Annotated in this window: 54 protein-coding genes (2 of these 54 cut by a window edge); 17 read left to right on the forward strand and 37 right to left on the reverse strand. The window is 40.4% G+C overall.

Annotated features, from left to right (window positions below; all coding sequences use genetic code 11):
- On the reverse strand, nt 1–1,075 hold the 5' portion of the coding sequence (locus tag RMB13_RS21210) for an MFS transporter (RefSeq protein ID WP_311086294.1). Its footprint begins 146 nt before the window's first position; the window shows 1,075 of its 1,221 coding nt (coding positions 1–1,075); its start codon is at nt 1,073–1,075; its stop codon lies beyond the left edge, outside the window.
- Between the two features lie 105 nt (nt 1,076–1,180).
- Here RMB13_RS21210 and RMB13_RS21215 point away from each other — a divergent pair, with 105 nt between their 5' ends.
- Nucleotides 1,181–1,969: a helix-turn-helix transcriptional regulator gene (locus tag RMB13_RS21215; RefSeq protein WP_311086295.1), complete on the forward strand. Its 789-nt coding sequence runs from the start codon at nt 1,181–1,183 to the stop codon at nt 1,967–1,969.
- On the opposite strand, the gene RMB13_RS21220 is transcribed toward RMB13_RS21215, so the two are convergent.
- Nucleotides 1,936–3,258 carry a glutaminase gene (locus RMB13_RS21220; RefSeq protein ID WP_004641747.1) on the reverse strand — a complete coding sequence of 441 codons (1,323 nt, stop codon included), beginning with the start codon at nt 3,256–3,258 and terminating at the stop codon, nt 1,936–1,938. The two genes, RMB13_RS21215 and RMB13_RS21220, sit on opposite strands and share 34 nt — an antisense overlap.
- 177 nt (nt 3,259–3,435) lie before the next feature.
- Complete coding sequence (def, locus tag RMB13_RS21225) at nt 3,436–3,918, reverse strand: peptide deformylase (protein ID WP_311086296.1); 483 nt, start codon at nt 3,916–3,918, stop codon at nt 3,436–3,438.
- Between the two features lie 238 nt (nt 3,919–4,156).
- Between def and RMB13_RS21230 the strand changes: the two genes are divergently transcribed.
- The gene (locus RMB13_RS21230) at nt 4,157–5,455 is read left to right on the forward strand and encodes an MFS transporter (protein WP_311086297.1); all 1,299 of its coding nucleotides are present in this window, start codon (nt 4,157–4,159) and stop codon (nt 5,453–5,455) included.
- Nucleotides 5,456–5,520: 65 nt separating this feature from the next.
- Here RMB13_RS21230 and RMB13_RS21235 read toward each other — a convergent pair whose 3' ends face one another.
- The 14 genes from RMB13_RS21235 to RMB13_RS21300 form a co-directional block, all read right to left on the reverse strand.
- The gene (locus RMB13_RS21235; RefSeq protein WP_281831357.1) at nt 5,521–6,717 is read right to left on the reverse strand and encodes a hypothetical protein; all 1,197 of its coding nucleotides are present in this window, start codon (nt 6,715–6,717) and stop codon (nt 5,521–5,523) included.
- A 155-nt stretch (nt 6,718–6,872) separates the two neighbouring features.
- Nucleotides 6,873–8,513 (reverse strand): thiamine pyrophosphate-binding protein, encoded by a 1,641-nt coding sequence (locus RMB13_RS21240; protein ID WP_017388723.1) that lies wholly within the window; start codon nt 8,511–8,513, stop codon nt 6,873–6,875.
- Between the two features lie 38 nt (nt 8,514–8,551).
- Nucleotides 8,552–10,018 carry an aldehyde dehydrogenase gene (locus RMB13_RS21245; protein WP_311086298.1) on the reverse strand — a complete coding sequence of 489 codons (1,467 nt, stop codon included), beginning with the start codon at nt 10,016–10,018 and terminating at the stop codon, nt 8,552–8,554.
- A 13-nt stretch (nt 10,019–10,031) separates the two neighbouring features.
- Nucleotides 10,032–10,823 (reverse strand): aspartate dehydrogenase, encoded by a 792-nt coding sequence (locus tag RMB13_RS21250; protein WP_017391722.1) that lies wholly within the window; start codon nt 10,821–10,823, stop codon nt 10,032–10,034.
- Nucleotides 10,824–10,838: 15 nt separating this feature from the next.
- A complete protein-coding gene (locus tag RMB13_RS21255) occupies nt 10,839–11,633 on the reverse strand; it encodes an SDR family oxidoreductase (RefSeq protein WP_003653108.1) in 795 nt (264 codons plus the stop codon).
- A gap of 15 nt (nt 11,634–11,648) precedes the next feature.
- Entirely contained in the window at nt 11,649–12,473 is an 825-nt protein-coding gene (locus RMB13_RS21260; protein WP_311086299.1) for an alpha/beta hydrolase, read from the reverse strand.
- A gap of 36 nt (nt 12,474–12,509) precedes the next feature.
- Complete coding sequence (locus tag RMB13_RS21265; RefSeq protein ID WP_003653112.1) at nt 12,510–13,031, reverse strand: cupin domain-containing protein; 522 nt, start codon at nt 13,029–13,031, stop codon at nt 12,510–12,512.
- A 23-nt stretch (nt 13,032–13,054) separates the two neighbouring features.
- Nucleotides 13,055–14,278 (reverse strand): MFS transporter, encoded by a 1,224-nt coding sequence (locus RMB13_RS21270; protein ID WP_311086300.1) that lies wholly within the window; start codon nt 14,276–14,278, stop codon nt 13,055–13,057.
- 42 nt (nt 14,279–14,320) lie between these two features.
- Entirely contained in the window at nt 14,321–15,532 is a 1,212-nt protein-coding gene (locus RMB13_RS21275; protein WP_311086301.1) for an FAD-dependent oxidoreductase, read from the reverse strand.
- Between the two features lie 28 nt (nt 15,533–15,560).
- The gene (locus RMB13_RS21280) at nt 15,561–16,490 is read right to left on the reverse strand and encodes a VOC family protein (RefSeq protein ID WP_281831368.1); all 930 of its coding nucleotides are present in this window, start codon (nt 16,488–16,490) and stop codon (nt 15,561–15,563) included.
- A gap of 11 nt (nt 16,491–16,501) precedes the next feature.
- A complete protein-coding gene (locus RMB13_RS21285) occupies nt 16,502–17,266 on the reverse strand; it encodes an SDR family oxidoreductase (protein ID WP_069122453.1) in 765 nt (254 codons plus the stop codon).
- Entirely contained in the window at nt 17,259–18,326 is a 1,068-nt protein-coding gene (locus RMB13_RS21290; RefSeq protein ID WP_311086302.1) for an aromatic ring-hydroxylating dioxygenase subunit alpha, read from the reverse strand. The genes RMB13_RS21285 and RMB13_RS21290 overlap by 8 nt, the downstream gene beginning before the upstream one ends.
- A 16-nt stretch (nt 18,327–18,342) precedes the next feature.
- On the reverse strand, nt 18,343–18,642 hold the full coding sequence (locus tag RMB13_RS21295; protein ID WP_003653124.1) for a recombinase-like helix-turn-helix domain-containing protein: 300 nt from the start codon (nt 18,640–18,642) through the stop codon (nt 18,343–18,345).
- Between the two features lie 27 nt (nt 18,643–18,669).
- On the reverse strand, nt 18,670–18,975 hold the full coding sequence (locus RMB13_RS21300) for a non-heme iron oxygenase ferredoxin subunit (RefSeq protein WP_003653126.1): 306 nt from the start codon (nt 18,973–18,975) through the stop codon (nt 18,670–18,672).
- 273 nt (nt 18,976–19,248) lie between these two features.
- Between RMB13_RS21300 and RMB13_RS21305 the strand changes: the two genes are divergently transcribed.
- Nucleotides 19,249–20,061, forward strand: a complete 813-nt coding sequence (locus RMB13_RS21305; protein WP_003653128.1) for an IclR family transcriptional regulator — start codon at nt 19,249–19,251, stop codon at nt 20,059–20,061.
- 47 nt (nt 20,062–20,108) lie between these two features.
- Here RMB13_RS21305 and RMB13_RS21310 read toward each other — a convergent pair whose 3' ends face one another.
- Nucleotides 20,109–20,408 (reverse strand): hypothetical protein, encoded by a 300-nt coding sequence (locus RMB13_RS21310; RefSeq protein ID WP_209830190.1) that lies wholly within the window; start codon nt 20,406–20,408, stop codon nt 20,109–20,111.
- Nucleotides 20,409–20,422: 14 nt separating this feature from the next.
- On the reverse strand, nt 20,423–21,004 hold the full coding sequence (pnuC, locus tag RMB13_RS21315; RefSeq protein WP_311086303.1) for a nicotinamide riboside transporter PnuC: 582 nt from the start codon (nt 21,002–21,004) through the stop codon (nt 20,423–20,425).
- A 403-nt stretch (nt 21,005–21,407) separates the two neighbouring features.
- Between pnuC and RMB13_RS21320 the strand changes: the two genes are divergently transcribed.
- From RMB13_RS21320 to RMB13_RS21335, 4 genes are all read left to right on the forward strand, one after another.
- Nucleotides 21,408–22,352, forward strand: a complete 945-nt coding sequence (locus tag RMB13_RS21320) for a DMT family transporter (RefSeq protein ID WP_311086304.1) — start codon at nt 21,408–21,410, stop codon at nt 22,350–22,352.
- Between the two features lie 194 nt (nt 22,353–22,546).
- On the forward strand, nt 22,547–23,335 hold the full coding sequence (locus RMB13_RS21325) for a crotonase/enoyl-CoA hydratase family protein (RefSeq protein WP_311086305.1): 789 nt from the start codon (nt 22,547–22,549) through the stop codon (nt 23,333–23,335).
- Nucleotides 23,336–23,370: 35 nt separating this feature from the next.
- Entirely contained in the window at nt 23,371–24,255 is an 885-nt protein-coding gene (locus tag RMB13_RS21330; protein ID WP_311086306.1) for an alpha/beta fold hydrolase, read from the forward strand.
- A gap of 22 nt (nt 24,256–24,277) precedes the next feature.
- Complete coding sequence (locus RMB13_RS21335) at nt 24,278–24,838, forward strand: TetR/AcrR family transcriptional regulator (RefSeq protein WP_311086307.1); 561 nt, start codon at nt 24,278–24,280, stop codon at nt 24,836–24,838.
- A gap of 44 nt (nt 24,839–24,882) precedes the next feature.
- Here the strand turns inward: RMB13_RS21335 and pgaD are convergent, their stop codons facing one another.
- The 5 genes from pgaD to RMB13_RS21360 form a co-directional block, all read right to left on the reverse strand.
- A complete protein-coding gene (pgaD, locus tag RMB13_RS21340) occupies nt 24,883–25,302 on the reverse strand; it encodes a poly-beta-1,6-N-acetyl-D-glucosamine biosynthesis protein PgaD (RefSeq protein ID WP_005042345.1) in 420 nt (139 codons plus the stop codon).
- Nucleotides 25,303–25,390: 88 nt separating this feature from the next.
- The gene (pgaC, locus tag RMB13_RS21345) at nt 25,391–26,647 is read right to left on the reverse strand and encodes a poly-beta-1,6-N-acetyl-D-glucosamine synthase (RefSeq protein WP_281831382.1); all 1,257 of its coding nucleotides are present in this window, start codon (nt 26,645–26,647) and stop codon (nt 25,391–25,393) included.
- 13 nt (nt 26,648–26,660) lie between these two features.
- Nucleotides 26,661–28,655 carry a poly-beta-1,6-N-acetyl-D-glucosamine N-deacetylase PgaB gene (gene pgaB / locus RMB13_RS21350; protein ID WP_311086308.1) on the reverse strand — a complete coding sequence of 665 codons (1,995 nt, stop codon included), beginning with the start codon at nt 28,653–28,655 and terminating at the stop codon, nt 26,661–26,663.
- Between the two features lie 244 nt (nt 28,656–28,899).
- Complete coding sequence (locus RMB13_RS21355) at nt 28,900–29,238, reverse strand: FKBP-type peptidyl-prolyl cis-trans isomerase (protein ID WP_002117532.1); 339 nt, start codon at nt 29,236–29,238, stop codon at nt 28,900–28,902.
- Nucleotides 29,239–29,324: 86 nt separating this feature from the next.
- Nucleotides 29,325–29,855: a YaeQ family protein gene (locus RMB13_RS21360; RefSeq protein WP_056478432.1), complete on the reverse strand. Its 531-nt coding sequence runs from the start codon at nt 29,853–29,855 to the stop codon at nt 29,325–29,327.
- 187 nt (nt 29,856–30,042) lie between these two features.
- Here RMB13_RS21360 and dctA point away from each other — a divergent pair, with 187 nt between their 5' ends.
- Nucleotides 30,043–31,305: a C4-dicarboxylate transporter DctA gene (gene dctA, locus RMB13_RS21365; protein ID WP_005042354.1), complete on the forward strand. Its 1,263-nt coding sequence runs from the start codon at nt 30,043–30,045 to the stop codon at nt 31,303–31,305.
- A gap of 43 nt (nt 31,306–31,348) precedes the next feature.
- Here dctA and RMB13_RS21370 read toward each other — a convergent pair whose 3' ends face one another.
- Nucleotides 31,349–32,347 (reverse strand): GTP-binding protein, encoded by a 999-nt coding sequence (locus tag RMB13_RS21370; protein ID WP_017391741.1) that lies wholly within the window; start codon nt 32,345–32,347, stop codon nt 31,349–31,351.
- 495 nt (nt 32,348–32,842) lie between these two features.
- Between RMB13_RS21370 and RMB13_RS21375 the strand changes: the two genes are divergently transcribed.
- Complete coding sequence (locus RMB13_RS21375; RefSeq protein ID WP_005042359.1) at nt 32,843–33,043, forward strand: hypothetical protein; 201 nt, start codon at nt 32,843–32,845, stop codon at nt 33,041–33,043.
- 114 nt (nt 33,044–33,157) lie between these two features.
- On the opposite strand, the gene RMB13_RS21380 is transcribed toward RMB13_RS21375, so the two are convergent.
- From RMB13_RS21380 to RMB13_RS21395, 4 genes are all read right to left on the reverse strand, one after another.
- Nucleotides 33,158–33,673, reverse strand: a complete 516-nt coding sequence (locus RMB13_RS21380; RefSeq protein ID WP_005303245.1) for an acyl-CoA thioesterase — start codon at nt 33,671–33,673, stop codon at nt 33,158–33,160.
- 252 nt (nt 33,674–33,925) lie between these two features.
- The gene (locus RMB13_RS21385) at nt 33,926–34,540 is read right to left on the reverse strand and encodes a MarC family protein (RefSeq protein WP_003653161.1); all 615 of its coding nucleotides are present in this window, start codon (nt 34,538–34,540) and stop codon (nt 33,926–33,928) included.
- Nucleotides 34,541–34,551: 11 nt separating this feature from the next.
- Nucleotides 34,552–36,618: a choline transporter gene (locus RMB13_RS21390; RefSeq protein ID WP_017391742.1), complete on the reverse strand. Its 2,067-nt coding sequence runs from the start codon at nt 36,616–36,618 to the stop codon at nt 34,552–34,554.
- Between the two features lie 123 nt (nt 36,619–36,741).
- On the reverse strand, nt 36,742–38,364 hold the full coding sequence (locus tag RMB13_RS21395; protein ID WP_311086309.1) for a BCCT family transporter: 1,623 nt from the start codon (nt 38,362–38,364) through the stop codon (nt 36,742–36,744).
- A gap of 265 nt (nt 38,365–38,629) precedes the next feature.
- On the opposite strand from RMB13_RS21395, the gene betI reads away from it, so the two are divergent.
- The 7 genes from betI to RMB13_RS21430 all read left to right on the forward strand — a co-directional run bounded on the left by betI (nt 38,630) and on the right by RMB13_RS21430 (nt 47,619).
- Complete coding sequence (betI, locus tag RMB13_RS21400; protein WP_311086311.1) at nt 38,630–39,253, forward strand: transcriptional regulator BetI; 624 nt, start codon at nt 38,630–38,632, stop codon at nt 39,251–39,253.
- The gene (betB, locus tag RMB13_RS21405; protein WP_311086312.1) at nt 39,246–40,718 is read left to right on the forward strand and encodes a betaine-aldehyde dehydrogenase; all 1,473 of its coding nucleotides are present in this window, start codon (nt 39,246–39,248) and stop codon (nt 40,716–40,718) included. The genes betI and betB overlap by 8 nt, the downstream gene beginning before the upstream one ends.
- Nucleotides 40,719–40,813: 95 nt before the next feature.
- Nucleotides 40,814–42,472 (forward strand): choline dehydrogenase, encoded by a 1,659-nt coding sequence (gene betA, locus RMB13_RS21410; RefSeq protein WP_311086313.1) that lies wholly within the window; start codon nt 40,814–40,816, stop codon nt 42,470–42,472.
- Between the two features lie 509 nt (nt 42,473–42,981).
- Nucleotides 42,982–44,622, forward strand: coding sequence for a malate dehydrogenase (quinone) (gene mqo / locus RMB13_RS21415; protein ID WP_004641704.1), 1,641 nt, complete (start codon nt 42,982–42,984; stop codon nt 44,620–44,622).
- A gap of 91 nt (nt 44,623–44,713) precedes the next feature.
- Nucleotides 44,714–45,184 (forward strand): hypothetical protein, encoded by a 471-nt coding sequence (locus RMB13_RS21420; protein WP_281831397.1) that lies wholly within the window; start codon nt 44,714–44,716, stop codon nt 45,182–45,184.
- 216 nt (nt 45,185–45,400) lie between these two features.
- A complete protein-coding gene (locus RMB13_RS21425) occupies nt 45,401–46,279 on the forward strand; it encodes a homocysteine S-methyltransferase family protein (protein ID WP_311086314.1) in 879 nt (292 codons plus the stop codon).
- Between the two features lie 5 nt (nt 46,280–46,284).
- Nucleotides 46,285–47,619 carry a basic amino acid/polyamine antiporter gene (locus RMB13_RS21430; RefSeq protein ID WP_132071946.1) on the forward strand — a complete coding sequence of 445 codons (1,335 nt, stop codon included), beginning with the start codon at nt 46,285–46,287 and terminating at the stop codon, nt 47,617–47,619.
- Nucleotides 47,620–47,673: 54 nt separating this feature from the next.
- Here the strand turns inward: RMB13_RS21430 and RMB13_RS21435 are convergent, their stop codons facing one another.
- Together RMB13_RS21435 and RMB13_RS21440 are read right to left on the reverse strand one after the other, a co-directional pair.
- Nucleotides 47,674–49,587: an alpha/beta fold hydrolase gene (locus RMB13_RS21435; protein WP_311086315.1), complete on the reverse strand. Its 1,914-nt coding sequence runs from the start codon at nt 49,585–49,587 to the stop codon at nt 47,674–47,676.
- A gap of 149 nt (nt 49,588–49,736) precedes the next feature.
- Nucleotides 49,737–50,444 (reverse strand): YoaK family protein, encoded by a 708-nt coding sequence (locus RMB13_RS21440; RefSeq protein WP_311086316.1) that lies wholly within the window; start codon nt 50,442–50,444, stop codon nt 49,737–49,739.
- A gap of 321 nt (nt 50,445–50,765) precedes the next feature.
- Here RMB13_RS21440 and RMB13_RS21445 point away from each other — a divergent pair, with 321 nt between their 5' ends.
- On the forward strand, nt 50,766–51,041 hold the full coding sequence (locus RMB13_RS21445) for a hypothetical protein (protein WP_005042387.1): 276 nt from the start codon (nt 50,766–50,768) through the stop codon (nt 51,039–51,041).
- 4 nt (nt 51,042–51,045) lie between these two features.
- Here RMB13_RS21445 and RMB13_RS21450 read toward each other — a convergent pair whose 3' ends face one another.
- The 6 genes from RMB13_RS21450 to RMB13_RS21475 all read right to left on the reverse strand — a co-directional run.
- Nucleotides 51,046–51,486: a YbaN family protein gene (locus RMB13_RS21450; RefSeq protein WP_311086317.1), complete on the reverse strand. Its 441-nt coding sequence runs from the start codon at nt 51,484–51,486 to the stop codon at nt 51,046–51,048.
- 28 nt (nt 51,487–51,514) lie between these two features.
- Nucleotides 51,515–52,114 (reverse strand): biliverdin-producing heme oxygenase, encoded by a 600-nt coding sequence (locus tag RMB13_RS21455; protein WP_311086318.1) that lies wholly within the window; start codon nt 52,112–52,114, stop codon nt 51,515–51,517.
- A gap of 32 nt (nt 52,115–52,146) precedes the next feature.
- Nucleotides 52,147–53,070, reverse strand: a complete 924-nt coding sequence (locus RMB13_RS21460) for an energy transducer TonB (protein WP_311086319.1) — start codon at nt 53,068–53,070, stop codon at nt 52,147–52,149.
- A 10-nt stretch (nt 53,071–53,080) separates the two neighbouring features.
- Nucleotides 53,081–54,547 (reverse strand): porin family protein, encoded by a 1,467-nt coding sequence (locus RMB13_RS21465; protein WP_311086349.1) that lies wholly within the window; start codon nt 54,545–54,547, stop codon nt 53,081–53,083.
- Between the two features lie 102 nt (nt 54,548–54,649).
- Nucleotides 54,650–55,441: a Slam-dependent surface lipoprotein gene (locus RMB13_RS21470; protein ID WP_002041986.1), complete on the reverse strand. Its 792-nt coding sequence runs from the start codon at nt 55,439–55,441 to the stop codon at nt 54,650–54,652.
- A gap of 192 nt (nt 55,442–55,633) precedes the next feature.
- Nucleotides 55,634–57,671: the 3' portion of a TonB-dependent receptor domain-containing protein gene (locus tag RMB13_RS21475; RefSeq protein ID WP_311086320.1), read on the reverse strand. 1,136 nt of this gene lie beyond the right edge of the window; only the last 2,038 of its 3,174 coding nucleotides appear in the window; its start codon lies beyond the right edge, outside the window — the gene reads right to left on this strand; the stop codon is at nt 55,634–55,636.

Raw genomic sequence — 57,671 nt, forward strand, 5'->3', positions numbered from 1 at the left:
GACCAAACATTAAACCAGCAATCATCCCCACACGGCCCGGAACAGCTTCTTGTGCGTAAACCACCATTGCAGCAAAGGCAGACGACAACACCAAACCAGTAATAATCGATAAGACTGTTGTCCAAAACAAGTTTGCATACGGCATCATTAATGCAAATGGAGCCATACCCACAAATGAAACCCAGATAACAGCTTTACGACCAATCTTGTCACCAATTGGGCCACCTGCAAATGTGCCTAAAGCAACAGCTGCCAAAAACGCAAACAAATGCAATTGAGCGGTCTGGATACTGATATGGAACTTTTGAATTAAGTAAAAAGTAAAGTAGTTGCTAATGCTGGCAATGTAGGTAAATTTAGCGAACATCAACACACTAATGGTGCTCAAGGCAATAATGAGCTTACGACCATGTAATTTACTCTGTGCTTGGTTTGCACGTGTAACTACCTGATTTTTTGCATGAACAATCGTCCAACGGCTTACACCAAATAAAACCCAAATGGCTAAAAGTGCAAATATAACTAAACCCGCAACTGCATGCTGTCCAAACGGTACAATCAGTAAAGCTGCTAACAATGGACCAATGGCAGTACCTGTGTTTCCACCCACCTGAAAAGTCGATTGAGCCGTACCAAAACGTCCACCCGATGCCATTCGAGCCACCCGTGAAGCTTCAGGGTGAAAAGTTGCAGAGCCTACCCCAATAAGCGCAGATGCACATAACAACACAGTAAAGCTTGGTGAAAATGCCAACAAGATAATGCCTGAAAATGTGACGACCATTCCGAGTGGTAACAGATACGGTTTTGGATGTTTATCAGTATAAAGTCCAATCCAAGGCTGTAGCAGCGAACCTGTAATTTGATATACAAACGAAATCAGGCCAACTTGGGCAAAACTCAGCGAGAAGTTTGCTTTGAGCATTGGATAGATAGCTGGTAACACGGCCTGAATTAAATCATTCAGTAAATGTGCAACCGCCACGGCGCCTACAATTTTAATAATCATTCCTTGAGGCTGATCATTTGCAACGGTATTGGCAATACCATCTTTCAATTGTATTGAAGACGTCATACCTGAAAAACTCCAATATTTTAAGTAAGGTGCTTATTGTAAATTGTCGCTTACAAAGTTATCTTCCAATAATCATCGTATAAGTGACAATTTTTAGGATAGATTATGTCCGATTCTCTTATTCAGTCTGATTTGTCTGAACTTGTGATTGGGCTATCTTCTGAGCATGCCTACCGAGAAATCACACCGACTCATACACATACCCGCGCTCAGTTTTTGTATGCATCAACAGGAAACATTCAGGTGTTTACACCAAATAATGTCTGGATTGTGCCGCCCATGTGTGCGTTATGGATTCCTGCGCATGTCGAACATAGTGTCATTTCACTGAGTCACGTTAAGTTAAATACGGCGTTAGTTGAAGTAAATGCAGCTGCTTTAATGGGGCAACATTGCTTTATTATTCGGGTGAGCAACCTGTTGCATGAGCTTTTGATTCGTTTAAACGAAATTGAACAAGAGGAGGCTCCAAATATTGTCACCTCTCAAGAGCTTTCTCGTTCTTTACAAATTTTGATTTTTGAAGAAATTCATCGGGCCAATTTGCTGCCTATCCAGATTCCATGGCCAAAAGACAAACGATTATTAAAAATTTGCCAAGCGTTATTACACGCGCCTAATCACTCAAAAGATTTAACAGATTGGGCTGATGATATTGGTGCGAGTTCGAGAACCTTAATGCGTATGTTCCAAAAAGAAACTGGGTTGTCTTATCGGGCATGGGTCCAGCAAATGCATATCGCACTTGCCTTGAGTAAAATTGCGAATGGTGAATCTATTGCTCAAATTTCCGAGTCACTGGGGTATACCAACCCCAGTGCATTCAGTGCGATGTTTAAACGACATCTCGGAAAAACACCTCAGCAATTTAGAAGTGCCGCGATGTCGTTATAAGTCTTTTTTTTTGCAGGTAGGTCATGCTTTTCGAGCAAATCATCGAAATCATGATAGACATGGAGTTCTCGATCTTTACCGGTTCTGGCATGATCTAATCGCTGTTCAGGATCAACCAAAACGAGTGTATGACCATCATCAATCAGACGATCTACACCTTCTAAGAACATACGTTTACCCACATCATGGATAAGCGAAATCTGGGTCAAATCAATCACGATTGTGCTTTGATCAGTTGTCTCGTCTTGTAAAATGCGCAACAACATTTCAGCTTCAGTAAATTTCAATACGCCGCGAAGCACATATACACTTAATGACGCATCTTTTCCTGTACGGTAATGGCTTTGTACAATGGTTTGTGCAGAAGGTGTACCTTCCATGAGATGTAATCCCATGTCACGAGATAATCGTTCTAAAATATCGATACCTCGAATACTATGACCATGCTCATCTAGTCGAGGCGAAAAAGCAGCAATACTGACCTGACCCGGCAGCACACCCAAAATACCGCCAGCTACACCACTTTTAGCAGGAATACCTACAGTTGAAAGCCAGTCACCCGCGGCATCATACATACCACAGCTCATCATGACACTGAGTACTTGTCTCACTACAGATCGGTTCAACAGACGCTTTCCAGTTTTAGGGTCAACTCCACCATTGGCAAGCACACTGCCCATACGTACCAGATCTTTAACTGTAACCATGATTGCACATTGACGAATGTAACCATTCACAATATCAACTGGATCAGTTTCTAAAATTCCGACAGTTCTCAACATATAACCGATCGAAAGATTACGATAGGCTGTTTTGACTTCCGAATCGTAAACAGACTCATCAAAACTTAATTCGCGACCAGCAAGCTCGCTCATAAAACGGCGTAGAATTTCTGCACTATGTAGACCATGTTTGACCTGAATCAATGAATGTACAGTAATTGCACCAGAGTTGATCATTGGGTTTTTCGGACGGCCATCTTTACCCAATGAAATTTCATTGAAAGCTTCCCCTGAAGGCTCCACCCCGACTTTAGCGAGTACCGCATCAATGCCAAGCTGTTGTAAAACATAAGCATATACAAACGGTTTAGAAATTGACTGTATGGTGAATTCAGTATCATCATCGCCGATCGAATAAATTTCACCATCTACCGTAGACATTGCCAAAGCCAATCGGTCTGGATTTGCATTTGCCAACTCTGGAATATAGTCAGCTAGATGCCCGCTATTATCTACCTCACAGGCTTCTATCACATTTGCCAAATAATCTGGGAGAGGGGTTTTCATGGTCCGTAACCTTAAATGAGGAGATTTGCGCTTTAGAGCAATTTTTCAGCACAACCTGCTGATAATATTAAAATTATACTTTTTAAATGAATTAAAAATCACGATATAAGTATTGTAATTCCGTTGACTTCTTTATTTCAAGCTCATTATACGTTTTTCAAAACTTTAAACAGAAGATTAGATTATTCTTTCTACAAATAACACTCCATTTAAATGATCGACTTCATGTTGAACAATACGAGCAGGAAAACCGTGAAAAACCGTTTCAACGACTTCACCCTGAAGTGTTGTATATTTAACCTTTACCATTTCTGCACGTTCGACTTGTCCACGTTCATCTGGCACGCTTAAGCAGCCTTCTTCACCTAAGAGGGTTTCACTCGAAAACTCTAAAATTTCAGGATTCACCATCACGACTGCATCCATTTCAGGTGCGTCAGGATAGCGAGGGTTTGGTCGAGACGCCACAATAATGACTCGTTTAGAGATATAGACTTGAGGTGCAGCAATTCCTACACCATTACGTTCAAGCATAGTGGCATGCATGGCGGCTGCAAGCCCATAAAGCCAATCACTGTTCAGCTCACTAGATGAGACAGGTGCAGCAATCAGTTTTAAAATTTCTTCACCGCGCTTAGCTACAGGTAAAACTACACTCATCCCTTGAATCTCTCATTAAACTAGCTATGACAAGTTTTATTGTGTCGCTGAACGGCTCAAAAGAAAAGCCATTCCTACATCTGTTTTTGTTTAATCTAAAGCGTTTTTAGTTTTAAACCGTTTTGTCTTTTCTTGGTTAACCCAATCTACACTCATCTATAGCACAAATTTCCTCCATTTACTTTTAATTCACTTTTCCATTAATATCCAAGCTTCGATTACAACAATTAAGTAAAAAATGGATCAAGAATTAACGTTGCAGGATGCGAACTATCTGAATAAAGAAGATAAACGAACCCTCGCCCTTTCTTCACTCGGTGGCGCTTTAGAGTTTTACGATTTTGTGATTTATGTGTTCTACGCCAAAATCATTTCCGACCTCTTTTTCCCAAGTACGCTTAGTCCTTTTTGGGCCATGCTCAATACTTACGGTATTTTTGCAGCAGGTTACTTTTTTAGGCCGTTAGGTGGGGTTGTAATGGCCCATTTTGGCGATCTAGTCGGGCGAAAAAAACTATTTTCGCTTTCTATTTTACTGATGGCTCTGCCTACTCTGTTTATCGGGATATTGCCCACTTTTGAAAATATTGGTTATTTGGCACCGCTACTTTTATTGCTCATGCGTGTGGTGCAAGGTATTGCAATTGGGGGTGAAATTCCCGCCGCGTGGACATTTGTTTCTGAACACGTTCCCGAAAGAAAAATTGGAATGGCCAATGGTTTATTAACTGCCGGACTGTCTTTAGGAATTTTACTAGGCGCGCTGATGTCTTTATGGATTTCGCTGAATTTTAGTGAAGGACAAATCCATGACTGGGCATGGCGTATTCCTTTCATTGCAGGTGGTATTTTTGGTCTAGTCGCACTTTATTTACGGACTTATTTAAAAGAAACACCTGTGTTTAAGGCAATGCAGGCACGTAAAGAAATCTCAAAAGAAATGCCGGTTAAACAAGTGTTAAAAACACATAAAACAGCCGTTGTTATTGGGATGTTATTTACGTGGTTTTTAACAGGCTGTGTGGTGGTGGTGATTTTAGCCATGCCAAATTTATTGATTGGTTCATTTGGTTTTGAGCGTGCCCAGACTTTTGAAATGCAAAGTGCAGCCATTGTCATGCAAATGGTGGGTTGTATTTTGGCAGGCTATTTTGCTGACCGTTTTGGCTGTGGCAAAGTCATGATGGTCGGTGCGCTTGCCGTAGCACTCACAGCAGCAGTTTTTTATAACAGTTTGGGCCATGTTGCACATTCAACTATTTTTGGCTTATATATGTTGCTAGGTCTTTGCTCAGGCACTGTTGGCATGGTGTCGAGCAGCATGGTCAAAATGTTCCCTGCACCTGTTCGCTTCTCGGGCATTTCATTTTCATATAATTTGTCATATGCAATTGTTGGTGGTATGACACTGCCTTTAGTCCATTGGCTTAGTCAATATAGTGATATTGGTGCGATGTATTATATTTTTGCGCTGACCATTTTGGCCTTTGTGACTGCATTTGTATTTTGGAATAAGTTTGAAAAGTCCAGATATTAAAAGAGCTTATCTATTAAATAAAAAACCACGCCAGTTGCGTGGTTTTTTATTACGGGTCACTTTATTTAGAAAGTAAAACCGATATTAAAGTTAATACGATATAGCCATTTGTCGCTGTTTGGCGAAGTAGCCGAGGTATAACCCGTTGAGTTGGTCGCCCCACCAATAATATTTGAGTTTTTCCCCCACGTATAATCTGCCCAAACCATAAATGGCGAAGCAATAAACATCATACCTGTAGTGTTCATTTGCGAATCTGACCAATCATCACGTTTTTTATCGAGATAGCTATAGTCATTATAAAACTTAATGGCTTTTAGCTTGCCCATATTCGTGACAGGTAAGGTATAGGCAAGGTTTAAACTGGCAATCGTTCCTTCCGAAGCAATGAAATAGGCAGGTGTAAAACCGTTATTCCCCATTAAGGTCATGTCACTATTTACACCGTCCGGATTTTTAGCATCGTATTGATAATGAATAACTGAACTTTGTAAGTTAAAGCGCTTGTAGTTGTTGTCGGTATGCAAACCAACCGCATAATACTTGCCATCTTTATCGGTGACTTTGTTATGTAACTGGGCAATCGCACCAGACACACCAACCTCTTGTTTACCAAAATCAGTTTCTAACTTACGCACAATGCGGGTATTAAACTGATGGCGCTTTTCATTCTGGTAGGCCTTTTGAGATGGAAACGCATTTCCTGCTAAGTCATCATAAGTTGCACTTTCAGGCGAATAACGCAAATTGGTCTCTAGCATTTGCGGGTAATAACCGAGTTTTACATCCCAATCTTTGTCGTGATAATTCCAGTTAAGTCCCGGTGCAATATTGTTGCCATAACCTAAAAAGAATGGAATGTGATAGGTCCAGCCATTTTGCGGATATGGATAAATGGTAAATGGTTTATAGACCAAACCTGCTTCAATACTGTTATTGGCATCTAGGTTATAGCCGACATATGCTTTTTCAATCGAGGTTTTCTGTTGGTCTTGGAACAGATAGCTCGCATTGATATATGCATCATCAAACTTACCTTTTAGGTCTACCCTGAAAATATCAAAATAGAGCTTACCAAAACCACGGTTTGGCCCTTCCCAATCTTCATAGCGCTGATTTAACCGAACCACCCCACCTAACTTTAATGAGTCGGTACCATCATCACTTTTCCATTCAAGTAATGAGTCTTTTGCAAACGCACTTGCACTCATCCCCATAGCGAGTGGTGCAATGAATGCCATGATCAATGAAGTCTTTTTCATCTCTACATCCTTGATTGAGTTCCAGCATCCTGCTGGAACTTTATTTGTTTTACCTGTAAAACTTCGTTTTTATTGTTTTTTAGATAAAAAAATATATCTAAAAAAAGGATGGCTTAGCAGCTCCCATCGCATATGTACTAAACCATCCAAACTGGTTAATACAGTTTCTTTTGCGGTGGACCCGCAAAGTTTAATGGTCCAATCGAGTTCATATCGAGCTCAATTACCGTTGGTCCTTCAAATGCAACCGCCTCTTGAATGACAGTTTTAAACTCATCTGCACTACCGACTTTCCAGCTCTTCACACCCATTGATTCGCCAAGTAGTTTGTAGTCTGGTGTATGCAATTCATTGAAATACTGACGACCACCAAAGTAATTGTTTTGAATGCCACGCATTACTCCATAGCCACCATCATTCATAATCATTAAGACCATGTTGGTGTTTTCTTGCACCATGGTTGCAATTTCGCCAATGCCAAGCATTAAGCCGCCATCGCCGACCAAACCAATCACTTTTTTGTCAGGGTTAGCAACCGAAGCACCAATTGCAGTTGCAAGACCTAAACCAATTGCACCCGCGAGTGAGTGAATGTTTTGGTTTGGTGCTTGTACAGGGAATAAACGGCTGCCCCATGTACTACCTGACATGGTGATGTCACGTACAAAAATACCGTCTTGAGGTAAAGCTGCACGCAAGTGATCACAAATTAAAGCGTATTGATCGATTTGCTTACGCAGTGCATCAATTGCAGCTTGTTTTGCAGCAACTACAGCCGCATCGTAATCGGCATCAACTTTTGAAGTACCTTGAAGCTGTTCCAACACACGTGTTAAGACATCTTTGGCATCGCCACAAATGAAGTTGCGAATTTTGTAATTACGTTGCTGAGCCACTGGGTTAGCATCAACCTGAATAATGTTTTCAGGGAACTCAACCGAATAAGTTTTGGTTTCATTACTACGTAAACGAGAACCCAATACAACCATTAAGTCAGCATCTTTTAATAACTGCTCAACCGCTGCCGAGTTGTGGAATGCACCTAAACTACGTGGATGATCATCTGCCAATACGCCACGACCGTGTGTAGATGACACAACCGGAATACCTAAATCTGCAATTGCTTTAACTTCAGCAACACTATTTAAAGTTCCACCGCCAATCCAGAAAATTGGGCGTTTTGCTTTTTTGATTTCACTCACAAGAAGATCAATTTCAGCTTGATCCGCTTGTGGTAGTTGCAATGCTTTGACTGGCCCAAGATTAAGTGGCAAATCAATTTCTGCCGCTTGTACATCAATTGGCAATTCAACACTTACCGGCCCCATTGGAACAGTGGTTGCCACACGGATGGCTTCACGGATTACACCCACTGCATTGTCTGGACTTGTAATACGAAATGCCGCTTTGCTTGATGCGCGTAAAAACGTAAGTTGGTCTTTGGTTTCGTGAATGAAACTTGCATCACGGTCAAGATATTCGCGTTCAACCTGACCTGTTAAATGCAATACAGGACTACCCGCATTCATCGCTTCAATCAGTGAACCAACCGCATTACCAGCGCCAGCACCAGTACTGGTCAGTGCTACACCCAAGCCTTTAAAGCGTGAGTGTGCATCTGCCATAGTTACCGCACCCGCTTCACCACGAGCAGCAACAAAACGCATTTTTTCACGGCGTCCTACTGCGTCGGCAATAGGTAAATTGTGAATGGAAATAACACCATAAATACTATCAACTTGGTGCGCTTCTAAAACTCTTGCGATTGCTTCGCCTACATTTACACGTTCAGTCATGTCTGTTCCTCAAAATTTGTTTTCAGTCCTTGAATCTATTAATCGCACCAAGGGTTAGGCTGTTCATTCAGCCCCATATAAATACTCTTTTGCTGCATGTACGATAAAATGCCCAAACGGCCTTTTTCGCGCCCGATACCACTGTCTTTAAAGCCACCAAACGGCGCACTAATCGAGAACTTTTTGTAGGTATTAATCCACACTGTTCCCACTTCTAACACACGGGCAATACGCCAAGCTTTACGGTAGCTTTCAGTCCAAATGCCAGCTGCAAGACCAAAACAACTGTCATTGGCTTGAGCAATTAAATCTTGCTCGTTGTCATATTTCATGACGACTAAAACAGGGCCAAAAATTTCTTCCTGACAGGTTTGGGCACTATTACTTAAACCCGTAATAATAGTGGGTAAGTAATAACTTCCTTTGGCATAGTCACCAGTGGTTAATGCTTCGCCACCAACCAAAACCTGACCACCTTCGCTTTTGGCAAGTTGCACATAGCGGTCAACCGACTGCAAATGTTTTTCATTTACGAGTGGCCCTAAATGCACACCAGCTTGTTCTGGATGGCCCACACGTAAGCCTTTGGTTATTTCAACCAAACGCGTTAAAAACTGATCGTAAAGACTGCTATGAATAAACAAGCGAGAGCCTGCGATACACGCTTGGCCTGCCGAACTAAAAATACCGTACGCTACACCTTTGGCAGCAAGTTCTACATCAGCATCTGGCAGAACGATTGTTGGTGACTTGCCACCTAGCTCAAGCGAAGTGGTAATGAGTTTTTCCGCTGCAATATGCGCCAAATGACGGCCCGTGGTCGTTCCCCCTGTAAAAGAGATTTTACGAACCAACGGATGTTGAGCAATTGCATCGCCAATTACCGAACCACGACCAACTAACACACTGAGTAAGCCTTTTGGTAAACCTGCCTCTTCAAAAATTTTGGCAAGTTCTAAAGCAATCAGTGAGGTTGCTTCTGCTGGTTTTAACACCACTGCATTTCCTGCTGCCAAAGCTGGGGCAAGCTTTTGAACTTCACTCGCAATTGGAGAGTTCCAAGGTGTAATTGCTGCCACAACGCCTACAGGTTCATGCACGCTCATGGTCATAAAGTCTGGAGCACGTTGAGTGGTTAGCTCATCATTCAGCGTTTCACATGCCGCTGCAACATAACGTGCAGTCGCCGCAGCGCTCATCACTAAACCACGAGTCTCAGTTAAAGGTTTACCGTTATCGCGTGTTTGTAATTTTGCTAATTCATCTGCACGCGCTTCAATAATGTCTGCAACTTTGTAAAGAATACGTGCGCGCTCATGCGGCAAGCTGTTTCTCCAGTTGGGTTGACGCCAAGCTTGATCAGCCTTTTCAATCGCTTCATTCACATCTTCAAGCGTTGCAGTCGAAATTTCTGCATTGACAGACTGATCTGCCGGAAACAGGCTTTGGATGACCGCACCGCGGCCCAAACGCCATTCACCTGCAATATAAATTTCCTTTGCCATGATCAAATCCTTCTTAAATCTGTATTGCTTCTACACTGTTGCGACAAGCACGAATCACACTAAGCGCAGCCAAAGTTGATGTTTTCGGGTTACTTGCTAACGGCACGCCAACCAGTTCAATGGTCATTTGCCCAAAGCCACCTTCTGCCACGATGGTGTGCTTGTTTTTGTTGATGGTTGGATCAACGGTTAACTCGACCATGGTTTCATCCATTCCAAGCCCAGCAAGTGCAATCGTTGCAGCAACGTTGGCATTTGCCGGAAATTTCATCGCAGCTTCACGAGCAGTTCCTGTAAAAAAGACCGTAGCTTCAGACACATGATCTAGATCGACCAATTGTTCTGCATAACTGCCCTTCCAGCTTTTTGGACTTTTACAGCCTTTGTAAGTGACTTTTTGCAAGCCACCTTCTTTGGCTGCTGAAATACCGTCAATGCCAGCAATGGCACCTGCGAGTAAATGCAGATGGGCATTATTTTCTTCAGCTGTTTGTTTGAGCTGAATCAGAAAATCACTATCAGCCAAAGTTCCAACCGAAATCAGGCCTATGGTCCAACCTTTCGCTAAAACCTTTTGAGCATGCTCTTTCACAGCTGCTTGACCTGCCACCTCAATGACATAGTCTGGCGCACCATCACATTGCTCAATATCTGAAATCACCTGAATCTCTGAAGACACTTGTGATTGAACTTTTTCAACGCTACGAGACGGCACGACAATCCATTTCAGTTGCAAATCTTGAGGCAAGTGAGCATGCACTTCTGCTGCCATTGCGCCAAAACCAATCATCATCAACTTTTTCATGACAGCACCTGATATTTATAAATGTTTATTAAAACCACCTGAGACATCGAGTGCCGCACCTGTGGTGTACGATGCCAATGGAGATGCCAAGAAAACTAAAGCACGGGCTGGTTCTTCAGGGCGGCCTAAACGCTGCATTGGAATACCGCGGTTTTTAGCAATATTGCCTGTCCATTCTTCCCATGACTGGTTTAAGTCTGAGCGAGTTTCATAACGGCGTTTCCACTGCGCAGACTCGACCATTCCGAGTAAAATCGAGTTCACACGAACACCATACTGAGTAAACTCATGAGCCAAAGAATGTGTGAGATTCAACAACGCCGCTCGTGCTGATGACGTGGCAATCATGTGTGGCTCTGGTTGTAACGCCAGTAAAGAGTTCACATTGGTAATCGATGCATTTGCAGAGTGTTTTAAATCTTCAAGAAAAGCCCGAACCGGATGTAAAACACTGAAATACTTCAGCTCAATTTCTTTCATCCAGTCTTCATCTTGCGTATTTTCAAAATTTGAAACGCGGCCTTGTCCAGCATTGTTAATGAGCATATCAACATTGCCCAAATTGAGTTTTACGTCTTTGGCAAATTGTTGAACTTCTTCTTTTTTCAACACATTACATGCTTTGGTAAAAATATTGGCATGCGGATATTTCTCTAAAATATAGAGCTTTGACGCATTCAAGCGCTCTTCATCGCGACCACACCAAGCTACTTTTGCACCCTCTGCAACCAGTATTTCAACAGCAGCCAGCCCAATCCCAGAGGAGCCACCCGTAACAACTGCAACTTTTCCTTCAACTTGGAAGCTCATAATCCTTAATCTCTCTTACGATTGTTCCTGAATCGTCAACATAATTTGGTTAAATGCTTGCGGTTGGTCGACATAACTTAGATGTCCTGCATCTTGGATGATGTAGTGCTGTTCCAACTGCAATTCCTGAGCAAGCTCTTGTATACCTAACGCAGGAGTGATTTGATCTTGCTGCCCTGCAATCACTGTGCATGGGACTTGTAAATCTGTTAAATAATTACGTATTTCGTCATAGGCAAGTAAGTACGATGCATGTGTGAAACCTTTTAGAGTCAACTGTTGCATCACCTCTGAAACTAAAGCTAAGGCTTGTGGTTCTTGTTTATAAATCAAATGAGGCCCACGGCTTTCTGCCATACCTTTAGCGCCTAACTCTTTCAACATTTTTGGTCTTTTTTCAAAAACCTGAATTTGTGTTTGTTCATCGTGGCGTTGGTAGCCTTGAGCCAAATTGGCGATCACCAAATGCTCTACTTGCTCTGGGTAAAGTGCAGCAAATGCACTCGCCTGTAAGGCGCCTAATGAGTGGCCAACAACAATTGCTTTTTCAATTTTTAAAACTTCAAACAGCGCTGCCAAACGCTTTGCATAATCGGTAGCATTCGGCTGATCAGTTAAAAGTTCATCTGATTTGCCATAGCCCGGTGCGTCCCAGGCAATGACATGAAAATGATGAGACAGCACTTCAAGTTGGTTCACCCATGAAGCAGAACCTGAACTAATGCCATGTAACAGCACGAGGTATTCGCCCTGACCGGCTTCTCGATATGCTTGTTGCTGGCCTTGAACAGTCACCGTTTTAACCGGAAATTCTGCTAACTTTTCAATGAGTGTCATCATTTTTATTCCTTTCCCTTAACTCACGTCATCAAACGATTAACGTTTGATTTGAGACAATGGATGCTCTGGTGGATAGTTTGGAATCGTCGGTTTGCCTGTTCCCAACATCACACACATCAAGGCATCTTCTTGACCTGGGTTAAATAGACCACGGTAGATTCCTGGTGGAATTGAAATCAGGTCACGTTCTTTTAAACGGGTTTCGAATTTTTCGCCGTTGTGCTCAATGAACAAATCAATTTCGCCGCGAAGCATAAAGAAAACTTCTTCAACGTCGTGGTGAATGTGCAAAGGACCTTCACACTGTGGTGGCAACACCATGGTCGAAAACGTAAAGTTTTCTGCTGGTACAGTGTTACCGTCATTTGCAACACCTGTTGCGCCTGTACCCATATAACGCATTTGAGCACGGCGATATTTCGGGTCGTAATCGGCTTGGAACTTCAAAGCCTCAAAGTCATATTTACGTGTCTCAAAGCGAGCAATACGTGTGTTTAACCAATCTTCTAAAGAAGAATTTTCTGGTTGTGCCCACGATTCGAATTGTTGTGTAGTCATTTTTTAAACTCCTATACAGTGAATTAATATCGTTTTAAAAGAGGAACCAAGAAAAATGACCCGATGACAGCGACAGCAGCCAAGAAGGTAATTCCTAAATTAAAACTATGTGTTTGCATCACGATGTAACCGATAAGTACAGGTGCAATTGCACTTGCAAAATTACCCAAACCGTTAAATATTCCGCCCGCAGTCGCCCCTACATTTGAGGTGGTTACTTTTGCAAGCAGAGCAAATACAGCAGCCACTCCAAAACCCCAAGCCATCGCACTTAAAGACATCGCTGCAATAATCAATAATGGCTCGGTCATGATGACCATCACATACATGAAAATGCCTGCGAGTAATAAGCCGCTAAATACTTGAATTGCACGGCGACCTAACTTGTCAGATAAAAACGCACCGATGATTTCGCCAATTAACATGGCAATGAATGGAAAGCTTGAATACATTCCAAATTCTTTGAGGTTGAAGCCTTTGTCTTGCATTAAGTAAGAAGGAACCCAGCTGTTTAAGCCCCACAAATAAGTCATCAATGCAATGTTAAAAAGACAAACCAGCCAGAACGCTCTATTGCTCAAAAGTATTTTGGTATTAGCAATATGGCCTTTGAAATTGGTACGTTTGCTCTCGCCATCAATTTCGACAGTTTTCTTGAGTTGCAAATTACGCAAACCGAAAACAATGCTAAAAATAGCGATTAGCGTTAACCCAGCCATCACAAAAAAAGTGGTATGCCAGTCATGGTGTGCCAAAACATTTGCCGTGATTGGGAACCCAAGGAATGCACCAATTGGTGTTCCAAGTAAGAACATAGTTGAAGCACGTGCTTGCTGACGGTCTGTATATGTCTGTTTTACAATGGTATAAGCCAAGGCAAACAACGGACCTTCTGCCAAACCTAACAGCACGCGTAAAATCAACATGCCTGAATAACTGGTGGTAAACCCCATGCAAAACATGAGTAAACCCCATGAAGTTACGCTCCAAAACAGCATTTTCTTTGGGTTAAAAATGTCACCCAAAAAGCTTAGAAAAACTGATGAAAAACCATAAGCAAGTAAGAAACTTGTCATGAGCCATCCCAGTTTGGCCTTATCTTCAGCAATTCCCATTGCACTTTGGAAATGAGGATCTGAAAATAAAACCGCAATACTAATCTTGTCGAAAAATGCCAGTACCACACACACCATAAGGACAAAAGCAGGTACCCAATGCTTTAATCCACTTTTTTCTTCATTACTCATGTGTCATTCCTTCGATTTGGTAATGAGAACCAGATTTAATGTTTACGGTTTTAACTTCATGACATTAAATTCAGAATCTTCTAACAGTTTTGGGTCTAAAACAGTGTTGGCTTGCATCCAACGTTTTGCCAGTTTGACCAGTTTAGAATCATTAATGGCAATCATGTTCAGCAAACGATTTTCATGGTCCAGATATAAATAACTCACCTGATCCTCACCACCTTGGCGAATCACCAACTCTTTCGCTTTTTCAGGTTGATACGTACCTAAAATCTGAATATTGAAGTGGTACTGATCAGACCAGAGCCATGGAATATCTGTATATTCAGTATCAATACCCAGCATCGACTTCGCTGCTGCAATTGCCTGATTTTGTGCATTTGCCCAAGATTGAATGCAATAGCCCAAACCCGGATGAATCGCGACATCGCCTGCGGCATAAATGTGTTGATCTGAAGTTTGTCCAAAGCAGTTCACCACAATGCCATCTTTCACATCGAGGCCAGCATGTACACCGAGCTCTTTAGCGATTTCGGCACCCGCACCCACCACCACACAGTCAAACAACTGACTATTTTGTGGATGGTTTACCACTTCAACTTTCTGATGAGGTGCTTCAACCAGATGAAGGCTCTTGCTGTCTAAATGAATTTTTGTGCCTTGGGTTTCATGCATATTTTTTAAAAATGCAGAGACTTCTGGACTCACGCTTCTTGCACATAAACGGTCGCCATATTCAAAAATATGAACGTCTTTACCTTGCTTACGCGCAGTTGCCGCAATTTCAAGCCCAATCCAGCCGCCGCCAATCACAGCGACATTCTTTGCATGCTTTAAAATTTCAGCCAAACGTTCACAGTCATGTACATTACGTAAGGTCACAACATTTGGAATGAACTGCCATGTATTCACTGGCACACGAGCACGGCTTCCAGTTGCAATCAGTAATTTGTCATAGGGCAAAACCTGACCACTTTCGAGATGAACCTGTTTTTGTTCACGATCGACTTTTGTTGCGATTTCCGGTTTGTGCCATTGAACGTTGAACTCTTGAACCTGCTCATTAGAAAACAGATTCAAACTTTCATAAGTTGCTTCTTTTGAAAGTACTTGCTTAGACAGTGGCGGACGCTCATAAAACACTTGATCTTCATTTGAAACCACGTGAATTTCGCCCACATAACCATTTTGGCGTAGTGTGCTTACTGCCCAACCCGCTGCCTGTCCGGCACCTACAATTACGATCTTTTCCATAGCCATCTTCCTTGTAAAGCAATACCTGTTAAACAGGCTTCACCTGACGGCGGGTTGTGTCATCAAGACCACCCTCAATCGCCCACTCGGTGAAAAGCTCTAGACGATGTTCTTCTACACGTGGCTGCCATTCTTCTGTCAAATAATCATCGTTGGTGTAATATTCAAATGCACCGCCTAATGGTGAGTTGACGTACCAAAAATAAGCTGAAGAAATTGGGTGACGTCCCGGTCCAATAAAGGTTGACCATTCCGAACGATTCATATTTAAACCGCCCCCAATCACCTCATGGATATCACGTACGACAAATGCAACATGATTTAAGCCAGCTGGTTTATTTGGAACACTAAGCAAGAATAAATCATGGTGATAACCTTTACCGCGGCAACGTAAGAATGCACCGCGATTTTTGTAGGCATCAGACAAATGAAAGCCTACTTTTTCAATATAGAAATTTTCAGTTGCTGCTAAATCTGGTGTGAAGAACACGACATGTCCAATCGCAACAGGTTGACCTTTTTCATAGACAGGACTTGCCGCATTCACACGTTGAATATTGCCGTATTGATTAATGCCTTCCGTTTTAAGTTCTTGAACATCTTTCACAAAACTTTGTTCAAAACGAATGGTCATACCATTTGGGTCAAGGCACTGAACTGTATTTTCAAAACGCTTAAAACCATTTACATCAGCTAAACGACCAGCCAAGTCTTCAAGGTCTTGAGCATGATCAACACCCCAAGTGACTTCACGTAAAGTTGAACCTTGCTCAATCGCAGGTGGCAAACGGTCATCATCACAATTAAATAGATAAATCTTGCTACCATTTTGAGTCTGATATAAATCAGTGCCTTCAATATCAGAAGCACTTTGGTTTAAACCAAAATCTGCTAAAAACTTGTTTGAAGTGGCTCTATCTTCAACTCCAAACTTTAAAATCTCGATCCCTGTAATCATTTGACTACTCCTTAGTTAAAGACAAAACCGCCATTGACCGGAATATTTTGACCTGTCACAAAAGAGGACAAATCCGACAGTAGATACAATGCTGTCCCATTTAAATCTTGTGGAAGTTGCTGACGCTGAATTGCTCTTCCGTTGACATATAAATCGTGACGTTCCTGCGGTACATATTCAGTTGCTTCAACCAAAGTCAGACCTGGAGACAATGTGTTGACACAGATATTGAACTGCCCCAACTCTCTTGCCATCGAACGTGTCATGGCAAAAATTGCACCTTTACTTGCCACATAAGCCATCAGGTTTGGTGCCCCCCATAAAGCAGTATCTGATGCAACATTAATAATTTTGCCAGCAGCCGACTGCTTTAAGTGTGGAACGCATGCCTTACTGATCAGCCATGTGCCTTTTACATTAATATTCATGACCCGATCCCAAAGTTCAGGATCATAATCAATCATATTTTTTCCACCTACATTGGTTGCAAGCGCTGCACAGTTCACAAGGCCATCTAACCCTTTTAACAGCTCAACACTTTTTGCTACCGCATTTTCAATCGAGGTCGCATCGGCAAGGTCAACGGTGACCGCATGAACATGAAGTCCTTGTTTCTGTAACTCTTGTGCTTCTTGTTGAACGAGCTCAGACAAAATATCTGCCATTACAACCTCAGCACCAGCTTCAGCAATCGCTTGGGCGAAATCTCGCCCTAAACCACGTGCAGCGCCAGTCACTAAAACTTTTTTGCCTTGCAGCAACGCTACATTAGCCATGAGCTTCTTCCTGCATCTCAATACGGTTTGATGCATTTAGCGCAGCAATTTTCTTTAATTGCTTTTCAGCTTCTTTTTTCATTAAACGGCGTAAACGTGCAAGACCCACATCGTGTTGATAGAGAAACTCTTTTTCACGCGCATTTGGTGCAAGGTTTTCTAAAATAATGCGGTCTTGTTCCAACACATCCCAATGCAACTGTTCTAAGTGATTGCGATATAAGAAACGCCATACATTACGTTGCCAGCCACTTACTTTACGGCAGCGCCAGAAAAATACGCGGGTATTCTTGGCATCAATTGGCGTTGCATAACCCACAATCCAGAACTCGCCACCCGGACCAAATTGTTTACGATACGGAATTGAAAGACGTAACCAACTTGCACCTGTCGAACCATATTCAACCCAGTCGAAGTTCACACCCGTTTGGCCTTCTTTTTCAAAAACAAAGCCATTATCTGTAGTACGATGCTTCATCTCTGCGGTACGTTCACCATCTGCCATTGAATGTGATGTCGCGTGTAAATATGTACCGTGCATTGGGTCCATCACGTTATCAATCGCATATTGATGGTTTACTTTCCAGTCGGCTTGGCAAAGGAACGCACTCCACTCTTCGCTTGCAAGTTGCTCTGGGAACTCAAGCGGTTTTGGCTGTTCATTTGCGTCGATACCAAACCAAATAAAAATTGCGCCATGCTGTTCACTAACTGGATAGCTTTTTAAGCATTTGGTTCCTGTCATTGGGCATTCGTGAACGGCTGGTACATCTGCAACCACACCATCAGCACGAACTTCAACACCGTGATACCAACAAGCAACTCGATCACCTAAGTTCCAGCCTAATGAAAGACGAGCACCACGGTGCGGACAGCGGTCTTCAAGTGCGTTTACCTGACCTTCGGCATCACGCCAAACCACAATGTTTTCACCCAAACGGGTAATTCCGACCGGATTGGCAGCCACTTCCCAACTTGCTAAAACTGGATGCCATTGATCACGTAAACCGAGTTCTAAATATTCTTCAGCGCTTTGTGAAGCTGATACGATTGCGTTCATTTTATTCTTCCTTGAATTAATAACCTAAACGTTGCATTTCTTCTGTAAAGCTCGCAGAAGTCCATTCATCACCAGATTCACAGCGGAAACCCTGCTGATTAAGTGCAGAAACAACGTCATCTAATGCTGTTGCGCCCGCAGAAAATGCTTGAATCAAGTTCTTTACAAAGTCTTGTTCGTAGACAGTTGGTTCTTTATAACGTGTTTGCCAAACCAACAATTCAGATTGACCAGGAATTTGAATATTGTTGATACCTGCATCGGTTGCCGGCGTTGCATGAATCCAGCTTGCCAACTTTTCATTAAATGTCTTCATTGTTCTGCTTCCTTGTACCTGTGAGGACTAGAGTTGAATTTGAATATCTTGTCCTTCAACACGAACTGGGTACGTACATAGGTTTCTACATCCCGGTCCACTTTTTAGCTCACCTGTCTGAATGTCAAAAATTGCTTCGTGCAATGGACATTCGACAGTTTGATCTTCGATAAATCCTTCGGTTAATAAGGCATATGCATGAGGGCAAACATTTTCAATCGCAAAGTAATTTTCATCGACGAAAAATACGCCAATTTTCTTCCCTTCAATTTCGATGGCTTTCGGCTCATCTTCACTAACGTCACCCTGCTGACAAATTGAGATCCAACTCATACCTTGCGTCCTCATTTTGTTTTATATACAAAACATAATTTGATTTTCAAAACATGAGCTAAGCATAATACCCTTGATCATTTTTTGTCAAAGTAAAAATAAATAGATAATTCATTAGTTTAATGAATTTTAAATATTTTGTTACGTTTCGAACAAGAAACAAAGTTTTAAATATAAAAATTGTTTTATGTATTTTTAACAATTACAATAGTTCTAAAATAAAGCAGCATGCCCCAAATTGAACCTTGTTTTATTTATAGGAAAATGACACGAATGAGCCTAACTATTGAAGAAGATTCGCAAGAATCAGAAACAACAAAAAATGATGATCGATATTTAGTACCTGGTCTTGTACGGGGTTTAGCCATCTTGCAAGCATTTAACCAACAAGCACAAGAAATGACGATTACAGAAATCGCTGAAATTTTAGAAGTGAACCGTTCTAGTGCATTTCGTCTAATCTATACACTCGAATCTTGTGGCTATTTAAGAAAAGCTTCTCAAAAAACTTATGCACTTGATTCAAAAGTCATGGAATTAGGTTTTAACAGTTTATCTAAACTTTCATTGCTCGATTTATCGACGCCTTTAATGAAAGAACTACGTGATCAAACCAAACTTGCTGTGCATCTTTCTATTTTAGAAGGCACACATATTGTCTTTGTAAATAATATTCAGTCGATGGGAACCTTCACGAGTAACATTAGCTTAGGTACTCGCTGGCCTGCCCATGCAACCGTAATTGGTCAAATGTTATTGTCTGATTTACCTGAAACTGAAGTACGTCAGCGTTACCGTAACTTTGATGATTGGGATAGTTTTTCTGAACTGACTCCAACCAATTTAAAAACCTTATTGCAAAGATTAGTTTATGTAAAAACACAAAAAACGATGGTGAGCTGGGGTCATTATAATCATGATATGGCAGCCTGCGCGGCACCTATTTTTAAACAGTCAAATGGCAAAATGGTCGCTGTTATTTCAGTGAGTTGCCCAATTACAACTTATGATGAAAGAACGTTTAAAGAAGATATCGCAAGCCTTGTTGTTGAAACAGCAAACAAAATTTCCAAATTTATTTATTAAAAAAAAGCGACGTTAAGTCGCTTTTTTTTGCAATTTTATTTTACAAATTAAAAATTACGCTTAAATACGTTCCCATTCATATCTTGAAAAATAACTATCGAATGGTTTTCTTTAATATCAAACTTTAAATACTGCTGTTTAAATTGTACAACGGCATAAAACTCTTCAGCACCGTCATCTAACCCTGTAGCAGACACCTGAGTGCCTTGTGGAAAATCCTTGAGCCATTCAGCATTATAAAAATCTGACACTGAATTAAATTCACAATATTTTGCAGGCTCGGCCATTATTTTTGCGGCAATTTGATCAAACTGTTGCTGTTTATAACCATCTAAGCTCAACAACATGACCATTCTCCAAACTAAATCGGCTCAGAAGATAAACTTTGTTTCTTTTTAACCTTTTCCCATTGATACCAGCCATAAGCTGCCATTAGAACAAAGGCAGCATATAAAGCGGCTGTTAAAAATAAATCTTTATAGATAAACATGCCCACGTAAATAATATCGACAAAAACCCAAAGTACCCATGTGGCAATATGCTTGCGACTAGTCCAATAGGTTGCGAGCAAACTAAATGCGGCAAGCTGCGAATCGAGCATTGGCACAGCTGCATCGGTAAAGTTTTTAAGAATCAAACCAAAGAGTAAGCCACCTACCGCCGCAATAATCATTTGAAAAATTGCTTTTTGAACTGCAATCGGTTCAATACGAATGTCGTGATCTTGCTGCTTTCCCTTAAACCAGTAGTAAAAACCATAAAAATTTACGACCATGAAAAAGAACTGTAAAATCGTTTCACCATAAAGCTTAAATTCGTAGAACAAATAAGCATATAAAACAAAGGCAAAGAAATTAAACAGCCAACACCACATATTCCTAATAACAGTTAATCCAACTCCAATTAGGCTAATCAAGACTGCAAAAATTTCTAAAGGTGACATAAGAACAGCTTCTTATAGAGATCAATTCGACGAGGTATTATGAGAAAAATATCAGGTTAAGCAAACTGCTAATTTGAAATCAAAAAATCTGTGGTTCATGCTTGAATATAATTTGTACTTTTCTATTTCTGTGTTATAAAAATATCATCTATATTTTAATATACTTATCATGTTTTTATCTAAAGCCCATTTATGTCTGGCTCACCAATTCTATGCCTTAGAGGTCAATGTCTCTATGGCCGATTGGCGACGTCTTTATTTTAGACAATCTGGCGCTTCGGATGCGAAAATCGAGATATTTAATTTGTAATATATCCCCTGATTTTCATCACAAGCCGCCATAAAACGCGGCTTTTTTTATGCCCTTTTAAAACACAAAAAACCAAACTTTCTGGAGCTTTATATGAAGCCGTTATTTGAACAACAGAGTATTTCTACCCCACAGACTCAGCCGGCTGTAGCACCCTCTTTAACTCCAACTCGCCTCGCTACAGCCGGCCAATTTATTGCTGTCGTCATTATTTGGTCGCTTACCCCACTCGCGGCCGTCTGGACAGTACAAGAAATTCACTGGGCATGGGGGTTATTTATTCGATTCAGTTTGGCGATTCCAATAGCCTTAATCTGTCTACGATTTTTTCGTTTAAAACTCATCTTTAGTAAAAAAGCTATTTTAAGTTATTGTGCCGGAGCCATTGGCTTATTTGGTTCTATGGCCTTTTGCTATATGGGCGCAGATAAAGTCCCCTCTGCCATTATTTCAATTATTTACGGTACTTCTCCGTTAGTGTCTGGACTCATCAGCTCTTTTTTATTAGGACGTGAACGTTTTTCGGCATGGCAGTGGCTTGGGCTGGGTATCGCTCTTGTCGGGATGAGCTTTACTTTAGGATTATCTTCATCAGGTTTTCAGCTCAACCGCATCGGTATTATGTTAGAGCTGATTGCGATGCTGTTTTATGTATTGTCGACTTTTGCTGTAAAATCTGTCGGAGCATATATTCCGCCAATTACACAAATGACAGGTGCTACCCTTGTTTCATGGGTCGGTTATATATGCCTGTTACCTTTCTTTTGGTCACATCTTCCAACTGAATTTCCGAGCCTTAAAATTTCAATAGCGGTGCTCTACAGTGCAGTCTTTTCATCTGTGCTTGCCATGATTTTTTATTATCAACTCATTAAAGTCCTACAACCGACCACTGTGTTGCTCATTACCATTATTACTCCAGTTTTAGCTGCATTTTGGGGAACATGGTTCAACCATGAACAGCTCAGCTCACATCTTATTTTAGGTTTAACCCTGTTATGCCTAGGATTACTGATGTATTCACGCCGTCCAACATAATGTTCTATAACCTGATTGAGGCCACTCATCAGGTTATTATCCCCCTCATATTTATATTAATCTTAAGAATAAAAGTTTAGTTTTATTTTAATCCCTCTTCTATTTTTGTTTACGAAGTAATCAACAAATTACATTTGACAGTTTTCTAACGATCGTTTAAAAACTTATTAAAGACAAATAAAGGACATCACGACATGTCAAATCAAGAAGGAAAAGTTAGCCGTGAAACTCGCGGACATATTTTTTTAATTGGACTAGATCGGGCAGCAAAACGTAATGCCTTTGATAGCCACCTGATTAAAGATTTATCACTAGCGCTCACCGAATATGAAAATAATGATGAGCTGCGCTGTGCAGTAATATTTGCCCATGGTGAGCATTTTACTGCTGGATTAGATCTGGTTGAGTTACAACCTAAGCTTGCCACAGGTGTTTTTGATTTTAGTGATGAAGAAGTAAACCCTTGGGGCACTGTGGGTCGAAAACTGAGTAAACCTTTAATTGTTGCGGTACAAGGCTATTGTTATACCGCTGGTATTGAACTCTTTCTAAATGCAGACATTGCTTTAGCAAGTGAAAACACTCAGTTTGCGCAAATGGAAGTTCAGCGTGGAATCTTACCTTTTGGTGGGGCAACAGCACGTTTTACTCAAGCCGCAGGTTGGGCCAAGGCCATGCGCTATTTACTGACAGGTGACCCTTTTGATGCAAAAGCCGCATTGGATATGAACCTGATTACAGAAATATGCCCTGAAGGTACGGAGCTCAACCGTGCAATAGAACTCGCTGAACATATCGCTCAAGCTGCACCACTTGCTGTAAAAGCAACCCTTGCCTCTGCACGTGAAGCCATCAATGAAGGTTATCACGCTGCATTTAGCCAGTTACAAAATCATCTTCATCCCTTATTAAAAACTGAAGATGTACAAGAAGGAGTTTTTGCCATGTTGCAAAAAAGACCTCCTGTTTTTAAAGGTAAATAAGGCTTCATCAAGCAAGAAAAATAAAGAGAAAAGCAATGCAATTAGCAACTCAAACGAATGATCAGCTTAGCCAAAATGTACAATTTTCAGCTTTAGATGGCTATCAACTGGGTGGCACTCGTTACTTTACGACGACAGCAGCTAAAGCCAATATTGTCGTTGCTGGAGCTACTGGCGTACCACATGAATTTTACCGTCGCTTTGCTGAATATATGACGCAATATGGTTATCAAGTATTCACCTTCGATTATCGAGGTGTGGGGAAATCGAGTCCAAAATCTTTAAAAGGATTTGATATGTCTTATTTAGACTGGGGACAATATGACTTAGCAGGTGCCATTGAATATTTATCACAAGAACCCCTACCCCTTTTAATGGTGGGTCACTCTTACGGCGGTCACGCATTAGGGCTATTACCTAATCATGAAAAATTATTGGCCTGCTACACGTTTGGCACTGGGGCTGGCTGGCACGGCTATATGCCGTTTAAAGAACGTTTTAAAGTTCAAGTGGTCTGGAATATTGTGTTTCCTCCTATCGTCGCTGTGACAGGTTATTTGCCTTGGAGCAAATTTAATATGGGTTCTGACTTGCCATTAAATGTGTATAAACAGTGGCGCAAGTGGTGTAAAAATCCTAAGTATTTTTTTGCTGACCCAGAACAGCAACATTTAATTGAACAATATGCTTCTGTCAAAACACCAATTTATGCAGTATCGGCACTTGATGATGATTGGGCTTTACCCGCTTCTTGTCGTGCATTTATGCAGCATTATCGACAAGCTCCGGTCACATACATCAGCCTTCAACCTCAAGATTTTTCTATGAAAACAATTGGGCACATGGGCTACTTTAAAAAAGGTGCCGAACACATCTGGAGTAAAATCGGTACTACTTTTGATAATTTGGTACAAGCCTGATTTATGTTTTGGATAATTTAAGATGAGACCGCAAAAACTTGCGAAAGAAGAATTGCTCAAGCACTGTGCTTTGCAGTTTAAAACCTATGGTTACGCAGGCACCAGTATGGACATGCTGGCAAAGGCTTGCGGTCTAACCAAAGCTTCTTTTTATTATTATTATCCAAACAAGGAAGCACTATTGCTTGAAGTGCTCAATAGCACTCATCAGTATTTGATTCATTCTTTATTTGGAAATACGGTAAATTCTGAACTCTCTGCAATTGAACGTTTTGAGCAAATGCATGAGCGTGCTATTCATTTTTTTACACAAGGTGTTAACGGCTGCTTAATAGGTATCATTTCTATGGAAGCAGCATATGGCTCACCTAAAATTTTAGCCAAAATACGCAGCATTTTTCATGACTGGCAACGTGCGATCCAGTCTATTTTTGCGAAGTGCATTTCTCAAGATCAAGCAGAGATTTTAGCAAAACAAAGTATTGCTGATTATGAAGGTGCGATCTTGATGTACCGTGTCACCCATGATGAGTTTTATATTAATCAAGTCAAACAACGTATTCTTGGATTTCTTAGTTCATAAATAATAAAGCCCACTTCAAGTGGGCTTTATTTGATTAATCAGGCTTATTCAACTCTAACGATTTTACCTAGTTCATCGTGGTGAACGACTGTAATTTTTTGGCTACGTCCCTGCTCAATTTCATGTTCAGGTAAATCAAAATAGCGTGCATAATCATCAGTCTGTTTCATTTTAAGCGCACTACCACCGACACGACGCTCAGGTAGCACATGGCTCCACAACAATAAACAAATTGCACAAGCAATTAATGCTGTAAGGCCATGTTCAATTCCTAAACCAAAGGCACTAAATAAGCGGTGTACCAAATGAGTTTTTTGTAGTTCAACCAATAGCCATACAAACACGAACGGACGCCACAACAACAACCAAACCGCCCACATCATCGCTGTGCTTGTTGTAGAAGCATAGCGTTTATGCCATGGTAATTGACGGCGTAAATCAATAATCAACGAATCTGTCTTCATTTCTCTCTTTACCTAACGGAGTGCTGTGGTTTTTCCCCAGACATCAATACAGCACGATCTTTAAAATCTCATGACTCTTGCATTTCATCTAACGAATGCCCCGATCCGGGCTCACCCAACGTGCTCGTTTCTCATCTCCACGTCGTAAGACTTTTGGAAATGCCACAATGGTTGCCGAAATAGTAATTAACCAAAAGACTAGCGGGTACCAAATCATCCAGAAATAATTTTTTCCTAGGTTTGGTTCATAACGACTATCCATCCATTTGCTTAAAGCAAACTGAATTAGACAAGTTGCCCCCAATAAAATACCGCTACCATACGGTAAAAATGGAGAGCTCACAACGGCTAGGGCTGGTACTGGTAAAATAAAATGTGCCAACCACAATACAGCCATCGCTAGCATTAAATATGACCAAACTAATGTTAAGCAAAGCTCAAACATTAAAGGCCATAAAAAATTCAATTTTGGCTTGGTGAACACATCAATATTTTTAATTAATACTTGTGCGCCACCCATTGCCCAACGTAAACGTTGTTTCCACAACCCATTTAAGGTTTCAGGCATTAAAATCCAAACCAAGGCATTCGGCTCAAACTCAATATCCCAACCTGCGCGCTGTAATTTCCAAGTAATATCGATATCTTCAGTCAACATATTTGGTGACCAATAGTCGACTTGGTGAACGGCGCTTTTACGAAAAGCGGTAATCACGCCTGATACGGTAAACAAGCGACCAAAGGTACGTTGTGCACGTTTAATCATGCCTACAATCGAAGAAAACTCACCGACCTGAATACGCCCTAATAAAGTTGAGCGAGTGCGGATACGCGGGTTTCCAGTCACCGCAGCAACAGTCGGATTTTTAAGAAAATGACGAATCATCCACTTTGCTGCATGTGGATCAAGTAAAGCATCACCGTCAATACCAATTAAAAACTCGGCATCGGTCATTAAGCTTCCGGCTTGTAATCCCATGGCTTTACCTTGGTTTTGAGCCAAATGAACAACACGCAGTTTTTCATGTTGTTCTGCTAAACGGTCGAGTACTTCGCCTGTATTGTCTGAGCTACCATCATTAATCGCGATGACTTCAAAATGAGGATAGTCCAGTTTTAAAGCATGGCTAATGGTTTCTTCTGCATTATCCCCTTCATTAAAACAAGGAACTAATACAGCGACTTTTGGATAACTTTCCAATGGAGCTGGTTGATCGTAAGGCGGAGCCTGACGTTCTTTCCAATAGAAAATGATCGCACCCATCATCCATAAATACGACATGAATAATGGATAATAAAAAACGAATTTTAAGGCATGCGACCATATTGCAGCAAAGATTGTCATGTTTCAGCCCCGACTACGGCACAAGACGAGAGGATTTTTCAGCAAATGCTTTATGCATTACATCAACATCCGGATGATCTTTAATTGGGTCATCAGGGTAATATCCCACATGCATTACCCCTTGCTGATAAAGAGAATGAATTGTTGCTGCCATTTCAGTTGAAGGTACCTTTTCGTTTTTACGCCAGTCGGTTGCCTGTAATTCAAAAACGGTTTTCTTGATGCCATTCGGGTATTGTTTTACCCGATCAACCATATCTTTATAGAACTGATCAGCATTATCGACCTGTTCCATATAAGGCATTGCCATAATAGCTGTAAAATCATAACGCTTTAATGACTCTTCAAGAGATTGAGAATACCAATTTTCCGCATATGGTTTTAAAGCAACTTGCGCATATAAATTGCGTGCAGTCATCAAGAACGGTTCATATTGTCGCACGTCATCAACGAGTTGCATCGCAAAATCATCTAGATATTTTGTCTTATATGCAGTCCACTTTTGCAAGTCTTGATCGTTTTCACGGATTTTTGCTAAATCTGTTGGTAAGCCTTGTTTCGCATAGGCTTTTAAAGCATCAGGGCTTGCATCTTCATAATCAGATAATGTCACGTCATCATGGAACAAGAGGCCATTAAATGGCGTTGATTTTGCCAAATCCTGATAAATTTCACGAATCGTTTGACGTGCATCGGCTGAGAATGGACTTAAACGGATATACCCCATATTAAGGTGTTCACCTGCTTTTTCCTGCTGAGTCACCACCAAGTCCTTAGAAACAGGATCAGTTTTTGGTAGTTCCCACGCCAATAACGGCATCCATGCATAAATACGGCTTACAGATGTGCGCGTTTGAATTTGCCATGCAACACGGTTAAATAAGTCCGCACGCATTGGAATATGACGGTTTGGGAAATAAACCATATCAGCAGAACCATTCGCATCTGGATCTGAGAATGCCTGTAAATAAACTGTATTTACACCCATGCCATTAATTCGATCTAACAAGTGTCCTAAATTACGCTCTTGTTGTTTCGGGTCTGGATCATAAATATAGTCCAGATCAATATGCATGATTTTTTGCGGACGATTATTATCCGTTAAATTTAATTCACGGTTTTTAATTTCCTGAGCTAAATCATCAGTTGTCATTCCACCTTCTACCAAAATACGGCTCATATTTTGTAGAGATTGTTTTGCATGGTCTGCCCCATCATCAAGCGTAATGGTCACTGGCATGCCTAATTTTTTTGCAATTTGAACAGTCTGCATATTATAGCGACCATATGGCCATACCATAATACGTGGTGAACGTAAGCCATGCGCTTTTAATAAGTCATTATTCTTTTTCAGGTCGTTATAAATTCGTGCCTGATATTGTGCATCGTTCTCATATGTTTGTGTTTTAACATCATAAAAACGTGTGGTCGCAGCAGGTTCAGAGTTGCCTTGCGGGTTTCCTGTAATACCACGATGCAAATGATAGCTATGATTCGCGATTTCGACTAAACCGCTGTCTTGCATCTCTTTAAGCTCATTCCAGCTTAAGATCTTATCGCGAGAGATTTCTTCGCCAGAGAAGTCAACTTTTTGACCAGCTTTTGGTTCTAACCATGAACCGACTACAGCCAAAACAACCGGAATCTTTTTTGCCTTAATAACAGGATATGCATTTTGATAAAAAGACTGATAACCATCATCTACAGTCAATAATACTGGCTTAGTCGGCAGTTGATATTTGCCTTGATGTGCACGAATTAATTGATCAACGGTAATAAAATGGAAACCATTCTTTTGCAACCATTCAACGTGCTGTGTAAATTGTTGAGTCGTTACCGCATACTCAGGAATCATTGCATTTTTTGTATCAGTAATTTCATGATAGCCAATGACCGTAAGTGTTGAAGCATCAATTTTTTGTGGTTTAGCCAATGCCATACCAGACATGCCAGTAAGGGCTAATCCAAGCGTAAGATTCAACAAAGGAGATGCAAAGCGGATAATCATGAAATAGCGTCTCAATAACAATATAGATTATTTATGTGAAATTTGATGTTAGGACACAAATTTTCTGAAATTTGGTCTTAATATCATCCTGCCCACAAATGAACAGTTTTTCAGTCAGCATTTATAATCAAATAACCTGAAAATAAGCTTAAATATTCAAAAAGCTAAAATATAAATTATGAATGTATTTATATTTAAAGCTCATATAAACAAGAAAGCCCCCTAAAGGGCTTTAAGTTTTTCGCTAGTCACGGGTTTTGACATCAAACAATTCAATTTCAAAAATTAAATTAGAATTGGCTGGAATAATCTTACCCATTTTACGTTCACCATATGCTAAATGAGCAGGTACAATAAGTTTACGCTTACCGCCAACTTTCATTCCCATGATGCCTTGGTCCCAGCCTTTAATGACACGGCCTGTTCCAATCACACATTCAAAATAATTACCGCGGTCGATTGAAGAGTCAAATTTTGTACCGTCTTCTAACCAACCTGTATAGTGAGTCGTAATCAAAGCGCCTTTAACCGCTTCTTTACCTTCACCTACTTTTAAATCGATAATTTCTAATTCATTTGACATGGTTTACCCCTTAAACAGAATCTTTAAATAGCAACTGGTACTTAGTGTACCAATTGAATCTGTAGAATTTGTTGCGCTTTTCTATTTTACTGTAACTGTGTCCACACGACATTTGCCTGACCCTTTTCACCTAAAAGAGTCCACTCTGTATCCATCACATTTAACTGTAGCTGCATGGTACGTTCACACAGTTGTTCGAGCTCAGCTGTGCTTGCAGGTGCGATTTGCCAAACCTGAACGTTACTTAAAGTTTTAATTTTACTATTTCTCTTCCACCACTCTTCGACTTGTGTGCCATACACAACAATCGCAACTTGTTTACAGCGTGCACTCGCTTTTTTAACTTTATCTTCCGAAGGTAAGCCCACTTCAATCCATGTTTCTAACTGACCCGTTAAATCTTTTTGCCATAACGCTGGTTCATCAGTTTCAAAAAGATCTTTTGTAAACTCAAGCTCATCACTTGCAAAACGGGCAAAGGCCATTAAACGAACCATTAATCGTTCTAATGTTTCCGAAGGATGTAAGGCAAGCGTCAGTTGGTAATCACCATAAATATGGTCATCCATATTCGCAATATTCAAGTCTGCCTTATAAATTGTTGCTTTAAGCGCCATGATTAATATGTTCCAAAATTTGGCGCTAAGGATACTCGATTTTAGCTAAAAATTATAAAAAAACTGAGTAATGCAAAACATCACGATGGCGAAATTTGCATATTCTTCCAAAACGCTCCACTTATTTTAGAGTTGGCTGGCTTTTTGCTTAAAAGAGATATTCTCCTCTTCCTAAAATTGATGACTTATGTGGCAAAAGCTCAAGCGTAGTTTATTTTTACAGGTTCTTTGTGCTCTCTTTCTTGGTGTTGCAGTTGGAGCTGGTTTTCATGATTTCTCCCTATCTTTAAAGCCATTGGGTGATGGTTTTATTTCTTTAATTAAGATGCTGATTGCACCAATTGTGTTTTGTGTGGTTGTACTCGGTATTTATGGTGCAAATGACATCAAAAAAATGGGCAAAGTCGGTGCAAAAACCATTCTTTATTTTGAAGTGGTCACCAGTATTGCTTTAGTTTTAGGCATTATTGTGGCCTATGTATTTAAACCTGGCGTTGGCATGAACATCGATATCAGCCATTTAGATGCAAAAGATTTAAGCACCTATACCGAACGTGCACATGAAATGCACACAGGTTCGGAATTTCTGCTCAATATTATTCCAAAAACCTTCACGGCTGCTTTTGCAAACGGCGATATTTTACAAGTTTTATTAATCGCTATTTTATTTGGTGTAGCACTACTTTTAATTCCTAAACATTTGGCAGAGCTGGTACGTCAGGCTTTGGAAGCTTTTTCTGAAGTCTTCTTTAAAATTATGGGACTGATTATTCGTTTAGCTCCAATTGGTGTTTTTGGTTCAGTGGCCTATACCACTGCCAAATTTGGTTTAGATTCACTTCTACAATTGGGTTATTTAGTTTTACTGTTTTATGCAACCTGCATTTTATTTGTTGTTATTGTTTTAGGTTCAATTTTAAAACTTGCTGGTCTCAACATCTTCAAATTTGTGGCTTATTTTAAAGATGAACTAGCCATTGTTTTAGGTACTGCCTCTTCTGACTCTGTTCTTCCTCAAATTATGAAAAAGCTTAAAAATTTGGGAATTAAAGATTCAACCGTAGGACTGGTTATTCCAACTGGTTATTCCTTTAACCTAGATGGGTTTTCAATTTACTTAACTCTAGCTGTTATTTTTATTGCACAAGCCTGCAATATTGATTTATCTACGCATGACTTGCTGGCTATTTTATTAGTTTCACTCATTACTTCTAAAGGTGCACATGGCATTCCCGGTTCAGCTTTAGTTATTCTTGCAGCCACGCTTTCTGTTATTCCAAGCCTGCCTGCGATTGGTCTAGTACTTCTACTTTCAGTCGACTGGTTCATTGGCATTATTCGTGCCTGCACCAACTTGATTGGTAACTGTGTTGCGGCCGTAGTCATTGCGCATTGGGAAAAGGATATTGACCATGCTCAAGCTAAAGCCGTGCTAAATACTAAACCTTAAAATTCGTTCAGAGAACATTGAATCATCTTTTTCTCAATGTTCTCTAATCTTCAATTCGGCAATTCAATAAATCAGTTTCAAATGCCAACCAATCGTGTTCATGTTGGCTAATCATTTCAATCCGGTTATCAATTCCCTCTTCGCCAGACTTATAATTAAATTGCTGCGGATTAAAGTTAAAGGTTTTCCAACCTTGATCCGTATTAAAAATTCCCTTAATTCGCAGCCAATCTTTTTGTGCACATAACACATCGAGCAAAGCATAAAACTCAAACTTCCAGCGTTTAGGCAATTTCCAACCCGCAACAATATAACCTTGTGCCGACTCGACATAATGATAAGGTAACTGCTGAATTTCTTTCACGACCTCAGTTTCAGTCATTTGTTTTTGAAGTTTAAGTAAAGGTTGAATAGAGCGTTCGGTTAAACGAGCAACCGCATCAATTTTATTTAACGCTAACTGACCATGTTCAGTTTTAATCCACTCTTGTTGATAAGGCTGATATTCTTCTTTTAATAACTCAAGTGCCTGATCATCTTCAAAAGTCATCACATCAGTATGTGACACCACCACAATTTGGGCAGCTTTTAACTGATCTTCATAAAGGTTTTGCTTTACCCAGTTTGTATCATGCAAACGGCTACCATCTACAACTGTGACTAATGCTCGCATGGCTAAACTACTTTGCCAATGCGGTTCAGTCAGTTGATCAAATAACTGCGAAGGATGCCCAAGACCAGTCGGTTCAATAAATAGTCGGTCTGGCTTTTGTTCACTCAATAGACGGGCTAAAGCAATATGCATAGGCAATTGACTGCTACAACATAAGCAACCACCTAATAATTCTTTGACTGCATATCCTTCATCTTGAGGTAAGAGTTGTTGGTCTACTCCAATTTGCCCAAACTCATTCATTAATACAGCCCAGACCTCATCTTTAGGCTTCTGACTTAATAAATGCTGTAATAACGTGGTTTTTCCCGCCCCTAAAAAACCGGAAATAATATGGGTAGGAACAGTTTTTTGGGCAATAAATTTCACGAGTCACTCAAATTAGAACGGTCTAAAATATTTTAGGTATATCACTCTTTTTTGTCATGTAAATGATTTTTAAACTTGGCCGATGATTTTTTAATTTTTACTTAACAAACCAAAAATGAGACTTACATCTCATTTAAAATCTAAATTAACTTTAGATAACCTCAACTCAAACGGAATATTCTATTTATGCATATTCACAATTCATGCCAAAGTGTTAGGTTTACGTAACACAATTGGTTTTTTTTCACTCAATAAGAAATATTTTTACACATTTTAAGGTGTATTTAAGCCAGTTAACTTTACAGATTCCGCACATAAACGGTCCGTATATTTCATATTGTTAAGATAGGCGTAATAGATTGTTAAGTTAATTGATGTAATCCCAAGCTCGGCTTAGCATGTGTCCTAGCTTAGTCATTCAGCCATATACGTTTCGTGTAGGTATGAACGATTAGGTTTGATTTACTTTTTTAATGAATTTAAGGATGCCATAAAATGAAATTAGCTAAGACTCTACTTGCAACAACTTTAGCTTTAACTGCAGTATCAACTTTCGCTGCTTCTAAACATGAACAAGCACACAGCACTGCTGGTGAAGAGAAAGTTGTTGTTTCAACTCAAGAACAAGCAAACACAGCAAACGCTGCATCTGATGCTGTAGGTTCTGCTTCTGAAGCTGCTCCTGCAGCTCGTTAATTCTCTCAGCACTCTCCTCCAAGCTCAGAGATAATTTTACTGAAATGAAAAATGGATGCTGAATTTCAGTAAAGAAGAAAAGGATCGAACCATGCTGCGGTTCGATCCTTTTTTTTAAGAAGATTTCTTATACATACTACAAGATGGGTTGTGATTTTCTTGTAGACGTAAAACCTTACGGTGCTCGGCTGCTTCAAAACGGCAACGTTTCCACTCTGTATCAAGTTTCAAATGAGGTACTTCACATGGCTTGCCCTGTTCATCAACAGCAACCATAGTGAAATAACAGCTATTGGTATGGCGCACTGTACGCTTCTGGATATTTTGGGCTTCAACACGTATTCCCACTTCCATTGAAGTACGGCCTACATGGTTAACACTTGCCAAGAAGGTTACCAGCTCACCTACATAAATAGGTTCTTTAAAATTCACCTTATCTACAGATAAAGTCACCACGTAGCCACCCGAATAACGACTCGCACAAGCGTAAGCGACTTGGTCTAGTAGTTTTAGAATCGTACCACCATGAACATTACCTGAAAAATTTGCCATATCAGGCGTCATCAAAACTGACATCGTCAATTCAGACTGATCATCAGTTGCTGTGGTTATTTCATCTAATGTAGGCATAGCTCAACTCTGTGTCTTAAAACAAGCTCAGTCAACATTATGGTTGATAATTCACAAAAAAAACATGATTAAATCCACAACATGGCATTGTATTTTTTAATATCTCTGATTGTTTTTTAAAATCTAATTTTTTAAAGCATTATTTTTAAAGTTATTTTTTATAGCTGCATCATTTATTTTAAAGTTTTATAGAACATGCTATGCCATTTTATTCCACGCTTAATGGCATAGCAGGGTCTTACAGATCACTCGCTATACTTTAGTAATAACGCCTGTCACACCATTAATAATCATATCAATGGCGATCGTTCCGATTAATAAAGCAGATAAACGGCCCACAATGTCAAAATAGCGGTCGATATGCTTGGCATGTTTATAGCGTAAATGATCATGTGAAAATTTCATCAAAATCAAAATACTACAGGTTAAAAATAAGGTGAAGGCAATCACTAAGGCTGCCTCACCAATTGACATTTCAATGCCTGTAACCACAGCGGCACTAATAGTTCCCGGACCAATCATAAATGGCATTGCAATGGTGCCAGCCAGATGTTCTGGCGCTCCTCGCATTTCACCAATCGTATCGGCACCCTGAAAAACATAGCGATAGCCAATGACCAAAAAGATAAGGCCTCCAAAAATCTGGAAGGCCTCAAAACGTACATTCAGATATTTACTAAAAATTGTTTCGCCGCCCCATGCAAATAGCATGAACACGACAAAAGCAATCAAGCTTCCCTGAATCAGTGCTTTATTAAACACCTTTGTTTCTGAATGGCGGATTAGGCCAATCATATAAATGCTCATTAAAAATGGATTGAGCAAAGAGAAAAATAAAGCAAAAGAATGTAGATAAGGAGAAGCCATGCATTGTCCTCTTAAGCTTGTGGATCTGGGAACAAAGGTCGGTTCCCTGGGCTAATACGATTAATATGTAAGAACGTCATATGTCTTTCATATTTATCTAAAATGTCATTAATAACCTGTTCCTTACCGTAACCAACGAGGTCGTTATCTTGAGAACCATCATAAAGATAGGTTTCAAGTCGATAATAGAACTGTTTACCCCGTTTCACACGTTGACTGAAAATCGGTGCGCTATAGCGTACAGGCCAGATCTGGTAAACGAAGTTTTGTTCTTCTTCCAAATGAATAGTGAAGTCGAGATGGTAAAGCGTGTCTTCATCTTCGAGTAGCGTTTGCTGCACATCCACGTTCATTCCCTGTTTAATGAGTTCATCAGCAACGGCCTGAACTGCCGGTCGGCAGACGGTGTCCAACATGCGCAGAGTTTCAGTGGTTCCCGGATGATGCATCACTCGGGTTAAACGCTGTTTCCAATTCAAAATATCAACATTACCCACCACTGGAGCTGCATTCATACTGCGGCTAGCCTGCCTGTAATCTTCAAGCCTTAAGGACTTATAAAGTCCTGCCATGACAAGGAACATCACGAAACTAAACGGCAACCCCATAATAATGGTTGCGTTTTGCAAAGCCGTAATCCCGTTGGTCATCAGCATCGCTAGCGTGAGTAAACCAATCGCAATTGCCCAAAACACACTCAGCCAACGCGGAGCATCATTATCAATATGAGTTAACTTTGTGGTGAAGTTACCTAAAACCAGCGCTCCCGAATCAGCAGATGTCACATAGAACAAAAGCCCTGTTACGGTGGCAATTGAAGCAATAAACGTAAAGCCCGGATATTGTGCTAACAAATCATAAAAACCATGAGCTGGATTCGCCAACACAGTGGCAGCTAAGGTTTGGTTCCCTTCAAAAATAACGCTGTGCAACGCACTATTACCGAAAATAGATAACCACGTGATCGTAAATAAAAGCGGGATAATTAAAGTACCAGACACAAACTCACGAATGGTACGCCCTCTTGAGATACGCGCCAGAAAAAGTCCTACAAATGGAGACCAGGCAATCCACCATGCCCAGAAGAACAAGGTCCAGCTACTCATCCACTCTTTAGGCTGTTCAAACGCAAAACTTTGTAAGGCCAAAGACGGGAAACGACTTAAGTAATCACCAACATTTTGAACAAGGGCATTGAGTAAAAACTCAGTATTTCCCAAAAATAAGATAAACAGTAAAAGGCCAATCGAAACATAAATATTGATTTCAGATAAAATCCGCAGGCCTTTATTAACGCCTGATGTCACCGAAATAATACTAATACCAACCGCGACAGCAATCAGGATAAACTGCATCCAGATGTTTTCTGGTAATCCCAATAACACATGTAGCCCATAATTTAGCTGTACCACCCCAATCCCGCAGGTCGTTGCAATACCAAAAATTGTCCCGATAACGGCAGCTGTATCAACGCTATGCCCAATTACACCATTAATTCTTTGACCAAAAATTGGGTAGAGTGCAGAGCGAATGGTAAGCGGCAGATTATAACGATAGCTAAAATATCCCAATGACATGCCAATCAAGGCATACATACACCAACCAGTTAAACCATAGTGGAACAATGTCCAGACCATACTTTGGCGTGCTGCCTCATAGGTTTGACCTGCTCCGACTGGAGGTTGCATATAATGAGATAAAGGCTCAGCGACCGAGAAGAACATTAAATCGATACCGATACCGGCCGAAAACAGCATGGCAGACCAACTCAGTAAACTAAACTCAGGTTTTGAATGCTTAGGTCCTAATTTAATACTGCCATATCTTGAACAGGCAATAAAAATCACAAACGCCATGTAAAGTGTTGCGGCAAGCAAGTAATACCAACCAAAGGTTGAAGTTACCCACTGAAGTACGGTGTTCATGATTCGGTTTGAAAAATCGTTGAACAAAAACGTGACGAGAGAAAAAATTAAAATAAGTACAGCTGAAAAATAAAAAACCACACGGTTGAGCGGGTCTTTTTTAGATTTAGATAATGTTAAATCATCAACTGCTCTTGGATTATCTGTTGCCATACAATCCTCAAGGAATAAAAAATAAAAACAAAATATTTAATTTCGTCTTTTCACTCTTATTTAAAACAATGAAAAGACGACTTTAAACGCAAAAAAATAATATATAGATGTGATCGGTTGAGGTTATAAAACCTCAGTCACTTTATTCTGGTCACCATTCGATGGAACCGAAATGTCTTTTGAAACAGCTAACTGCTTTTTCACTAATTGAGGGTCAAAATCATCTTGCTTTAGCGCTTTGGCTAAGCCAAACATATAAAGCAAAATAATGACTGAAAATGGTAAACCACATAACACCACAGCACTTTGCATGGAGTTAAAACTACCGGCTAAAAGCAAGCCAATACTTACAATGGTAATTACCACAGACCAAAAGACGCGTAACCAGATCGGTGAATCACTATCATTGGTGCCCCCTTTTGAGGACAAATTAGCGATCATTAGTGTACCAGAGCCAACTGGTGTCAAAAATAAAACGAAACAAATTACAACAACAATGCCAGCAACATAAGGATTAAATGGCAGATATTCGAGTAGCTTAAATAAAGATAATGCCGGATCAGTTAAGACCATATCACCCAAAACTTTCTGTTTTTGGTTCAAGATAAAGTAAATTGCCGTATTTCCAAAAACCGAGATCCAAGCTAGCGTAAAGCCTAATGGAATCAGGCATACACCCAGAATAACTTCCCGAATCGTACGTCCTTTTGAAATACGGGCAATAAACATCCCTACAAAAGGTGCCCAAGCAATCCACCATGCCCAATAAAAGACTGTCCACGAACCTAACCAACCACTTGCCTTCTGGTTGTATAAATACATATCAAAGCTTTTACCAATAAAATTGCTTAGATAATCACCCGTATTTTGCACAAGACCATTTAATAAATGATTTGTAGGACCCGTTAAAAATACAAATAAAAGTAAGGCATACAGTAGACGTAAATTAATACGAGATAACCATGCCAGACCTTTTTCGATGCCGACCACTGTCGTAATCGTGGCAACAAACATCATGACCAAAACGGCAGTAATTAAGGTCACAGAGTTATCAGGAATTTGAGGAAGTAAATAGCAAATACCAGATACGAGTACCAAAGCACCAATTCCTAAATTGGTGACCAAGGAAATAACCGTTGCTAAAATTCCAAAACCATCAACAAAATCTCCCACCAAGCCATGAACACGCTCTCCAAAAATTGGATAAAGCGCTGAACGTAATGCTAAGGGCAGATCTTGTCTAAAAGCGAAATAACCTAGAGTGACTCCAAGCAATGCATAGAGTACCCAGCCATGAATCCCCCAATGCAAAAAGCTATAGGTCATGGCATTTCGTGCAGCTTGAATGGTTCCAGCCTCACCTTCTGGTGGCCTCAAGAAGTGATCAACAGGCTCGGCAACGCCATAATAAAGTAACGCAATCCCAATACCTGCCGAGAACAACATTGAAGTCCATGCCAAATAAGTAAACTCAGGTTTGTCGTCGTCTTTTCCTAAGGGTATTTGCCCCACTTTTGAAAAAGCAAGCCAAGCGACAAAGCCCAAACACAGCACAATAACCAACATGTAATACCACCCAAAAAAGTGATTTACCTGCTCTTGTACATAGGTCAGCCAAAACTGACTTTTTTCTGGAAACAGCACAAAAAGTAGGCCAAAAATGCCAATACTGATGGCCGAACTCCAAAATACAAAACGATTTAACCGAATATGGTCTGAAGAATATTTATCACTTTTCAACACCATCTTATTGCTCCTTGCAATCGGTGTATTTTCTCAAAATAACGTGATAAGTAATGTACTTATGCGCATCATCCTATCCTTAAGAATCTTTGATTTTACCTCTTTATTCCTAGAGGCAATCTTCAAAAATTCATTGATTTTTACATATCATACTTGTTATTGATTGAACGTTCAATCAATAACAAGTATGATAAAAAAAGTGCTATGATGCTCTGCAAGTTAACATGCTGAATTTAAAGCACCACTAAAAGTGCTGATGTGGAAAAACATGACAAAACGCAGAGTAAAACCAGAGCACGTGCGACGTGAAGAAATTATGAACGCTGCACTCGACGTAATTTATGAAGTGGGGTTATCCAATACCACCATTGCACAAATTGCAAAAAAAGCCGAGCTGTCGACCGGCATTGTCAGCCATTATTTTGGCGACAAACAAGGGTTGATCAATACCTGTATGCAAGAAATGTTAAATGTTCTGCGTCGTAAAGCCGAACAGTACAGAGCAGAAGCAGATTCGCATCCAGAGAGCCAAATTAAGGCCATTATCGACTCGAACTTTGACATTAGTCAGGTTAATGAAAAAGCAATGCGGGTCTGGTTAGACTTTTGGTCAGCGAGTATGCATGTACCAGACTTAAGCCGCTTGCAAAAGATTAATGATCAACGCCTGTACTCTAACTTGAAATTTTATTTTCTCAAGTTAATGAATGAACAACAGGCCAGTGTTGCCGCTAGAGGGTTGGCAGCATTGATTGATGGATTATGGTTACGAGGCAGTTTAAGCCGTCATAACGAGTTTGACAGCAATCTTGCCCGTTCCATTGCTTACGATTATGTACAAACGCAAGTTCAATTTGCGAACAAGCCTTTGCAGGAGAGACAAAATGAGTGATGCACAAGTTCATCAACTGTATATCCATGGACGCTACGTTAAAGCAACCAGTGGTAAAACATTTAATAGTATTAACCCTGCCAACGGCGAGACGATCGCAACTCTTCAGCAAGCATCTGAACAAGATATTGAAGCTGCTGTACAAAGCGCACAACAAGGACAAAAAATCTGGGCTGCCATGACAGCCATGGAGCGTTCACGTATTTTACGTCGCGCAGTCGACATTTTGCGTGACCGTAATGATGAACTTGCCCGTCTTGAAACGCTAGACACTGGTAAAGCCTACAGCGAAACATCTACCGTCGACATTGTGACTGGTGCAGATGTACTCGAATATTATGCAGGCCTTGCAACAGCTATTCAGGGTGAACAAGTTCCGCTTCGCGAATCAAGTTTCTTTTATACACGCCGTGAACCTTTAGGCGTGGTTGCAGGTATTGGTGCCTGGAACTATCCAATTCAAATCGCTTTATGGAAATCTGCCCCTGCCCTTGCTGCTGGCAATGCCATGATTTTCAAACCTAGTGAAACCACCCCTCTTACTGCATTTAAACTTGCAGAAATCTATACAGAAGCTGGCTTACCAGACGGCGTATTCAACGTAGTTCAAGGGCCAGGCCGTGAAATTGGTCAGTGGTTAACTGAACATCCAGTAATTGAGAAAATCTCATTTACAGGTGGTGTTGAAACTGGCAAAAAAGTCATGGCAAGCGCTGCTGGCTCTACACTTAAAGAAGTCACCATGGAACTTGGTGGTAAGTCTCCACTGATTATTTGTGAAGATGCCGACCTTAATCGCGCAGCAGATATTGCTGTCATGGCGAACTTCTTTAGTTCAGGCCAAGTTTGTACCAACGGTACACGTGTTTTTGTTCCAAAATCTCTTTTAGCCGATTTTGAAAAAGCCGTTGTAGAGCGTGTAAAACGTATTCGCATTGGTGACCCAATGGCTGAAGAAACCAACTTCGGTCCACTCACCAGCTTCCCTCATATGGAAAAAGTTTTGTCTTTCATTGAGTCAGGCAAACAACAAGGCGCTAAAGTCTTAATTGGTGGTGGACGTGCAACAGAAGGTGACCTTGCTAAAGGCGCTTATGTACTACCGACGGTATTTAGCGACTGCAATGACCAGATGGCAATTGTTCAAGAGGAAATTTTTGGACCAGTCATGAGCATCTTAAGCTACGAGACTGAAGAAGAAGTGATTCGTCGTGCTAACGACACCACCTTTGGTTTAGCTGCTGGCGTTGTCACTCAAGACATTAGCCGCGCTCATCGCATTATTCACCAAATTGAAGCTGGTATTTGCTGGATTAACACTTGGGGTGAATCGCCTGCCGAGATGCCAGTGGGTGGCTACAAACAATCTGGTGTAGGCCGTGAAAATGGTCTAACCACGCTTGGGCACTATACCCGTATCAAATCTATTCAAGTTGAACTTGGCGATTATCAAAGCATTTTTTAATGCATCAATTGCCTTAAACACTTCAACCTAAATCACATATGCAGAGCAATCTTTATAGATTGCTCAGGCAAACTGTTAGTAAAAAAAGGATAGTTATGAATATTAAAGAATATGATTACATTATCATTGGCGCAGGATCTGCCGGAAATGTACTTGCTGCACGTCTTACTGAAGACAAAGATATCACCGTTTTATTATTAGAAGCTGGTGGACCAGATTATCGTTTGGATTTTCGTACCCAAATGCCGGCAGCTTTGGCCTACCCTCTTCAAGGTCGTCGCTATAACTGGGCTTATTTAACCGACCCTGAACCGCACATGAACAACCGTCGTATGGAATGCGGTCGTGGTAAAGGTTTAGGTGGCTCATCTTTAATTAATGGTATGTGCTATATCCGTGGTAATGCAATGGATTTAGAACAATGGGCAACCCATAAAGGCCTAGAAAACTGGTCTTATGCCGATTGTTTGCCATACTACAAAAAAGCTGAAACCCGTGATATTGGCGAAAATGACTACCATGGCGGCAATGGCCCTGTGTCAGTTGCTACACCTAAAAATGGCAATAATGTGTTGTTCCATGCCATGGTTGAAGCTGGCGTACAAGCAGGTTACCCGCGTACCGATGACTTAAATGGTTACCAGCAAGAAGGTTTTGGTCCAATGGACCGCACGGTAACGCCTAAAGGTCGCCGTTCAAGTACCGCACGTGGTTATCTGGATATGGCAAAAGGCCGTCCTAACCTCACCATTCTGACTCATGCAACGACTAATAAAATCTTGTTTAATCAAAAACAAGCCGTGGGTGTTGAATACATTATCGGGGCTGACCAAAACAACTTACAACGTGCTTTGGTTAAACGCGAAGTCTTACTGTGTGCAGGTGCAATTGCTTCACCACAAATTTTACAGCGCTCTGGTGTGGGTGAAAGTACTTTCTTAAAATCAATGGACATTGATGTCGTTCATGATTTGCCGGGTGTAGGTGAAAACCTGCAAGACCACTTGGAAATGTACCTACAATATAAATGTAAGCAACCCGTTTCTTTATACCCTGCCTTGAAATGGTATAACCAACCTGCAATTGGTGCTGAGTGGTTATTTAATGGAACAGGTATTGGCGCAAGTAACCAGTTTGAAGCAGGCGGATTTATTCGTAGTTCAGATGAGTTCAAATGGCCAAACATTCAGTACCATTTCTTGCCAGTTGCTATTAACTACAATGGTAGTAATGCAGTAAAAGAGCATGGTTTTCAGGCACACGTTGGTTCAATGCGTTCGCCTTCACGTGGCCGTATTAGACTTAAATCAAAAGATCCGTTTGAGCATCCAAGTATCTTGTTTAACTATATGTCGAGTGAACAAGACTGGCGTGAGTTCCGTGATGCGATTCGTATCACTCGTGAAATCATGCAGCAACCTGCTCTTGATCCATATCGTGGTGAAGAAATTAGTCCGGGCAAACATTTGCAAACAGATGCAGAGCTTGACGACTTTGTTCGTAACCATGCAGAAACGGCCTACCATCCGTCTTGTAGCTGTAAGATGGGTGAAGATGAAATGGCTGTCGTGGATGGTCAAGGGCGCGTCCATGGTATGCAAAGCTTACGTGTGGTTGATGCCTCGATCATGCCGCTTATTATTACCGGTAACTTAAATGCAACCACCATTATGATTGCCGAGAAAATTGCAGACCAAATTCGTGGACGTGAAGCATTACCACGTTCAACTGCACCATTCTATGTAGCCTCATAAAATCTTAAAGGGTATATTTCTTATGCAGAAATATACCCTTAATTTAATATTTATAATCCAAGCATTAATAAGAACGATGTATGACAGAAAATAAGCTCTTCAAAAAAAGCTGTTTTACATCAATATGGCATGAAACAAAAAATCATCTATCTTTATATACGTATATTCTTCAAATGATTTAACTTTAATCAAATAAAATTTATTAATTATATTTCAAATAGTTAATTAAAAATAATTATTGAAAATTATCTTATTAAAGCTCAAATTGATCAAATATAAATCATATTTATGATATTGATGAAACCCATTTATTATAAAAATTGTCTTGTCAATGCAAAATTGGTCTAAAATATAGAGTGTTTGCGATAATCCCAAGTAATTTTATTTTTTTATAAGTTCTCTGATTTTGAGAATTTACTTCGCATTTATATCCATTTTGTCTGGATACGCTGTCTAGGTTTCCTCACACCTTAAGTGACTCAAATAACTTATTTTAAGGTCCCCCTTACATGAAAAAGTTTTTGAAATACCTTCTGGTATTAATCATTCTTATTTTAATTGCAGGTATCGTTTTCTTGTTTAGACCGACGACGTCAAAACAAGTTCAAACTGCAAAAGATGAGCCAGTTGTTGATGCCGTTCTTGTTGGCGGCGGCATCATGAGTGCCACTCTCGGTACTTATTTCACTGAGCTTGAACCAAACTGGCAAATTCGTATGTATGAACGTCTTGACCAAGTTGCTCAAGAAAGTTCAAACGGCTTTAACAATGCCGGAACAGGCCACTCTGGCTTTATGGAAATGAACTATACCGAAGAAAAAAACGGTAAGATGGAAATTGTCAAAGCTGAAAAAGTTGCTTCTCAATTTGAAGTTGCTAAACAGTTTTGGTCATATCAGGTAAAACAAGGCGTTTTAGCTGAACCTAAATCATTCATTAACCCAGTTCCGCACATTGCTTTCGTTTGGGGCGATAACGTTCAATTCTTAGAAAAACGTTATGCTGCAATGATTCAAAGCCCGTTGTTCAAAGGTATGAAATTTACTGAAGACCCAGCTGTTATTAAACAATGGGCGCCTTTAGTGATGAACGATCGTGACCCTAGTCAAAAAGTTGCAGCGACCCGTATGGATGTTGGCTCTGACGTAAACTATGGTTCTATCACTAAACAATTAGTGAATCGTTTAGACCAAAACCCTAATTTCAAATTACAGACTTCAACCGAAGTGACTGGCATCAGCCAAAATGATGACAAAACTTGGACTGTGTCTTTCAAAAATTTGAAAACTGGTAAAGTAGATCACGTTAAAACGCGTTTTGTATTTATTGGTGCAGGTGGTGCAGCAGTTAAATTATTGCAACTTACTGGTTTACCAGAAGCGAAACAATATGCTGGCTTCCCTGTCGGTGGTGAGTTCTTAATTACTGACAACCCAAAAATTACTGCAGAACACACAGCAAAAGTTTATGGTCGTGCTGAATTAGGTGCGCCTCCAATGTCTGTGCCACATATTGATACGCGTTATATCGACGGTAAAAAATATGTATTGTTTGGACCATTTGCTACGTATTCAAACAAGTTCCTGAAAAATGGTTCTCAGCTTGATTTACTTGCATCAACTAACAAAAACAACGTTTTACCAATGACCACTGTTGGTTTGGAAAATCTTGATCTTGTTAAATACTTGGTTAGCCAAGTCATGATGTCAGATGAAGACCGTCTAAATGAACTTCGTAAATACTACCCAGATGCGAAAGCTGAAGACTGGCGTTTAAGCCAAGGTGGTCAACGTGTTCAGATCATCAAAAAAGAACCGGGTAAACCAGCTACACTCCAATTCGGTACAGAAATCTTTGCGTCTAAAGATGGTGCTGTAACTGCATTGTTAGGCGCGTCTCCGGGTGCTTCGACTTCTCCATATATCATGCTCAACTTGCTTGAAAAAGCTTTCCCTGAGCAAACTGAAGGTAAATGGAATCAGAAGCTTCATGAAATTGTTGTTTCTTATAAACAAGACCTAAGCAAAGATCCTGTATTACTCGACAAAGTTCGTCAGTACACAAGTTCTACACTTGGCTTGAACTATACATCTCCGTTTAAAGCGGCAAACGATGAAACTGCTGCTGCCCCTGTTGCAAAAGCAAACTAAGTTTGATGATGTATAAGTAAAATTCCAAAAGGATGAATTTCGATTCGTCCTTTTGTTTTTTAAGACCTCAGTTGAAATATTTAGATTAGCTATGACGCCTTTAAACTCATCATCCCGCCTCTTTTCATTTTGTTTTAAGCTCGTGCTTGTTGTGCTACTGGCTTATCTGTTGGTAAGCGGTTTTTATATGTGGATGATTGGCGGCACAGCTATTTATGTAAGTTCAGCCGTGTTACTTGCCATCACTGCTTATGCATTTAAGCTCGGCAAATATCAAAAACTATTTTCAATTTTAAATCTACTAATCAGTGCTGTCTCAGTCTACTTCAGTACCACTCATTTATTTTTCTCTCCTATTCAATTCTTTATATTTTTACCGGCTCTGTTTTTTTTGTCATTGGCGTTTACTCACTTAAAAAAAATTCGAAGCCTATATAAAGCTTTAATATTAATCAGCTTATTGATTTGGTCAGGCATACATTTTAGTCAACTTGAGCAACTTAAAGCCTATTATAAAACTCAGCACACTGGGGAAAGTTGGCAACAATATGGCGCACTTTAAGATTGTTTTTTAGTCTATAGCTGTATATAAATAAGTCTTCTTTTTCACATGAAGTTCATCAGTAAAATTGAACATCATATACAGAATTCCTTTTAAGAAAAAATATTCATAACAATCTAATTTATTTAGAAATATATCGAGCATATTAGCGATTGAATACGCCCCTTCTACACGCTAGATTACTTAAATATTTTTTCTCCCTTTATGTTGTAATTTATGAAAATTTTAGATGGCGGTTTAGGCCGTGAATTGGCCCGTCGTGGCGCTCCATTTCGTCAACCAGAGTGGTCTGCGCTCGCACTCATTGAAGCGCCTGAAACAGTAAAAGAAGTACATCTCGATTTTATCAACGCTGGTTCAGAAGTCATTACCACCAATAACTATGCTGTTGTACCGTTTCATATTGGGCAAGAACGCTTTGAAACTGACGGTATTCGTTTAATTCAAGTTGCCATCGAACAAGCAAAAAATGCAGTTAAAGAAAGCGGCAAAAATGTCAAAATTGCAGGCTGCTTACCACCTTTATTTGGTTCTTACCGTGCAGACCTTTTTCAAGCTGAGCAGGCTAAAGACCTTGCTGAACCAATCATTAATACATTGGCACCAGAGGTAGATTTCTGGTTAGCAGAAACTCAATCGTGCTTAAAAGAAGTCGAAACAGTGCATGCCTTATTACCAAAAGATGGTAAGGACTATTGGGTATCGTTTACCCTGCAAGACGAAATTACACAAGAACAAGCCTTACTCCGCTCAGGCGAAAACATGCAACAAGTGGCTGATTTTATAAAACAGTCAAATGCCAACGCGGTTTTGTTTAACTGCTGCCAGCCTGAAGTAATCTTGCAAGCCATTAATGAAATTAAAGGACTCATTCCAGAGTCTGTACAAATTGGTGCCTATGCCAATGCATTCCCGCCACAAGATGAAAGTGCTACTGCCAACGATGGTCTTGATGAAATTCGTAAAGACCTTGATGCTCCTGCTTATCTTGGTTTTGCCAAGCAGTGGCAGCAAGCAGGTGCAAGTTTAGTGGGCGGTTGCTGTGGTATTGGTCCAGAACATATTGCTGAACTCTCTCAATTTTTTAAAGAATAAATACCATGTCTGCTGCCAAAATTGGATTGTTGTCTCTTACAGCGCTGGTCTTTAGTTCTATGGTGGGGTCAGGCGTATTTAGCCTACCCCAAAATATGGCTCAGGTTGCCAACGGCTCTGCCCTTCTTGTTGCATGGCTCATTACCGGAGTCGGCATTATTTTCTTAGCCCTCACGCTATTACATTTAACTCGCCAACGACCAGATCTAGACGGTGGTATTTATAACTATGCGCGTGAAGGTTTTGGTGACCTGATTGGGTTTTGCTCTGCTTGGGGCTATTGGTTATGTACCACCATTGGTATTGTCGGTTATGTCGTGATTGCCTTTTCGGGCGTTGGCATGTTTACCGACAGCAAAGACCATATTATTTTTGGTGAAGGTAATACGCTTTATTCACTGATTGGCTCAAGCATTTTTGTATGGCTTGTACACTGGTTAGTGAGTCGAGGCATTAAAGAAGCGGCAATTGTGAATTTACTGGCGACCATTGCCAAAATCATTCCAATGGTGGTTTTCATCTTCTTTACCTTCATTGCCTTTAAGTTTGATTTATTCAAGCTCAACTTAAATGACTTCTCTTTAAAAGTTCCACTTTGGCAGCAAGTGAAAGACCTGATGCTAATTACCCTTTGGGTATTTACCGGTATTGAAGGTGCTGTGGTTTTATCATCGCGTGCAAAAAACCGTTATGACATTGGTAAAGCGACCATTTTGGGTGTGTTACTGGCATTAACTTTTTATGTAATGGTGACAGTATTGGCCTATGGCGTGGTCAGCCGTGAAGCACTTGCTGGCATGCATAACCCATCAATGGCAACCATTTTACAGCAGCTCATCGGTTTGCCAGGCACTATCGTTATTACCATCGGCCTTATTATTTCTGTTGCTTCGTCTTATTTAAGCTGGACTTTATTTGCAACTGAAATTCCATATTTGGCAGCAAAAAATGGTGCATTCCCAAAATTATTTTTAAAGAATAATCAGAATAATGTGCCGATTTCATCGCTTTGGCTCACCACTCTGGTCGTGCAAGGCGCATTGATTGCCGTGTATTTTTTCAATAAAAACTACACCCAACTTTTATTGATTTCATCGGTAATGATTTTACTGCCTTATTTTCTGGTGTCGGCTTTTTATCTTAAAGAATCGATTCGCCACAAACGTACCCCACATATTGCCATTGCAAGCGTCGCTTCAATCTATGCGCTTTGGTTACTCTATGCAGCAGGATTAGATTTATTGCTCCTGTCTGTGGTCTTGTATTTGGTCGGCTTGGTTATTTTTTCAATCAGCTACTTTGAGCACAAAAAATCGCTCAAACAAAATCAGCTAAATTAAGTATTTCAACCACTGCTGACCCATTTCAGCAGTGGTTGTCTAAAAACAAAAATTCTATTTTGAAGGCTGTGACTGCTTAAGATGCAACCGTAAAATACGGCGTAATTCTAAAATCGCCTCTGGGCTAGTTTGAATTGAATGCCCACCTTTAATAATCAGTTCCGACTGTTCACCACCTAAATGTGAACTTTGATAAGGCACAATTCCATCGCTGCTTTTTAACTTATCAGTTGTCCCATTAATATTGCCCATAATTGAGTGATAGACCACGTTAGACGATGGTTGAATGGCTTGCGTAAGCTGCATAAAGTTGGAAGAACGACTTAAATTACTCGCGCCATTTTCAATTAAACCTTTTCTGAGTTTCGTATTTTTCTCATCTCTCATTTCGACTGCAATAAAAAAGTCAGCAGGTAAACGAATAACACGGCGGGCAATTTGGGTAAACCATCGGTCAGCGTAGTCTGTACCATGATGTGGCGCCGAAACAAAAACAACCCGCTTAAAATAAGGCAAAGCTTTGAACTGAAAACGCTCTTTAATCACTGGATTTTCTTTTAAACGATTTAACTGCGCTTCATTCATTTTTTGCATGGCTTGCTCTGAAACATCAGCAACGCTTACTAATAAACGGCTAATGACTCCGCCCATACTATGCCCAACCAACACGGCATCGTGCGCAGCATAGCTGTCTTTAGCAATGTTTTGAAAAGCTTGATTCAGCAATGAATAAATCTGAAAACGACTTTCAAAAATCGGCATATTGGTTGAATAAAACACCTGCCAAACTTGATAGTTTTGTCTTAATTCGGCATCGCCCATAATGTCATTGGTTAGGCTCACCCACGCCTCTGGGCTACTTGCCAAGCCATGAACAAACACAATGATTTTCTTATTGGGGTTAAAAGGTTCCAGCATATATAAATGCGGCATGATTAAATTGGATTCTTTATTAATTAAAGACCAGTAGCCTGCTGCACCTAAATTATATTTCGATAGCCAAAGTCCATAAGGCGCCGAATAATTTGCAGTGAGTGGATAGTCCACACCTTCAACTTTTACACGGTCTTGTCGATATGGATCGAACATCGCAATTTCTAACTCTGCCCCTGCAATCACCTGATCAGCTGTTGCTGTTTGTTTTGGGTAAGCAATGGCTGTGACTGGAAAGAAGCGCGGTAAATGAATATTAGGATTGGTTTGATGAGCGTAAAAAGCATCGGGGTCTAAAATGAAGCCATGATTTACATCATTTTCTTTACGCCCGACAATAAACTCTGCCCCTAAGCCATCTTTACGGTTAACGGTATTAAAGCCAGAAAAATTCATGTTATAGCTAGAGCGAAAAGTATCGACTTCAATTTTTTGTACATCTACGGCATGGTCAAAATTGACGTGGTACTCATGCCCATCTGCTTTCAGCAGCGGTGGAAAACGATGCGTATTTAAATGATTAAAATACGTGGTCATTAACTTCGACAAAGCCACGTTATAAAAAATACGCACCTGATTTTGGCGATGGTCAAATACCCGATCGAACGGCGACTCTTCAGAGTCGAATAAATACACATAGCTATAGCGCAAGCTTTTATCGAACAAAGCTAACTCTTGCTCAACACAATTTTTACTTTTATTAATAGCATTACACTGGCTGCCACGCCCAACATCTAAAGCCTTAGCTAAGTAAATTTCACTCAGCGCAGCATAGCGTTCTTCTCGACTGCTATTTTCAGACAAGCTTTGAATTTTAATTAAACAATCATCAAAATTTTGCAGACAAGATTTTTCGTCTTTTTTAACTAAATACAGCAAGTTTTGAGTTTGATGACTTAAGGTGCCGTCAGTCAGAATACTTTCATTCTTACTTTTTAAAGCATTACTTAAATTACTTTCTTTTAAATTAATGACCTGACAGCCACTGAGCAAAGCCATTATTGTTATCATTGAATAATGGTAAGACTTTGTCATTCTGCATTCCTTAATCGAATGTATTCCCCATTAGGTCATTATGCCTGTAAAGCAATGAACGAACAATTTTAGCTCAGCTTCCGTTTTCCTTTATTGCGAAAAAAAGCCTGAACTCACTGTAATTCAGGCTCAATGGTTATGTATTTCAATCAAGCTTGGTTGAACTTTTGCTGTGAAGCTAAATAAGAGAAATACAAAATGGGTAAGATAAACGGCGCTACACTCCAAAAATCAAAATAGACATAGAGTATCGCTCCCAAGAAAGCACCAATCACAAACCCAATCACAATACTGGCGCTTTTTAGAAAACTTGCTCGATTGGCTGCATTATTATTTTTAAGTAAGTTAGCAATATCAATACCCAGCTGTGTGGTATTGCCCGTCATCATGGTACTTGGGCTAATATTTTTAATCAGCGTTTTGCTTGAAGTATTACGAATAGCTAAGGCAATTAAACCCAACCCACCTGTCAATGCTACAGTAATTGCATCGGCATTTTTAAAAGGTTCGAAATAAAGCCCTGCAATCATAAAAGCAGATAGAAAGATGGCTTCAAATAAAAATAAATAAGACAGCGTTTTGTGCTTCATCTGACTACGGTCAATTAAAAGTTTTGTAATCACAACTGTCACAATGAACAAAGGAATCGCAGCAAGCTTAATCCATAAACCAGAGCCGCCTTTAACCCATGCCGCCCCTGCCAACACTAAGTTTCCTGTAACATGAGCGGTAAAAAAGCCAAACAATGCAATAAAGCCAATGGTATCAATCGCCCCACCAACCATAGTTAGTAAAACAGGATCTCGACATATCGCCCATGTACTTTCTGTTTCTTTTTTAATTGGGGTATCTACCATATAAAATATCCTGTTAAATTAAAGTTTTAAAGCAATTAAGTTGTATATAAATGATTTAAAAATGAATAATGCTTAAATGTTTATGAAAGCAAAAAAAGATGTAAAAAAATAGGGTGTGTAATGTCGTAACACTGTCTTTAAAATAGCAACAATCAAAATTGTCTATTTTAAGGACAATAAAACAGTGATCATCTTCAAATCAATTTGACCTCTAAAACAGTTCTAACTATGATGAAGCCGCAAGTTGATATCAACTGATTTTGAACCTGAAAAAGTTATGCCAAAATATGGATAATGAAAAAAACAATCACGAGTAGATATATGTCACTTTATAATTATTCAGTTCTTTTAGGCGGATTATTATTTGCATCTATTGCCTTTGCAGGTCAGAAAACTAATGCTCAACGTGATTTCTATTTAAAATGTATGGCAGCAGGTCATAGCCGTGCAAGTTGTACATGTATTTATCACCGCTTAGAACGTCAATATTCCCCTAAACTGATGCTTAAACTTGGAAGCTTAAGTTTACAAAGCCCCGAAGTACCACGTGATTTTGTGAAAACAATGAAACGTACTATGCAACAGTGCCAATCTTAAATCTTCAATTTTTTAACCACATCCAAATTAATACCCCAGCCATACATAAAATTGCCGGATAGACAAACCACGGATGTGGAATGGTCCAAATCATAAGCCCCGCAGCCAAACTCATACTAACTGTCGAGATGTATTTTGCCTTTTTAGGAATACGCCGATGTTCCTGCCACTCGCGAATGATTGGACCAATATAACGATGATTTCGAAACCATTGATGAAGTTTTTCAGAGCCTCGAGCCGCAAAGAAAACAGCCAAAATTATAAAATCAACGGTGGGTAAACCCGGAATAAAAATACCCAATATGCCAAGTGCAATACACGACCAAGCCAAACCAATAAACACCCAACGCGCCCAAATAGAACGAGCAAGCTGACTGACTGGTTGAGCGGGTGCTAACGACTGCTCATGTTTTACAATTACATTTACTTGATTGAGTTTATCCATATCGGGTATTCCCTTTATCCACTTTTTATTATTTCAATGTATCGAGCTGATCAAGCGCTTGACCAAAATATCCAAAGGCATCTAACGCCCCTTGAACGACTCGGTCTTGCTGGGTTTGGTCAAATCCTGTTTCATCAAGTGCTTGTACAAAACGCTTCCAGACTTTAGCGCGCCCTTCGGGATAGGCAGCTAAATTACGCGCAGCAAACGTTTCAGAAAACCCTAAATGTTTTTGGGCCTCTTTAAATAAAAATGCAGCCCCTAAGGTTGAACCTTCAGACACGTAAATCCAGCCTAAAGCTTCGGGTAGTTGTACGTTTTCACTGTGTAATTGCTGTTCATTAGGTTGAATACCCAAATCATTTAAATCGGCAAGTGCTTGTTTTGAGCGACCACGAATATCGAGGTCCGGAATCAGTCCTGCCACACCCTCTTTTTCAAAAAGATGTTCAATTTCGCGCTGAAAGTAATATTGAGACAACGTAAATTGTGCGTATTTTTCTTTACTTGAAAATACCTTTGCCTCTGACATTAATTGATGCATACGTTCATGTTCGGCAGCGGTTTCTTGTTTCAAACGTAAAGACAAGCTGTTACTAATGATTTGTTCTGTAGATGAGTTCATCATCTTTCTCCTGCAAAATGGATATGGCTCATCGGTTAACGGCCCCGATTGAGTTTGAGTTGGACTGGAAAATCCACAACAATAGTCACGGCGCGACCGTTAATTTTGTGGGGTTTAAATCTGGATTTACGTGTAGCTTGCATGACCCGTTCATCAAGGCTGGCAATGCCCGAACTTTGACGTAATTGGATGTCGATCGGCTGCCCTTTTTCATTAATGCGAATCCGAAGCTCAACCAAACGATTTTGTTGTTTTAACTCGCGGTCATCATAGTCAAGCCCGCCAAAACTCAGTACATCCACACTACTCACCTGAACAACGTCATCATGTTCAACTTGAGTGCTAGGTGCTTTGGAATATTCTTGCTGCATTGCGGGTGTTTTGACACCGCCACTTTTGGTTTCGCTATTGCTGCTTTGTAGCAAATGCTCAGTTTGCGTTTGTTCAAGGTCAGTCGAACTGGGCTCTTTATCTGTATGAGCCACTCGTCTTTCTCTAGGCTGCACTGATTGAAGTGGAGCTGAATTACTTAAACTCGTTTTTGATTGTGCTTGCTGTTTGTCACTTAAATTATTTTGCACCACCTCTTTAGAGGCAGTTTTTGACGCTAATGTTTGAACATTTTTAGGCGAGTTTTTTGATTCTTCAGGTACAGAGGAGACCGAACTATTTAACGTAGATTTAGGAGTTAAACTTTTTTCGATAGGCTTACTTTCAGTCTGGTCATTTGATGGCTTTTTAGCAGGTGCCAGCGACACAAAACTTACTTTTAATGCATCTACTTTGGGTGATGTCGCAAAAGTATAAGGTTCAATTAAATGACTCAGCATCCAGACAACAAACACATGCAGACCAATCACCACGACTACGGTTAAGCACTTATAAAAATGCTTCGGCCCTTGTGGTAAAGGCAACATAACAATCAGCTTATGTGTAGGAAATAATGATTTTGATTTCATGACTTATTCCCTAAAAACGATGCTCAAGCTTGAGACTAATGTTGTGTTTATCGTAGGAATACAGCCAATCGACATTGCTTTTATTTTGGTTGTAACGGTAGGTTAAATTGGGTGTCATGCCATAAAACTCAAAGCGCGGCATTTGCACAACAAAGGTATAGTTCTGTTCAAAATCATGACGGCGTGCCAAGAAAGTTTCTGCGTATTTATCAAACAGGCGCCAACGGTAGGAACTTAACAAAGTGGTGTTAAATCCTGTGCTCCAAGATTTGCTTAAGCCCAACCGCACACCTTGCTGCTGGTAGGCAGCCATATATTTTTCTTGGGTCGAATGGTCGACTACATCTAAACCACCAAAAACAGTCCACTGATCTGGAAAAATCTTCCAGAAAGTGGCGAAGGCCGAACTTTCTACGCCATCTAGAGTTTTATATTTCTGATAATTTAAATCTTTACTTTCAGCTTCAAGCTTAAAGGCTTTATCTGCCGAGATAAAATGCATCCACTCGGCACGTGCACCCCACGCATTGTAAAGACCATCATTGCCATAACGTTTATGTTCAAAAAGCGGACTCACCCCAATTTGATTTTTTAAGTCAAAGTAGCTGTAGCCTGCATTAATGTTAATGGTAGATTCATTAAATGCCGCGTGGTCGTTATAGGACTGTCCAAAAGCCAACGCACGTAAAGCCACGCCATGAGGCCCCTTAATCGCATAGCGTTTAATCAGACTAGCTTCATAATCTAAACCCGTTGCCGATTCGGCTTTAGGCGTCCCACGGGTAACTTGCTCAATCGGGATAATATTACCGTCACTATCTTTGCCATAAAGCGTCCATGTTTTGCTCTGTTCAGAAGAACTATTTAAATTACTGACATAGGTGTAACCTGCTGAAACAGAGCCTTGCCAAGAGTCTCGTTTTTTTAATGCCTGAACAAAGGTATTCACTGTTGTTAAAACCCCAGACGGGATTACCGCAGGGTCACTTTGTTTAAGTTGGTCTTGAATAGAAATAAAAAGGCGTGCTGCTTCCTTATTCTTCTGTTGTTCAAACAGCACGCGCGCTAACTCAAGTTCACAAATTAAGTTATGTGGTTGTTGTTTTAAGCTGCTTTGAAATTTTTGTTCAGCCAATTTCAGTTGACCCTGAGAACGTGCAACTGCCCCTTCGGCAAAGTCGGTTAAAGCCCGATCGTAGCCAACATATTTCTTATAATGTTCTAAATAAACTGTGGCTTTGAGCCACTGTTTTTGCATGACTGCCAAATATAACGCTTTGGCAAGATCATTCTGGTTTTGCTCAACACTATATTCTTGTCCATTAATTTGAAGTTTAGGTAATTGCTCGGTACTACGAATGGTTCCCTGCTCGTGAAACTGGCGCTGTTCTTGTAAAAGCGTTTGATCCAAGCTTTGATTGAGACGAAGCTGTGTGTCTTCGTCGGCATATAAAAATGGACAACTCAACAATGTCAGACAGCACAAAAGCGTTCGTTTCATAAAACAATAAACCTGAAGCAACCAAGCAAAAGCCAAAAAACAAAAGGAACCTACGTGTGTAGATTCCTTTTGAATTCATTAATTTTTAGCACCGCCAAATGCAGTGTTGTAAGACACGTTATCAAACTGGGCAATACCCGCTAAAGCCGAAGCATTTGCACCGAAGAATTGACCTTGCACCACACCAGAGTTGTCGACACCAGCCGTACCATTAGCCGTTGCCAAACCTGCAAACGCAGCAGTACCCGGGTTAAATGCCACACCATCTAGGCTTAATGATGAAACAGCTGTACCTGTTCCTGTAAGCGTTCCTTCAAGTGTTCCCGCGCCATAATTTGCCGTGAACGTACCACTTAACAAATTGCTTCCAGAACCATTAATCCCTGCAACCGTATAAGTTGCAGTACCCGCAGTTGGAACAGTGGTATTGGTGTTATCACCCGCATAGTAAACGGTATGGCTCGCGCTTGCCGGTGTGTCGCCCGCTTTCCACCATTCACCAAAATAGACTTCCTGCGTACCGACCTGACCAAAGTTAAAATTACCTAATGCACTGTGTGAAGGTGGCATTGCAGACACTGGAATATGCGAAATATTAAAGGTTTTACTGCCAACCGTTACATTGGTATTACTCGTTCCCTGAGCAGCAAAAGCCTGAGCCAAACCTTTTAACGAACTAAAACCTGTAAAAGCGTTATATGGCGCACCCGCAGCTTGAACCGATACCGCTGCTACACCACCCGGATGGCTTGCATTGGCAGCAGCACCGATTTTGATGTTACTTTCATTACTCGAAATACCATCAATACCTGCATAAGCAAATGCAGTTGAACAAGCAACGAGACCCAAGAACAATTGAGAGATTTTCATTTGTTGTTACTCCATCTTTTTTAAAACTAAGTTATTGTTTAATTTAAAATAACGATTTCGCTATTTTTAGTTTATTGAGTAGGCCCAGCTGCAAACCTACTCAGTTTTTTTGTAAATAATAATCATTCAATCTTATTATTTACCGTTATCTGACTCCCCTTTTATGTATGTGTAGAGGGAATCAAATTCTGTTTAAAATTTGGTGGTCCAACTGATTTTCATCGTTCGGCCAGGTGCAGCCATGGCACTGCGAGTTAAAGGATCGATATAAAACTGGTTAGAAAGATTACTGCCGACAAATTCAACGGTGTTGTAGTTATCGACCTGATAACGCGCATAGGCATCAAAAATCCACGTGTCATCCCACGCCAAAGGCACATTGAGGTAATAGCCTTTATTGACGCTAGCATCATTGTTTTTGCGTAGCGGGCTTTCATAAGCTTTATAGAATGTTGCACGTGCACCGAGCTCTAACTTTTCATCTAAAAAGCGTACGCCAAGCAAACCGTGGAAACTCAGTTCAGGTGTAGCCATGGTCACCAAGTAACCATTTGGGAAACCATCATCGACACAGCGCTGATATGGTTCACGAAACTCAAGGCCCTGCTCGGTTTGAACCGTGCCGCCTAAAATCATTTTGTTAATGGCACTATTGGTATCACACACTTCATTTTTTAAGTTATAAGCCACGCTCAAGTCTGTGAAAAAACCGCCATTATCAAAACGACTTTGTAACTCTAAACCTGACAGCTTTTGCTCATCCATATTGGTAAAAATAAGGTTTTGATCACGCTCAATCACATTTTTGGTTTTGTTGTAGTAATAGGCGAGCTTAATGTCGGCATTACGCGCTGTACTGAACCAATCACGCATGTCATAGACATAACCCACTTCGTAATTAAAAGCGTGTTCAGGTTTGATTGTTTGATATGGCAACATGGCAGAAAAACCAACAGTGCTTTCAAACAAACTTGGTAAGCGATATTCCTCTGCATAGCGTGCATAGATTCTGCTGTTTGGCGTGAGGTGAATTGAGGCACCTAACTGCGGTGCCCAGCCGCTATCTTTAACTTTGTCGGCAGACTCAACCGGAACTTGGTCAACCACCGACATAAAATTACCGCCAGTTACGACGTACTTTTGTCCAGAGGCATTGAGCTGGTTTAAAGGATTATCAGCAAGCGACAATTGCCCATTCGCATCTGCTTTCCAGCTCAGCGTATTTTTCTGTGACCAGATCATGTTATACAACGTGCTCTCTGAGGCAGGCACGGTATCGAGCTGCCCATCCCAATCAGGATTTTTTGTGGCATAGCGCTGTTTTAAAACATTGATTAAACGCTGCTGAGTCGAGGTGTAACTCTCAGGCATAGTCTGATATTCAAAGGTATATTCTTTAAGCCTACTTTTTTTGGTAAACAGCGGATTTAAACTCGGGTCAATCTCGCTCTGCAAAGACTTATTTAAAAAGTCATCAACAGCCCAATACGAGCGATAACGCATGCCCGCATCAAAACTTAACCAAGACAGCGGTCGATAATTAAAATTAAAGTCGAAAGTTTTTTCCTCACGGCGCCCTGCCCGTGGTAATGCCTGATAGAGCGAATAACTTGGGCCAAATTCACCATACACATCATCAGACGTCAGCTTTTCTTTTAAGAAACTTCCACCGAGCGTCAAATCAAGCTGGTCTAACAAACGGGCTTTATTACTGACCGTAATGCCTTTACGCGTATTATCAGAATGGCTAATCGCCGTGTTAATAATCGTGTTATCTCGAAAGTCGATTGTGGTTGGCCACCCACCACGTGTGTAGGTCTGGCTTTCGGTGTCGGTTTGCCAAATGTTGGCATAGAAATCAATCCAACGATTATTCTCAGGCTTAAATTTATATTCGAGGCTATAGGCTTTAGAGTGAATATTGCTTAAAGGCCACTGCGGAACACCCAAATCAGGCGTAATGCCCCAAACAATACGAGACGGCATAATTTCACCAAAAATATTTTTGGTATCTCGGTAAGTCAGTTTAAGAGTCTGGTGATCGGTTGGGCGATAGGTCCCTTTTAATAACCACGACTCCATATGACTTGAAGTGTTGGGAACTTCATCGCCTGGTTGATAGGCATAAGCAAAGTAAGGAATAAAATCGAGGCTACTATCTGGCGTCGCTCGTTTATAGTAGCCCGCGCCATGTGTGCCCGAAAAATAGTTACCGCGCTCACGTACTGCA

It is taken from the genome of Acinetobacter sp. V102_4, assembly GCF_031799005.1.
Lineage (GTDB): Bacteria > Pseudomonadota > Gammaproteobacteria > Pseudomonadales > Moraxellaceae > Acinetobacter > Acinetobacter calcoaceticus.

Bases quoted from the DNA above. Each gene is read 5' to 3' on its own strand.
- RMB13_RS21395 (WP_311086309.1), bottom strand. From the start codon at position 38,364: ATGGTGTTGAAAAGTGATAAATATTCTTCAGACCATATTCGGTTAAAT.
- RMB13_RS21430 (WP_132071946.1), top strand. From the start codon at position 46,285: ATGTCTGCTGCCAAAATTGGATTGTTGTCTCTTACAGCGCTGGTCTTT.
- RMB13_RS21265 (WP_003653112.1), bottom strand. From the start codon at position 13,031: ATGACTACACAACAATTCGAATCGTGGGCACAACCAGAAAATTCTTCT.
- pgaB (WP_311086308.1), bottom strand. From the start codon at position 28,655: ATGATTATCCGCTTTGCATCTCCTTTGTTGAATCTTACGCTTGGATTA.
- RMB13_RS21280 (WP_281831368.1), bottom strand. From the start codon at position 16,490: ATGATTACAGGGATCGAGATTTTAAAGTTTGGAGTTGAAGATAGAGCC.
- RMB13_RS21470 (WP_002041986.1), bottom strand. From the start codon at position 55,441: ATGAAAATCTCTCAATTGTTCTTGGGTCTCGTTGCTTGTTCAACTGCA.
- betB (WP_311086312.1), top strand. From the start codon at position 39,246: ATGAGTGATGCACAAGTTCATCAACTGTATATCCATGGACGCTACGTT.
- RMB13_RS21230 (WP_311086297.1), top strand. From the start codon at position 4,157: ATGGATCAAGAATTAACGTTGCAGGATGCGAACTATCTGAATAAAGAA.
- RMB13_RS21425 (WP_311086314.1), top strand. From the start codon at position 45,401: ATGAAAATTTTAGATGGCGGTTTAGGCCGTGAATTGGCCCGTCGTGGC.
- mqo (WP_004641704.1), top strand. From the start codon at position 42,982: ATGAAAAAGTTTTTGAAATACCTTCTGGTATTAATCATTCTTATTTTA.
- RMB13_RS21310 (WP_209830190.1), bottom strand. From the start codon at position 20,408: ATGTTGTTGAGCTTAGATGGTTATAAACAGCAACAGTTTGATCAAATT.
- pgaC (WP_281831382.1), bottom strand. From the start codon at position 26,647: ATGACAATCTTTGCTGCAATATGGTCGCATGCCTTAAAATTCGTTTTT.
- RMB13_RS21300 (WP_003653126.1), bottom strand. From the start codon at position 18,975: ATGAGTTGGATCTCAATTTGTCAGCAGGGTGACGTTAGTGAAGATGAG.
- RMB13_RS21215 (WP_311086295.1), top strand. From the start codon at position 1,181: ATGTCCGATTCTCTTATTCAGTCTGATTTGTCTGAACTTGTGATTGGG.
- RMB13_RS21260 (WP_311086299.1), bottom strand. From the start codon at position 12,473: ATGATGACACTCATTGAAAAGTTAGCAGAATTTCCGGTTAAAACGGTG.
- RMB13_RS21220 (WP_004641747.1), bottom strand. From the start codon at position 3,258: ATGAAAACCCCTCTCCCAGATTATTTGGCAAATGTGATAGAAGCCTGT.
- RMB13_RS21460 (WP_311086319.1), bottom strand. From the start codon at position 53,070: ATGAAATCAAAATCATTATTTCCTACACATAAGCTGATTGTTATGTTG.
- RMB13_RS21295 (WP_003653124.1), bottom strand. From the start codon at position 18,642: ATGAAGACATTTAATGAAAAGTTGGCAAGCTGGATTCATGCAACGCCG.
- RMB13_RS21450 (WP_311086317.1), bottom strand. From the start codon at position 51,486: ATGGATAAACTCAATCAAGTAAATGTAATTGTAAAACATGAGCAGTCG.
- dctA (WP_005042354.1), top strand. From the start codon at position 30,043: ATGTGGCAAAAGCTCAAGCGTAGTTTATTTTTACAGGTTCTTTGTGCT.
- RMB13_RS21420 (WP_281831397.1), top strand. From the start codon at position 44,714: ATGACGCCTTTAAACTCATCATCCCGCCTCTTTTCATTTTGTTTTAAG.
- RMB13_RS21335 (WP_311086307.1), top strand. From the start codon at position 24,278: ATGAGACCGCAAAAACTTGCGAAAGAAGAATTGCTCAAGCACTGTGCT.
- RMB13_RS21240 (WP_017388723.1), bottom strand. From the start codon at position 8,513: ATGACTGAACGTGTAAATGTAGGCGAAGCAATCGCAAGAGTTTTAGAA.
- betI (WP_311086311.1), top strand. From the start codon at position 38,630: ATGACAAAACGCAGAGTAAAACCAGAGCACGTGCGACGTGAAGAAATT.
- RMB13_RS21235 (WP_281831357.1), bottom strand. From the start codon at position 6,717: ATGAAAAAGACTTCATTGATCATGGCATTCATTGCACCACTCGCTATG.
- RMB13_RS21255 (WP_003653108.1), bottom strand. From the start codon at position 11,633: ATGAGCTTCCAAGTTGAAGGAAAAGTTGCAGTTGTTACGGGTGGCTCC.
- RMB13_RS21455 (WP_311086318.1), bottom strand. From the start codon at position 52,114: ATGATGAACTCATCTACAGAACAAATCATTAGTAACAGCTTGTCTTTA.
- RMB13_RS21285 (WP_069122453.1), bottom strand. From the start codon at position 17,266: ATGGCTAATGTAGCGTTGCTGCAAGGCAAAAAAGTTTTAGTGACTGGC.
- RMB13_RS21385 (WP_003653161.1), bottom strand. From the start codon at position 34,540: ATGGCTTCTCCTTATCTACATTCTTTTGCTTTATTTTTCTCTTTGCTC.
- RMB13_RS21320 (WP_311086304.1), top strand. From the start codon at position 21,408: ATGAAGCCGTTATTTGAACAACAGAGTATTTCTACCCCACAGACTCAG.
- RMB13_RS21290 (WP_311086302.1), bottom strand. From the start codon at position 18,326: ATGAACGCAATCGTATCAGCTTCACAAAGCGCTGAAGAATATTTAGAA.
- RMB13_RS21325 (WP_311086305.1), top strand. From the start codon at position 22,547: ATGTCAAATCAAGAAGGAAAAGTTAGCCGTGAAACTCGCGGACATATT.
- RMB13_RS21375 (WP_005042359.1), top strand. From the start codon at position 32,843: ATGAAATTAGCTAAGACTCTACTTGCAACAACTTTAGCTTTAACTGCA.
- RMB13_RS21245 (WP_311086298.1), bottom strand. From the start codon at position 10,018: ATGGCAAAGGAAATTTATATTGCAGGTGAATGGCGTTTGGGCCGCGGT.
- RMB13_RS21250 (WP_017391722.1), bottom strand. From the start codon at position 10,823: ATGAAAAAGTTGATGATGATTGGTTTTGGCGCAATGGCAGCAGAAGTG.
- RMB13_RS21275 (WP_311086301.1), bottom strand. From the start codon at position 15,532: ATGGAAAAGATCGTAATTGTAGGTGCCGGACAGGCAGCGGGTTGGGCA.
- RMB13_RS21355 (WP_002117532.1), bottom strand. From the start codon at position 29,238: ATGTCAAATGAATTAGAAATTATCGATTTAAAAGTAGGTGAAGGTAAA.
- RMB13_RS21435 (WP_311086315.1), bottom strand. From the start codon at position 49,587: ATGACAAAGTCTTACCATTATTCAATGATAACAATAATGGCTTTGCTC.
- RMB13_RS21440 (WP_311086316.1), bottom strand. From the start codon at position 50,444: ATGGTAGATACCCCAATTAAAAAAGAAACAGAAAGTACATGGGCGATA.
- betA (WP_311086313.1), top strand. From the start codon at position 40,814: ATGAATATTAAAGAATATGATTACATTATCATTGGCGCAGGATCTGCC.
- RMB13_RS21360 (WP_056478432.1), bottom strand. From the start codon at position 29,855: ATGGCGCTTAAAGCAACAATTTATAAGGCAGACTTGAATATTGCGAAT.
- RMB13_RS21380 (WP_005303245.1), bottom strand. From the start codon at position 33,673: ATGCCTACATTAGATGAAATAACCACAGCAACTGATGATCAGTCTGAA.
- RMB13_RS21445 (WP_005042387.1), top strand. From the start codon at position 50,766: ATGTCACTTTATAATTATTCAGTTCTTTTAGGCGGATTATTATTTGCA.
- pnuC (WP_311086303.1), bottom strand. From the start codon at position 21,004: ATGTCACCTTTAGAAATTTTTGCAGTCTTGATTAGCCTAATTGGAGTT.
- RMB13_RS21390 (WP_017391742.1), bottom strand. From the start codon at position 36,618: ATGGCAACAGATAATCCAAGAGCAGTTGATGATTTAACATTATCTAAA.
- RMB13_RS21305 (WP_003653128.1), top strand. From the start codon at position 19,249: ATGAGCCTAACTATTGAAGAAGATTCGCAAGAATCAGAAACAACAAAA.
- def (WP_311086296.1), bottom strand. From the start codon at position 3,918: ATGAGTGTAGTTTTACCTGTAGCTAAGCGCGGTGAAGAAATTTTAAAA.
- RMB13_RS21270 (WP_311086300.1), bottom strand. From the start codon at position 14,278: ATGAGTAATGAAGAAAAAAGTGGATTAAAGCATTGGGTACCTGCTTTT.
- pgaD (WP_005042345.1), bottom strand. From the start codon at position 25,302: ATGAAGACAGATTCGTTGATTATTGATTTACGCCGTCAATTACCATGG.
- RMB13_RS21330 (WP_311086306.1), top strand. From the start codon at position 23,371: ATGCAATTAGCAACTCAAACGAATGATCAGCTTAGCCAAAATGTACAA.